The 55,689-nt window shown below is 63.1% G+C and carries 51 protein-coding genes and 1 rRNA gene (1 of these 52 only partly in view); 39 read left to right on the forward strand and 13 right to left on the reverse strand.

Features of this window, described 5'->3' with window-relative positions:
- The 17 genes from rrf to ACFODV_RS02865 form a co-directional block, all read left to right on the forward strand.
- Nucleotides 1–82 (forward strand): 5S ribosomal RNA (gene rrf / locus ACFODV_RS16790); the annotation flags it as partial.
- 106 nt (nt 83–188) lie between these two features.
- On the forward strand, nt 189–887 hold the full coding sequence (gene trmB / locus ACFODV_RS02790; RefSeq protein WP_379754325.1) for a tRNA (guanine(46)-N(7))-methyltransferase TrmB: 699 nt from the start codon (nt 189–191) through the stop codon (nt 885–887).
- Complete coding sequence (locus ACFODV_RS02795) at nt 884–1,216, forward strand: DMT family transporter (RefSeq protein ID WP_379754328.1); 333 nt, start codon at nt 884–886, stop codon at nt 1,214–1,216. Before trmB ends, ACFODV_RS02795 begins: the two co-directional genes overlap by 4 nt.
- Before the next feature lie 32 nt (nt 1,217–1,248).
- A complete protein-coding gene (dacB, locus tag ACFODV_RS02800) occupies nt 1,249–2,688 on the forward strand; it encodes a D-alanyl-D-alanine carboxypeptidase/D-alanyl-D-alanine endopeptidase (protein ID WP_379754331.1) in 1,440 nt (479 codons plus the stop codon).
- Between the two features lie 31 nt (nt 2,689–2,719).
- Complete coding sequence (locus ACFODV_RS02805) at nt 2,720–3,091, forward strand: diacylglycerol kinase (protein ID WP_379754334.1); 372 nt, start codon at nt 2,720–2,722, stop codon at nt 3,089–3,091.
- A gap of 85 nt (nt 3,092–3,176) precedes the next feature.
- The gene (gene glnE / locus ACFODV_RS02810) at nt 3,177–6,158 is read left to right on the forward strand and encodes a bifunctional [glutamate--ammonia ligase]-adenylyl-L-tyrosine phosphorylase/[glutamate--ammonia-ligase] adenylyltransferase (protein WP_379754337.1); all 2,982 of its coding nucleotides are present in this window, start codon (nt 3,177–3,179) and stop codon (nt 6,156–6,158) included.
- A 307-nt stretch (nt 6,159–6,465) separates the two neighbouring features.
- Nucleotides 6,466–7,404 (forward strand): sugar ABC transporter substrate-binding protein, encoded by a 939-nt coding sequence (locus tag ACFODV_RS02815; protein ID WP_379754340.1) that lies wholly within the window; start codon nt 6,466–6,468, stop codon nt 7,402–7,404.
- Between the two features lie 245 nt (nt 7,405–7,649).
- Complete coding sequence (locus tag ACFODV_RS02820) at nt 7,650–8,666, forward strand: ABC transporter permease (protein WP_379754343.1); 1,017 nt, start codon at nt 7,650–7,652, stop codon at nt 8,664–8,666.
- A gap of 12 nt (nt 8,667–8,678) precedes the next feature.
- Nucleotides 8,679–9,638 carry an ABC transporter permease gene (locus ACFODV_RS02825; RefSeq protein ID WP_379754346.1) on the forward strand — a complete coding sequence of 320 codons (960 nt, stop codon included), beginning with the start codon at nt 8,679–8,681 and terminating at the stop codon, nt 9,636–9,638.
- Nucleotides 9,635–11,200, forward strand: coding sequence for a sugar ABC transporter ATP-binding protein (locus ACFODV_RS02830; RefSeq protein ID WP_379754349.1), 1,566 nt, complete (start codon nt 9,635–9,637; stop codon nt 11,198–11,200). The genes ACFODV_RS02825 and ACFODV_RS02830 overlap by 4 nt, the downstream gene beginning before the upstream one ends.
- Before the next feature lie 69 nt (nt 11,201–11,269).
- A complete protein-coding gene (locus ACFODV_RS02835) occupies nt 11,270–12,349 on the forward strand; it encodes a maleylacetate reductase (RefSeq protein ID WP_379754352.1) in 1,080 nt (359 codons plus the stop codon).
- Entirely contained in the window at nt 12,346–13,710 is a 1,365-nt protein-coding gene (locus ACFODV_RS02840; RefSeq protein WP_379754355.1) for an amidohydrolase family protein, read from the forward strand. The genes ACFODV_RS02835 and ACFODV_RS02840 overlap by 4 nt, the downstream gene beginning before the upstream one ends.
- Nucleotides 13,707–14,624 carry an NAD(P)-dependent oxidoreductase gene (locus ACFODV_RS02845; RefSeq protein ID WP_379754358.1) on the forward strand — a complete coding sequence of 306 codons (918 nt, stop codon included), beginning with the start codon at nt 13,707–13,709 and terminating at the stop codon, nt 14,622–14,624. The genes ACFODV_RS02840 and ACFODV_RS02845 overlap by 4 nt, the downstream gene beginning before the upstream one ends.
- Nucleotides 14,625–14,628: 4 nt before the next feature.
- A complete protein-coding gene (locus ACFODV_RS02850) occupies nt 14,629–15,492 on the forward strand; it encodes an intradiol ring-cleavage dioxygenase (protein ID WP_379754361.1) in 864 nt (287 codons plus the stop codon).
- A 77-nt stretch (nt 15,493–15,569) separates the two neighbouring features.
- Entirely contained in the window at nt 15,570–16,160 is a 591-nt protein-coding gene (locus ACFODV_RS02855; RefSeq protein ID WP_379754364.1) for a malonic semialdehyde reductase, read from the forward strand.
- A 130-nt stretch (nt 16,161–16,290) separates the two neighbouring features.
- A complete protein-coding gene (locus ACFODV_RS02860; protein ID WP_379754367.1) occupies nt 16,291–17,028 on the forward strand; it encodes a sulfite exporter TauE/SafE family protein in 738 nt (245 codons plus the stop codon).
- 82 nt (nt 17,029–17,110) lie between these two features.
- Nucleotides 17,111–18,886, forward strand: a complete 1,776-nt coding sequence (locus ACFODV_RS02865) for an ABC transporter substrate-binding protein (RefSeq protein WP_379754370.1) — start codon at nt 17,111–17,113, stop codon at nt 18,884–18,886.
- A 25-nt stretch (nt 18,887–18,911) separates the two neighbouring features.
- On the opposite strand, the gene ACFODV_RS02870 is transcribed toward ACFODV_RS02865, so the two are convergent.
- Nucleotides 18,912–19,718 carry an SDR family NAD(P)-dependent oxidoreductase gene (locus ACFODV_RS02870; RefSeq protein WP_379754373.1) on the reverse strand — a complete coding sequence of 269 codons (807 nt, stop codon included), beginning with the start codon at nt 19,716–19,718 and terminating at the stop codon, nt 18,912–18,914.
- A gap of 420 nt (nt 19,719–20,138) precedes the next feature.
- Between ACFODV_RS02870 and aroQ the strand changes: the two genes are divergently transcribed.
- Nucleotides 20,139–20,582 carry a type II 3-dehydroquinate dehydratase gene (gene aroQ, locus ACFODV_RS02875; protein WP_379754376.1) on the forward strand — a complete coding sequence of 148 codons (444 nt, stop codon included), beginning with the start codon at nt 20,139–20,141 and terminating at the stop codon, nt 20,580–20,582.
- 9 nt (nt 20,583–20,591) lie between these two features.
- Here aroQ and ACFODV_RS02880 read toward each other — a convergent pair whose 3' ends face one another.
- From ACFODV_RS02880 to ACFODV_RS02895, 4 genes are all read right to left on the reverse strand, one after another.
- Nucleotides 20,592–21,020, reverse strand: coding sequence for a hypothetical protein (locus tag ACFODV_RS02880; protein ID WP_379754379.1), 429 nt, complete (start codon nt 21,018–21,020; stop codon nt 20,592–20,594).
- Between the two features lie 99 nt (nt 21,021–21,119).
- Entirely contained in the window at nt 21,120–21,434 is a 315-nt protein-coding gene (locus tag ACFODV_RS02885) for an AzlD family protein (protein WP_379754382.1), read from the reverse strand.
- Nucleotides 21,431–22,144 carry an AzlC family ABC transporter permease gene (locus tag ACFODV_RS02890; RefSeq protein ID WP_379754385.1) on the reverse strand — a complete coding sequence of 238 codons (714 nt, stop codon included), beginning with the start codon at nt 22,142–22,144 and terminating at the stop codon, nt 21,431–21,433. The genes ACFODV_RS02885 and ACFODV_RS02890 overlap by 4 nt, the downstream gene beginning before the upstream one ends.
- Nucleotides 22,141–23,136: an LLM class flavin-dependent oxidoreductase gene (locus ACFODV_RS02895; RefSeq protein WP_379754388.1), complete on the reverse strand. Its 996-nt coding sequence runs from the start codon at nt 23,134–23,136 to the stop codon at nt 22,141–22,143. The genes ACFODV_RS02890 and ACFODV_RS02895 overlap by 4 nt, the downstream gene beginning before the upstream one ends.
- Nucleotides 23,137–23,288: 152 nt before the next feature.
- On the opposite strand from ACFODV_RS02895, the gene ACFODV_RS02900 reads away from it, so the two are divergent.
- The 3 genes from ACFODV_RS02900 to ACFODV_RS02910 all read left to right on the forward strand — a co-directional run bounded on the left by ACFODV_RS02900 (nt 23,289) and on the right by ACFODV_RS02910 (nt 25,785).
- A complete protein-coding gene (locus ACFODV_RS02900; RefSeq protein WP_379754391.1) occupies nt 23,289–23,486 on the forward strand; it encodes a hypothetical protein in 198 nt (65 codons plus the stop codon).
- A 101-nt stretch (nt 23,487–23,587) separates the two neighbouring features.
- On the forward strand, nt 23,588–24,529 hold the full coding sequence (locus tag ACFODV_RS02905; RefSeq protein WP_379754394.1) for a cobyrinic acid a,c-diamide synthase: 942 nt from the start codon (nt 23,588–23,590) through the stop codon (nt 24,527–24,529).
- Between the two features lie 62 nt (nt 24,530–24,591).
- Nucleotides 24,592–25,785 (forward strand): toxic anion resistance protein, encoded by a 1,194-nt coding sequence (locus tag ACFODV_RS02910; RefSeq protein WP_379754397.1) that lies wholly within the window; start codon nt 24,592–24,594, stop codon nt 25,783–25,785.
- A 3-nt stretch (nt 25,786–25,788) separates the two neighbouring features.
- Here the strand turns inward: ACFODV_RS02910 and ACFODV_RS02915 are convergent, their stop codons facing one another.
- Nucleotides 25,789–26,076 carry a hypothetical protein gene (locus tag ACFODV_RS02915; RefSeq protein WP_379754400.1) on the reverse strand — a complete coding sequence of 96 codons (288 nt, stop codon included), beginning with the start codon at nt 26,074–26,076 and terminating at the stop codon, nt 25,789–25,791.
- A gap of 125 nt (nt 26,077–26,201) precedes the next feature.
- Here ACFODV_RS02915 and ACFODV_RS02920 point away from each other — a divergent pair, with 125 nt between their 5' ends.
- The 11 genes from ACFODV_RS02920 to ACFODV_RS02970 all read left to right on the forward strand — a co-directional run bounded on the left by ACFODV_RS02920 (nt 26,202) and on the right by ACFODV_RS02970 (nt 39,669).
- Nucleotides 26,202–27,506 (forward strand): ATP-grasp domain-containing protein, encoded by a 1,305-nt coding sequence (locus ACFODV_RS02920; protein ID WP_379754403.1) that lies wholly within the window; start codon nt 26,202–26,204, stop codon nt 27,504–27,506.
- Nucleotides 27,507–27,717: 211 nt separating this feature from the next.
- Nucleotides 27,718–29,745, forward strand: coding sequence for a CocE/NonD family hydrolase (locus ACFODV_RS02925; protein ID WP_379754406.1), 2,028 nt, complete (start codon nt 27,718–27,720; stop codon nt 29,743–29,745).
- Between the two features lie 10 nt (nt 29,746–29,755).
- Nucleotides 29,756–31,135 carry an MFS transporter gene (locus tag ACFODV_RS02930; RefSeq protein WP_379754409.1) on the forward strand — a complete coding sequence of 460 codons (1,380 nt, stop codon included), beginning with the start codon at nt 29,756–29,758 and terminating at the stop codon, nt 31,133–31,135.
- The gene (locus tag ACFODV_RS02935; protein ID WP_379754412.1) at nt 31,116–31,892 is read left to right on the forward strand and encodes a sulfite exporter TauE/SafE family protein; all 777 of its coding nucleotides are present in this window, start codon (nt 31,116–31,118) and stop codon (nt 31,890–31,892) included. The genes ACFODV_RS02930 and ACFODV_RS02935 overlap by 20 nt, the downstream gene beginning before the upstream one ends.
- A gap of 110 nt (nt 31,893–32,002) precedes the next feature.
- Nucleotides 32,003–32,527, forward strand: coding sequence for a retropepsin-like aspartic protease family protein (locus tag ACFODV_RS02940; protein ID WP_379754415.1), 525 nt, complete (start codon nt 32,003–32,005; stop codon nt 32,525–32,527).
- A gap of 7 nt (nt 32,528–32,534) precedes the next feature.
- Nucleotides 32,535–33,554: a YihY/virulence factor BrkB family protein gene (locus ACFODV_RS02945; protein WP_379754418.1), complete on the forward strand. Its 1,020-nt coding sequence runs from the start codon at nt 32,535–32,537 to the stop codon at nt 33,552–33,554.
- Entirely contained in the window at nt 33,551–34,588 is a 1,038-nt protein-coding gene (locus ACFODV_RS02950) for an NAD(P)H-dependent flavin oxidoreductase (RefSeq protein ID WP_379754421.1), read from the forward strand. Before ACFODV_RS02945 ends, ACFODV_RS02950 begins: the two co-directional genes overlap by 4 nt.
- The gene (locus ACFODV_RS02955; RefSeq protein WP_379754424.1) at nt 34,585–36,279 is read left to right on the forward strand and encodes a VRR-NUC domain-containing protein; all 1,695 of its coding nucleotides are present in this window, start codon (nt 34,585–34,587) and stop codon (nt 36,277–36,279) included. Before ACFODV_RS02950 ends, ACFODV_RS02955 begins: the two co-directional genes overlap by 4 nt.
- Nucleotides 36,276–38,666, forward strand: coding sequence for an ATP-dependent DNA helicase (locus ACFODV_RS02960; RefSeq protein WP_379754427.1), 2,391 nt, complete (start codon nt 36,276–36,278; stop codon nt 38,664–38,666). The genes ACFODV_RS02955 and ACFODV_RS02960 overlap by 4 nt, the downstream gene beginning before the upstream one ends.
- A gap of 25 nt (nt 38,667–38,691) precedes the next feature.
- The gene (locus ACFODV_RS02965; RefSeq protein ID WP_379754430.1) at nt 38,692–39,357 is read left to right on the forward strand and encodes a cupin domain-containing protein; all 666 of its coding nucleotides are present in this window, start codon (nt 38,692–38,694) and stop codon (nt 39,355–39,357) included.
- A gap of 132 nt (nt 39,358–39,489) precedes the next feature.
- Complete coding sequence (locus ACFODV_RS02970; protein WP_379754433.1) at nt 39,490–39,669, forward strand: PLDc N-terminal domain-containing protein; 180 nt, start codon at nt 39,490–39,492, stop codon at nt 39,667–39,669.
- A 112-nt stretch (nt 39,670–39,781) separates the two neighbouring features.
- Here the strand turns inward: ACFODV_RS02970 and ACFODV_RS02975 are convergent, their stop codons facing one another.
- Nucleotides 39,782–41,017: a ribonucleotide-diphosphate reductase subunit beta gene (locus tag ACFODV_RS02975; protein ID WP_379754436.1), complete on the reverse strand. Its 1,236-nt coding sequence runs from the start codon at nt 41,015–41,017 to the stop codon at nt 39,782–39,784.
- A gap of 86 nt (nt 41,018–41,103) precedes the next feature.
- Nucleotides 41,104–44,001, reverse strand: coding sequence for a ribonucleoside-diphosphate reductase subunit alpha (locus ACFODV_RS02980; protein WP_379754439.1), 2,898 nt, complete (start codon nt 43,999–44,001; stop codon nt 41,104–41,106).
- Between the two features lie 325 nt (nt 44,002–44,326).
- Between ACFODV_RS02980 and ACFODV_RS02985 the strand changes: the two genes are divergently transcribed.
- Both ACFODV_RS02985 and ACFODV_RS02990 read left to right on the forward strand, forming a co-directional pair.
- The gene (locus tag ACFODV_RS02985) at nt 44,327–45,040 is read left to right on the forward strand and encodes a winged helix-turn-helix domain-containing protein (protein WP_379754442.1); all 714 of its coding nucleotides are present in this window, start codon (nt 44,327–44,329) and stop codon (nt 45,038–45,040) included.
- 3 nt (nt 45,041–45,043) lie between these two features.
- A complete protein-coding gene (locus ACFODV_RS02990) occupies nt 45,044–46,678 on the forward strand; it encodes an ATP-binding protein (protein ID WP_379754445.1) in 1,635 nt (544 codons plus the stop codon).
- Here the strand turns inward: ACFODV_RS02990 and ACFODV_RS02995 are convergent.
- The gene (locus tag ACFODV_RS02995) at nt 46,665–47,579 is read right to left on the reverse strand and encodes a LysR family transcriptional regulator (RefSeq protein ID WP_379754448.1); all 915 of its coding nucleotides are present in this window, start codon (nt 47,577–47,579) and stop codon (nt 46,665–46,667) included. The genes ACFODV_RS02990 and ACFODV_RS02995 overlap by 14 nt on opposite strands.
- A gap of 223 nt (nt 47,580–47,802) precedes the next feature.
- Between ACFODV_RS02995 and ACFODV_RS03000 the strand changes: the two genes are divergently transcribed.
- Together ACFODV_RS03000 and ACFODV_RS03005 are read left to right on the forward strand one after the other, a co-directional pair.
- A complete protein-coding gene (locus tag ACFODV_RS03000; protein ID WP_379754451.1) occupies nt 47,803–48,504 on the forward strand; it encodes an MliC family protein in 702 nt (233 codons plus the stop codon).
- A 112-nt stretch (nt 48,505–48,616) separates the two neighbouring features.
- Entirely contained in the window at nt 48,617–49,225 is a 609-nt protein-coding gene (locus ACFODV_RS03005; protein WP_379754454.1) for an FMN-dependent NADH-azoreductase, read from the forward strand.
- A 90-nt stretch (nt 49,226–49,315) separates the two neighbouring features.
- On the opposite strand, the gene ACFODV_RS03010 is transcribed toward ACFODV_RS03005, so the two are convergent.
- Both ACFODV_RS03010 and ACFODV_RS03015 read right to left on the reverse strand, forming a co-directional pair.
- The gene (locus ACFODV_RS03010) at nt 49,316–50,383 is read right to left on the reverse strand and encodes a metal-dependent hydrolase (protein WP_379754457.1); all 1,068 of its coding nucleotides are present in this window, start codon (nt 50,381–50,383) and stop codon (nt 49,316–49,318) included.
- Between the two features lie 63 nt (nt 50,384–50,446).
- Nucleotides 50,447–50,992, reverse strand: a complete 546-nt coding sequence (locus ACFODV_RS03015) for a DNA-3-methyladenine glycosylase I (RefSeq protein WP_379754460.1) — start codon at nt 50,990–50,992, stop codon at nt 50,447–50,449.
- 101 nt (nt 50,993–51,093) lie between these two features.
- Between ACFODV_RS03015 and ACFODV_RS03020 the strand changes: the two genes are divergently transcribed.
- The 3 genes from ACFODV_RS03020 to ACFODV_RS03030 are packed head-to-tail and all read left to right on the forward strand — an operon-like array spanning nt 51,094 to nt 52,489.
- A complete protein-coding gene (locus ACFODV_RS03020; protein ID WP_379754463.1) occupies nt 51,094–51,543 on the forward strand; it encodes a DUF411 domain-containing protein in 450 nt (149 codons plus the stop codon).
- Between the two features lie 20 nt (nt 51,544–51,563).
- On the forward strand, nt 51,564–52,004 hold the full coding sequence (gloA, locus tag ACFODV_RS03025; RefSeq protein WP_379754466.1) for a lactoylglutathione lyase: 441 nt from the start codon (nt 51,564–51,566) through the stop codon (nt 52,002–52,004).
- 35 nt (nt 52,005–52,039) lie between these two features.
- Nucleotides 52,040–52,489: an META domain-containing protein gene (locus ACFODV_RS03030; protein WP_379754469.1), complete on the forward strand. Its 450-nt coding sequence runs from the start codon at nt 52,040–52,042 to the stop codon at nt 52,487–52,489.
- 81 nt (nt 52,490–52,570) lie between these two features.
- On the opposite strand, the gene ACFODV_RS03035 is transcribed toward ACFODV_RS03030, so the two are convergent.
- On the reverse strand, nt 52,571–55,558 hold the full coding sequence (locus ACFODV_RS03035) for a valine--tRNA ligase (protein ID WP_379754472.1): 2,988 nt from the start codon (nt 55,556–55,558) through the stop codon (nt 52,571–52,573).
- A gap of 102 nt (nt 55,559–55,660) precedes the next feature.
- Nucleotides 55,661–55,689, reverse strand: the 3' end of a protein-coding gene (locus tag ACFODV_RS03040; protein WP_379754475.1) for a DNA polymerase III subunit chi. Its footprint extends 433 nt past the window's final position; 29 of the gene's 462 nt are visible here — the last part of the coding sequence; its start codon lies off the right edge, out of view — the gene reads right to left on this strand; the stop codon is at nt 55,661–55,663.

Consider the following 55,689-nt stretch of genomic DNA (forward strand, 5'->3'; position numbering starts at 1 on the left):
CCATGCCGAACTCAGCAGTGAAACCGCTCAGCGCCGATGGTAGTGTGGGGTCTCCCCATGTGAGAGTAGGTCATCGTCAGGCACCTATTCAGAAAAACCCCCGAACTCTTTGAGTTCGGGGGTTTTTGCGTTTCAGCGCCACGGCCGGGCTGCTAGAATCGTCGCTCATTTGATTCTGCGGTGCGATCATGCATGCCAGTTCCCGTTCCATCGACACCAATCAGTCAGGTCCTCACGAGGGTCTGACCGGACGGGTGACGCGTGCGCTGGAAAATCCGCTACGCAAACCGATAGCCGAGCATACCCAGGCAGCCTTCCAGGAGGCCCGGACATGGCTGGCTGCCCGTTCGGAGATGCCGTTGATCCTAGATGCCGGCTGTGGGGTGGGGCTCTCTACTCGCCGTCTGGCGGCAAGTTTCCCGGACCATGCGGTGATTGGCGTGGATCGCAGCAGAGATCGCCTGAGCCGTGAACACGGCCCGCTGCCCGACAATGCCCTGCTAGTTCGTGCTGACCTGGTGGACTTCTGGCGCCTGGCACTAGCGGACGGCTGGCGGCCCGCTCGCCACTATCTGCTCTATCCCAACCCTTACCCGAAGTCGGCCCATCTCAAGATGCGCTGGCAGGGGCATCCGGTCCTGCCGGTGATACTGGCTCTGGGAGGGCATTTGGAGCTTCGCTCCAACTGGCGGCTCTATGTGGAGGAGTTCGCCCTGGCCGTGGCCCAGGCGACGGGACACGAGGCCCAGGTGGCAATCCATGAGCCGAATGGGAAGCCCCTGACTCCCTTCGAGCAGAAGTACCACGTCAGCGGCCAGACGCTGTGGAAGCTCGTGGTCCAATTGCCCCATGATCCCGACCTGGTGGCCCGGGAAGGAGGCGCGTGATGGTCTTTGTCTATCTGGCGGTGGCCATCGTGGCCGAGGTAGTCGCCACCAGTGCACTCAAGGCGACCGAGGGCTTTACCCGGCTGTGGCCAAGCTTGCTGGTGATGGTTGGCTATGCGCTAGCTTTCTATATGCTTTCACTGGTGCTGCGGACGATGCCGGTGGGCATCGTCTACGCCATCTGGGCAGGGCTGGGCATTGTCCTGGTCGCCGTGGTTGGGCTGGTGGTTTATGGCCAGCGTCCCGACCTGCCGGCGGTGATCGGCATTGGCCTGATTGTGGCAGGAGTGCTGACCATCCAGTTGTTCTCGTCGATTTCCACGCACTGATCCTTCAACTCGCCCCAATCTGTGGTGCTGCCATGCGCTATCGTCTGTCGAAGCTGCTTCTTTTTACACTCTGTCTCCTGTCTCTGACCGTTCAGGCATCGGGCTTCGCCCAGCTGGGGCGTCTGGCCGATAAGGGTTTTCTAATCAGCGCCGAGGCGCGCCTGATCGATGGGGATGAGACGCTCGGCTCGATCGAGCCGGAACGCCAGCTCTCGCCGGCTTCGGTGACCAAGGCTTACCTGGCGGCGGCGGCGCTGGATCGGTGGGGCCCCCAGCATCGATTCACCACTCAGTTGGTCAGCTCGGCGAGCCCGGACGCTGAGGGCCTGCTGAGGGGAGACCTGATTCTCGACGGCGGCGGTGACCCCGCACTGACGACCGAGGATCTATGGCGCTTGGTGCAGCGGCTGCACCAAGCCGGGGTGCGCATGGTGGAGGGTAGGCTACTGGTCAGTCAGTGGCGCTTCGGTCCAGTCGAGTGCATCACCACCGACAGATGCCAGGCGCGCGAGCGTTCCGCCAACGCCTACAGCGCGCTACTCTCCTCGGCGGGGGTCAACTACGGCAGCTGGTGTATCAGCGTGGCCCCAGGCGCAGCCCCGGGAGACCCTTCCCGAGTGACTGGCTGCGACAGCCAGGCGGCTATACTGCGCATCGACAATCGGGTGAAGACGCGCCCTGACAATAGCGGTACCGAGCTGCGAGCAGAGCGAGTCACCCGCGAGGGCCATGACGTCATGGTGCTGAGTGGCCAGATCTCCACCAATGCACGTCCTCGGGACATCTATCGGGCGAGCTCTGACCCCGCCGACCAGATGGCCATGACGCTGTTGGCCATGCTCGACCAGGCCGGCATCGCGGTGCGGGATGGTGCCGACACCACCCAGGCCGAGCCGCCTGCAGGGGCCCGCACCCTGGCCGCGGTGGACGGCAAGCCGCTACAGGAGCTGCTGCTGCGGGTGATGAACTATTCCAACAACTTCATGGCCGATACCCTTGCCCTGAACCTGGTCGAGACGCCCCGCGCCGACCTGCGACTGGGCGGGCTGGCCATCGAGGAGTTCGTGGCAGGCATTCCCGACCACGGTCCGGTGACCCTGTTCAGCGGCAGCGGCCTGACCACAGAAAACCGGACGTCGGCCAGGGGAGCCAATGCGCTGCTGGCCAGCATGTTCCATCGTCCGTCGCTGTTTCCAAGCTTCGTTGTCACCCTGCAGTCTCCCAGCAATGGCGTGATGCGCTTCATCCGCCGGGGATCATCCACCTTCCAGCACCACGTCATGCTCAAGACAGGCACCCTCAATCAGCCGGTGGCCGTGCGCGCTGTCAGCGGCTACTTTCGCACCCGCAGCGGTCGCTGGGGCGTGTTTACCGCGCTGGTGAACGGCAACGGCAGTACACCCTACCTGAGCTGGTCGGATGTGCTGGACCCGCTGGCCGTGGATCTCGAGCGCATGATCGATACCCATTGAGCAGTCTGACCTACCCCCTGAGGAACTCGCGATGAAACCCGGACATACCGGCTTGCGGCACCTTGTGCACTCTACCCGCTATTCCCTCAAGGGGCTCAGGGCCGCATGGCGCCACGAGTCGGCCTTCCGCCAGGAGCTGGTCCTTTGCGTGCTGCTACTGCCGCTGGCCTGGTGGATTGGGGAGGGCCCGGTTGAGTGGATCCTGCTGATGGCTAGCTGCCTCATGGTGCTGGTGGTGGAACTGATCAATAGCGCCATCGAGAGCGTGGTGGACCGCATCGGCCCCGAGCATCATGAGCTCTCCGGGCGCGCCAAGGATCTCGGCTCCGCCGCAGTCATGGTGTCGCTGGCCCTGGTCGGGCTTACCTGGTTGCTGCTTGCTGGACAGAAACTGCTCGGCTGACTATTCCGCCATCGTGCCGGGTGCCCATGGGGCCTGGGCTTCGCTATGCTGGGGGCGTTCGCCACACCCCGATGCGAGACCGCCCATGCCGCTGCCTGATGACTTCCTGCCGTTGATCGACATTCCTGAGCCTCTCAAGGCGCCGCTTGCGCGTATTCGTGAGCGTCTGGTCGAGGCCCTGGCCCAGGCCGACAATCTGGCCGACATGACCGGTCGGGAGTCGCCGCTGGAAGACTGGCAGGGGCTCTCCTTATTTCGCCGTGAGCAACTGGCCCGGGTGCTGGCGATATCCGAGTTCGTCGCCGAGACCCTGGTGCGCTATCCGGAGTGGCTATTTCATCTGGACGCCAACGGTGAACTGGACGCTACCCCCGATGCCGAGAGCCTGCGCAACTGGCTCGAGGAGCGCCTGGAGTCTGCCGAGGACGAGGCGGCCATGCAGGCGGCCATTCGTCGCTTTCGTCGCGCGCGCATGGTCGGCATTGTATGGCGCGATCTTACCCGTCCCGAGGGCATTGATATGTGGGCCACCACGGCGGCGGTGTCGCGCCTGGCAGAGACCTGTCTCGAAGTGGCCTTGGGCTGGCTGGAACGCTTCCTTGAGCCGCGCTGGGGCCGGCCTGGCGTGCGTCGGGACGGCAGCGAGCAGCGCCTGGTAGTGCTGGGCATGGGCAAACTGGGTGCCGGCGAGCTCAACCTCTCTTCCGACATCGACCTGATTTTCGCCTTCCCCGAGAACGGTGAGACAGAAGGGGGGCGCAAGTCCCTGGAGCATCAGGAGTACTTCACCAAGCTGGGACAGCGGTTGATCGGCGCCCTGGACGCGGTGACCGCCGATGGCTTCGCTTTCCGAGTCGACATGCGCCTGCGCCCGCTGGGCGACGGTGGGCCCCTTGTGGGCAGCTTCTCGTCCCTGGCAGGCTACTATCAGGACCAGGGTCGGGAGTGGGAGCGCTATGCCATGCTCAAGGCGCGCCCGGTGGCCGGCGATCTCGGCGCCGGCGCTGAACTGCTGGCCAGCCTACGACCCTTCGTGTATCGCCGCTATCTGGACTTCGGCGCCATCGAGTCGCTGCGAGAGCTCAAGGCGATGATCAACCGTGAGGTGCGTCGCAAGGGATTGGAGGGCAACATCAAGCTTGGTCCCGGCGGCATCCGTGAGGTGGAGTTCGTGGTGCAGGCCTTCCAGCTGATCCGCGGTGGCCGCGACACCGAGTTGCAGGTGACTTCGCTCAAGACTGCCCTGGAGCGCCTGCCCGAGCTCGGCCTGCTGCCCATTGAAGTTGTCGAGGAGCTCACCCCCGACTACGCGTTCCTGCGCGATCTCGAGCACGCCCTTCAGGCCCTGGAGGATCGCCAGACCCAAAGCCTGCCAGAGGGTGACCTGGACCGCGAGCGAGTCGCCCTGGCGCTGGATATGGAGGACTGGCCGGCGCTGATGGCCCGGCTCGACGAGGTGCGTGCCAGGGTCCGCCAGCACTTCGATGCGGTGATCGCCGACCCCGAAGAGGAGGTGGAGGAGGCGTCTCAGGAATCCGCTGGCGGCATCGCCATGGAGCAGTGGCGAGCACTGTGGCGTGGTGAACTCGATGAAACGGAAGTGGCCGAGCTCCTTGAGGAGGCCGGCTTCGACGACCCCGCAGCGGCAGCCCGGCGGCTGCACGGGCTTTACCACTCGCGTCAGGTTCAGGGCATGCAGCGTATCGGCTTCGAGCGGCTGGAGGCGCTGATACCCATGTTGCTGGATGCCGTGGTCGACAGCGAGATGCCGGATAAGTCGCTCGAGCGCGTATTGCCGTTGATTGAGTCAGTGCTGCGGCGCACCGCCTATTTGGCGCTTCTGCGCGAAAATCCTGACGCCCTGGGTCATTTGATGACGCTCTGCTCGGCGAGCCCATGGATCGCCGAACAGTTGGCCCGCTACCCGATCCTGCTCGATGAGCTGCTGACACCGGAGACCCTCTACACACCCGCCGACAAGACGCTTCTGGCCGACGAGCTGCGCCAGACCCTGGCACGCCTGCCAGAAGATGACGAAGAGGCCCAGCTCGAGGCGCTGCGGGTCTTCAAGCACGCCCAGGTATTGCATGTGGCGGCTTCCGACATCGCCGGGACCCGTCATCTGATGAAGGTGAGCGACTATCTCACCTACATTGCAGAGGTGATCCTCGAGGCAGTGCTGGCCATGGCCTGGAAGCACCTGACGCGCAAGCACGGCATGCCGGAACTGGCCGATGGTAGCCGAGCCGATGTCGAGCCGGCCTTTCTTGTGGTCGGCTACGGCAAATTGGGAGGCATCGAACTCGGGTACGGCTCGGACCTGGATCTGGTGTTTATTCACGACGGCGCCACCCAGGGCAGTACCGATGGCAAGCGCCCGCTGGACAACGGGGTCTTCTTCACCCGCCTGGGTCAGCGCATCATCCACCTGCTTACCGCGGTGACGCCCGCCGGCACGCTCTATGAAGTGGACATGCGGCTGCGCCCCTCAGGTAACTCTGGGCTGCTGGTCAGTTCGCTGACGGCGTTTGCCGACTACCAGCGTCGCGATGCCTGGACCTGGGAGCATCAGGCTCTGGTGCGTGCCCGTGTGGTAACTGGCCACCCCCGCCTGGCGAAGGGATTCCAGAATATCCGCGGCGAGATTCTCGGTCGCGAACGAGACAGGGAGGCGCTTCGTGAAGAGGTGGTCAAGATGCGCCACAAGATGCGTGACCACCTGGGGGGCAAGAGCAAGGAGGGAGAATTCGACCTCAAGCACGACCCGGGCGGCATGGTGGATATCGAGTTCCTGTGCCAGTACGCGGTACTGGCGATGAGCCAGGAGACGCAGGAACTGCTGCAGTGGAGCGATAATATGCGCATTCTCGAGACCCTGGAAACCACTGAGCGCCTTCCGGCCAAGGAGTGCCAGCGCCTGCGAGACGCCTATCTGGCCTTGCGCAGCGCCGCCCATCGCGCCTCGCTGACACGCGAGCCCTCTCGAGGGCGCAATGATGCCTTCGAGAATCACCGCCGGGTAGTGATCGAGACCTGGCAAAGGCTTCTGGAGTCGCCGACGTCGTGACTCGCGGCATGTGATTGCCCATAGCATTAGGCTACTGAGCTGCCGTACCTTTTTCCACGATAGTTGCCCCGACCGTCTCGACGGGCGGGGCTTTCTCCTTCATGCACGCCACTCAAACGCCGCATCAAAAATAACCAGAATGGCTATTTCTCATCTGCAGCATCGTTGCGGCGACATCCTCCTAGCCCATAAGCTTCATTCACACTGACTGGTAGCGGACCCAGTCAGCTAAGCAACTCGATATTGCTATTACAAAAAGCTATAACAACAAGCCATTGCAACAAGCTATTACAAAAAAGGTGACAACATGTTCTATAAGACAGCGCTAGCAACCAGTGTCATATTGATTTCCTCCGGTTTTGCCCATGCTGAAACGACTTATCGTATCGGCATCACCCAGAATAACGTCGGTGTCGACAGTTACCAGACCACCTATGAAAGCGCTTTCGAAGAAGCGTCGGAAAGAAATAGTAATGTTGAAACTGTCGTGCTGGATGCCGGTGGCGACGTGGCGCGTCAGATCGGCCAGATGCAGGATCTGATACAGCAGCAAGTGGACGCCATCATCATATGGCCGACCAATGGTCAAGCGGTCATCCCCGCCATTCGTCAGGCGCACAATGCTGGCATCCCCGTAGTGGTAACCAACTCAAAGATCGCCGAGGCAGGGCTTGAGTTCATTGCCGCCTTTTCCGGTCCGGACAACGTTCAGCAAGGCATCTCCTCTGCCGAAATGATGTGTGATGCCCTGGGTGGTGAGGGCCAGATCGTACAGATTTCCGGCCAGCCGGGTTATACCACCGCGATGGAACGTGCGACTGGCTTCGAGGAGCGACTGGCTGAGCTCTGTCCGGATGTTGAGTTGATGGAAACCCAGCCGGGTAACTGGAACCGAGAGCGCGCCCAGCGCGTCATGGAAGACTTCATGACGAAATATGACCGAATTGATGGCGTCTATTCCGGTGACGACAACATGGGCGTCGGTGCCTTGAACGCTGCCAAAGGCGCCGGAAGGGCCGGGGATATCATCTTCATCGGGGCGACCAACTTTGCCGTCGGCTATGAGGCCATCGAAAGAGGTGAATACTACGGCTCAATCTATCAGTCTCCTGTGGACGATGCAGAAGCTGCCCTGCGAACAGCATTGGATGTTCTGGATGGCAAGGAAGTTCCCAAGATGAACTTCTTCGAGACTCCCAAGATCACGGCTGAAAATATCGATCAATTCGATAAGCCTGTCTTCTGACGTTTTACTAAGCATTGCTTCCGATATTATCGAAGCAAGTTTCGTCAATCCGTCTTGCTTTTCGCGCCGGTGATTTGGCTCCGGGCCCCGGCGCGAAAAACAGAAGAAGATTTTCTTGTTAAACCGGTGTTTCTTTTGTGGCCGTGATCCAATGACTTGCCTTTGTGATAGCAGGGCATGTTCACTGGTACATCACAAAAGTCTTCATGGTTTATGGCAAGGCGATATCCAGACAGGTGAGTGACATGGCTTCTGCAGAACAAGGCAATAGAAATAAGGGCTTGATCGCAGGAAGAGTAAGCAAGGCCGGGCTGATGAGTTTTCTATCTGCCCAAGGTATCTTGATATTCTTTCTTATTGGTATGTTCGTATTTTCTCTCTTTTCCGAACAGTTCCTTTCCCAGTCAAATATCATGACGGTTGTTCGGCAGGCGTCGATCATCGGAATTATCGCCGTGGGCGTAACCGTGGTCATCATCGGTGGGAACCTGGATCTGTCCGTGGGTTCAATGCTGTCATTTTCCACCGTCTTGGTCGTCGACTTGCATGACAAAATTGGTCCGACGAATGCCATCATTCTGATGTTCGCGTTGACGCTGTTGATCGGCGCTGTCAACGGCTTTCTAATCGGTTTTATGCGCTTGAACTCGCTGATTGTCACCTTGGCGATGCTTTCGGCCATTCAGGGCCTGGTGCTCATCTATAGCGGGGGGCAGAACGTCGATGTTGCCAACCAAAGCAATACCTGGTTCGCCTTTTTCGGGCGAGGCTATGTGGCAGGCATTGCTGTTCCAATACTGATCTTCGGTGTGCTGGCAATCATCGTTCAGTGCGTCATTTCCTATACCAGTTACGGCAGACGTATATTTGCCGTAGGCGGAAATCCTGTGGCAGCCGTCTATTCCGGGATACGCAAGAACTGGTGCGTTTTCAGTACCTACCTGATTTCTGCTTTCTGCGTTGCCTGTGCTGCTCTTGTTCTTGGGTCCCGAGTGATGGGTTCACAGAATAATGTCGGGCAGGGGTATGAGTTGCTTGTGCTCGCCGGGATTATTTTAGGTGGTACCAGCCTGCTGGGTGGCGCCGGAAGTATCTGGAAAACGGTGATCGGTGTGCTGATCCTGGGGTTCATACAGAATGGCCTGCTACTGATGGGTTACCCCTATTACACCCAGTGGCTGGTTACCTGGGTGATTATCATCCTTGCGGTGTGGCTGGATCTTGCCAACAAGCGCAAGCGCCTGCTTACCACTCATTCATAAAGGGTGAACAACATGTTGGATATGAAGAGTTTTTTAAAGGGTAGCGGTTTCATACAGCCGATTTGGGTGTTTGTCGTCGCCCTGATCATTTTTTTCAGCTTCATGTCGGAATATTTTCTTTCCGTTGGAAATATTACAAATATTCTGGTTCAGACGTCGACCATAGGGCTGATTGCGCTGGGCATGACCTATGTGATGATCAATGGAAATATCGATCTTTCCGTAGGGGCTACACTGGGTCTTGCGGCATCTCTGGCCGTCGGCCTTCAGGACTACGGCATCACATTGGCCGTCATAGTTGCTCTCGTCGCGGGTCTTGTGCTGGGTGCCATTAATGGTCTGATCGTCTGGAAAACGGGTGTCAATGCCTTCATCGTCACCTTGGGAGCAATGATTGGTATCCGTGGATTGATCTTCGTCTACACCCAGGAACAGTCCTTTTACGCTACCAATTTTGCCTATTCTGATTTCGGCACAAGCTCGATCGGTCCGATCCCGGTCTTGGCCATTATTTTCCTGGTCTGCACGTTGATCATGCATCTGGTGTTGAAAAAAACCGGGCATGGTCGCAACACCTTCGCCGTTGGCGGAAATACCGAGGCGGCACTGGATGCTGGCATTAGAATTGGTCGCCACATGATGATCAATTTCATGATCGTCGGTTTCTTTGCGGCTCTCGCCGGTGTCCTTCTGTCAACCCAGATGGGAGCAGCCACACCCAACCTCGGTCGCGATTATGAGCTCTGGACCATCACGGCCGTCGTACTCGGCGGTACCAAACTGGCGGGAGGGTACGGCAGTATCACTGGCACCCTGGGTGGCGTTCTGGCCATCGGTATCCTCAGGAACGGTATGAACCTGATGCAGGTGCCGGCCTTCTATGTCCTGGTGATTCTCGGGGTCATCCTGATTTCCGTGCTGATCATCGACCAGAAGCTCAATGTCCATTCCAGCAAGGGGGTCCGCATATGAGCACTGCCACCGTGAGCCACCATTCAGTCAAGCATTCGCATGACTCAACACCAGTGCTCTCATTGGTCGACATAACCAAGAGATTTCCAGGCGTTGTGGCGCTTAACAAGGTTAACTTTGATGTTAGGGCCGGGGAGGTCCACGCATTGCTGGGTGAGAACGGTGCAGGCAAGTCCACCCTGATGAAGGTGCTGGCTGGCAAGCATCAGCCCAATGGCGGCCAGATCATTCTCGATGGCCAGGAGAAGTCCTTCGAGAACCCCAAGCAGGCAAAAAAGAGCGGCATCGTCCTTATTCATCAGGAACAGTCGCTGGTGCCGGAGATGACGGTGGCCGAGAACATCTACCTTGGTAGCCTGCCTCTCAAGTGGGGAAATCGAGTTGACTGGAAAAAACTGCACGGGGACAGCAGCGAAATCCTTGAGCGACTCAAGTGTACATTTACGTCTCGGGAAATGGTGAGCAATCTTTCCATCGCCAAGAAGCAAATGGTTGAAATCGCGCGCGCTCTGGTTTTTACCCCTAAAGTGGTGGTTTTTGACGAGCCCACGGCCTCTTTGACGGACCATGAAAAGCCGGTTCTTTACGACATCATACAAAATCTGCAGGAGCAGGGTGTTGGTATCGTTTACATCTCTCATCGTATGGACGAGATATTCCATTTGTCCCAGCGAATTTCGGTACTCAGGGACGGCGAATACAACGGCACTCTGAATACCGCCGATACCAACGAGGACGAAGTGACCAAGTTGATGATCGGGCGCAGTCTCGAGTTGGACCACTCAAGCAAGCCGCGAGACTTTAAAGAGAACATGCTCGAGTTGCGCAACCTCACGGTCAATGGCGTTTTCGAAGATGTCAGCTTCAACGTCCGCAAGGGCGAGATCGTCGGCATGTACGGGCTTGTCGGCGCGGGCCGTTCCGAGGTGGCCGAGACCATCTTCGGCCTTCGCACCCCGTCTGCTGGCGAGATCCTCCTCGACGGTAAGGTCGCGTCGATTCGCTCCAGCCACGATGCGGTGGTCGAAGGGATCGCCCTGGTGCCGGAGGATCGCAAGGATCAGGGTCTGATCCTGGGAATGAACTGTCGCGACAACATGACCCTTGCCGGCCTGGGCACCGTGTCGTCCATGGGCTTTATGCAGACGGGGGCCGAGCGGGTCGTCTACGACAAGTACCAGTCCGCCATGAAGATCAAGACGCCCAGTTGGCGTCAGAAGGTCGGCAACCTCAGCGGTGGCAATCAGCAAAAGATCGTGATTGGCAAGTGGCTTCACACCCATCCCAAGCTGCTGATCCTGGACGAGCCGACACGCGGCATCGACGTCGGCTCCAAGGCGGAGATCCATGCATTGATCAAGGAGTTGGCCTGTACCGGCTATGCCGTGCTGGTGATCTCCTCGGAGATGCCCGAAGTGCTGGGTGTCAGCAATCGCATCATCGCCATGTACGACGGCAAGGTGACGGCCGAGTTCGATGGGGACAGCGTCAGCGAGGATGAGCTGGTGCAGGCGATCACCGGAATGGTTAAGCCATCGCCGTCGGCGGCTGTTACCGGCTAGGCGTGTCCGCCGCCACCGCGGCGTCCGACGAGGCGCCGACATGCATCTTCAACGTCTGAGGAAAGATCCATGCAACCCTTTGTCTATAATGGCCTGCCATCTCGGGTGGTGTTCGGCCAGGGGACCCTGTCGGGCCTCGCCGCGGAAGTCGAGCAGCTCGATTGCCGTCGGGCCCTGGTACTTGCCACGCCACAGCAGCAGGAACAGGCACGAAAGGTGCTGGAGCAACTCGGCGATCGCGGCGTGGGTCTGTATACCGAGGCTGCCATGCACACCCCTGTCGAGGTGACAGAGCATGCCATGCGGGTAGTCGAGGAACTGGGAGCCGATTGCACAGTGGCCATTGGTGGCGGTTCGACCATTGGCCTGGGCAAGGCCATCGCACTGCGAACCGGGCTTCCCCAGGTGGTGATCCCTACCACCTATGCAGGCTCTGAAATGACGCCGATCCTTGGCGAGACGCGCGATGGCATCAAGACCACTCAGCGCACCCTGGAGGTGCTGCCCGAGACGGTAATCTATGACGTCGACCTGACGCTCTCGCTGCCCGCCGGGATGTCCGGTACCAGCGGCATCAATGCCATTGCCCATGCGGTAGAAGCGCTCTATGCCCGTGACCGCAATCCGGTGATCTCGCTGATGGCGGAGGAGGGCATTGCCGCGCTGGCCAGGAGTCTGCCGGTGATCGCCGCCGACCCCGGGAATGTCCAGGCGCGCTCCGATGCCCTGTATGGCGCGTGGCTTTGCGGAAGCTGCCTCGGTGCGGTGGGCATGTCACTCCACCATAAACTCTGCCACACCCTTGGGGGGTCCTTCGACCTGCCCCATGCCGAGACCCATACCATCGTGCTGCCCCATGCGGTGGCCTACAACGCCCCGGCGGCCCCCGAGGCGATGATGCGAATTGGCCGTGCGCTGGGCTGCGATGATCCTGCCGCCGGCCTCTTCGACCTGGCCAAGGCGGTAGTTGCCCCCACGGCACTGGAGGAGATCGGTCTGAGGCAAGAGGATGTCGAGCGCGCCGTCGAAATCGCTACCCGAAACCCTTACTGGAACCCCCGTGAGGTTGAAGCCAAGGGCATTCATCGCCTTTTAAGCCACGCCTTGGTCGGTCGCCGGCCATCGAGCGAGGAGGGAACAGATCGATGAAGACACTGCTGACCAACGCCACCGTGGTAACCATGGATCCCGAGCTCGGCGAACTGAGCGGTGGCCAGGTGCTGGTTGAGGACGATCGCATCCTGGCCGTGGGCCATGATCTGCCGTCGAAGGGGGCAGAAGTGGTCGACTGCCGGGGCGGTATTCTGATCCCCGGCCTGGTCAACGCCCACATGCATACCTGGCAGACGGCCCTGCGCGGTGTCGCCGCCAACTGGACGCTGCTCGAATATTTCGGCCACGTGCATCGCGGTCTGGCGACCCTGTTCACCCCTGACGATATTTATATCGCCACTCGCATGGGCGCGCTCAACCAGCTCAACTGCGGTACCACCACTCTGGGTGACTGGTGCCACAACAACCCCACGCCAGAACACACCGATGCGGCAGTGCGGGGACTCAAGGAGTCCGGGATTAGGGCGCTGTTCTTCCATGGCTCGCCCAAGCCGGACCCCAAGCCGGGGCAGCCGCACTTCAGCGAGATTCCCCATCCCCGCAGCGAGGTCGAGCGTTTGCTCAAGGGTGAGCTGGGCAATCCCGACGCCAAGGTAACCCTGGGGATGGCCATCCTGGGCCCACACTATTCCACTCTGGATGTCAGCCTGCAGGATTTTGCGCTGGCCAAGGAGTTCGGCCTGGTGGCTTCCATGCACCAGGGCGGGGGCAAGGCCGTCAGCCCAGGTGGCTGGGACGTGATAGAGGAGCAGGGGCTGCTGGGGCCGGATATCAACATCGTGCATGGCCAGAGCCTGGACGACGGCCAACTGGCCCGTTTCTGCGAGCAGGGCGTGACTTTCTCCATTGCTCCCGAGAACGAGATGACCCAGGGCCATGGCTTCCCGATCACCGGCCACGTTCGCCGCCACGGCGGCGTTGTCTCCCTGGGGGTGGATCTTGAGTCGGTGATTTCCGGGGACATGTTCACGGTCGCACGCATGGCGCTGGGCATGCAGCGCTCTCTGGACAACGATGCCTCACGACGCGAGCAGGGCAGCATTCCCGACACCTCGACCATCCGCACCCGCGAGGCACTGGCGTGGATCACCCGCGATGGCGCGCGCGCCCTGGGTCTGGAGACGCGCATTGGCAGCCTGACGCCTGGCAAGCAGGCCGACATCGTGCTGTTGGACAGCGGCCTGCTGAACATGCAGCCGGTCAGCGACCCGATCTCGACCGTGGTCATGCAGGCGAGTCTCGCCAATGTCGACAGCGTCATGGTGGCGGGTGAATTTCATAAGCGTAATGGCAGGTTGCTGGCGGACGTCGCGGACGGTATCAGCCAGTTGGACGCCTCCGGTCGACGCATCTATGCCGAGCTTCAGTCGCGGCAACAAGAGGAGTCATCACAATGACAACCACCACCAAAGTAGCCTGGATCGGCCTCGGCAAGCTTGGCTTGCCCATGGCGGCCCGGATCGCCGCGGCCGGCTACCCTGTCCAGGGATTTGACCTCAGCGCTGAGCGGATGACACTGGCCGAAGACGCCGGGATCACGTCCCACCGAACACTGGCTTCTTCTGTCGAAGAGTGCCACCTGGTCTTTGTTTCGATTCCGGATGACCGGGCACTGCTGGGCCTGACCCTGGCGCCGGATGGACTGATCGAAGCGATGGCATCGGGCAGCGTGCTGATCGAGACCAGCACCGTCAGCATCGAAGCCTCCGCCAGGGTGGCCGCGGCCGCCGATGCCCGAGGTATCGCCTATCTGCGCAGCCCCGTGTCGGGGAATCCCGTCGCTGCCGAGTCCGGCACCCTGTCGGCCATGGTCTCCGGTCCGCGTGAGGCGCTGGATGATGCCGCGCCGGTGATGAATACCTTCACCAAGGCCCAGTACTGGCTCGGTGATGAGGAGCAGGCACGCTACGCCAAGCTGGCGATCAACCTGATGATCGCGGTAAGCGCGGGGATGATGGGCGAAGCCCTGGCGATGGCCCGCAAGGGCAACATCGGCTGGGAGGCGATGCTGGATCTGATGGCCGATAGCGCCGTGGGTTCGCCGATGGTCAAGTACAAGACCCAGCCGCTGAAGGACCGTGATTTCACCTCCACCTTCTCGGCCGCCCAGATGGCCAAAGACCTGGACCTGATCCTCGGCTGCGCCCACGGAGACGGTGTCGCAGTGCCCCTGGCTGCCCAGATGCGCGAGGCCTACAGCTCCCTGATTGGAACGGGTCACGGTGAGGATGACTACATCGCCACTATCCATCACACCGAGCGCCTTTCCGGGTTGCCGGCCATCGAGAGCGCCTCCGGCGCTAGGGGATGACGACATGCGAAACCTGAATGCAGTGAATATCACGGATGCCGTGATCGAGCAGTTCGCCGGCTGTAGCGACGAGCGGCTGAAGGAGATACTGAACAGCCTGGTGGTCCATCTGCACGGCTTCTTGCGGGAGGTGGAACCCACCGAAGAGGAGTGGACTCAGGCTATCGATTTCCTGACGCGCACCGGCCAGATGTGTGATGACAAGCGTCAGGAGTTCATTCTGCTCTCCGACACCCTTGGCGTGACGATGCTGGTTGATGCCATCAATCATCAGACTTCGGACCCCATGGTGTCGGAAAGCACGGTGCTGGGCCCCTTCTATGTGGCCGACCCGCCCGAAGCCGCCCAGGGCGCGTCGATCGACTGGAACGTTGAGGGAGAGCCCTTCTTCGTGGAGGGGAGGGTGCATGATGGTCGCGGCGAGCCACTGGCCAATGTCGTGATCGATGTCTGGCAATCCGACAGCGAGGGGTTCTACGACGTTCAGAAGGAACTCGAGAGTGCCTCGCTGCGGGCCAGGTTTACCACCGATGACCAGGGGCGCTATGCCTTCTGGACGGTGACTCCCTCACCCTACCCGATTCCCACCGACGGCCCGGTCGGCAAGATGCTGGAAATCACCGGTCGGCATCCCTACCGGCCCGCCCATGTGCACTTCATGCTGATGGCCGAAGGATACGAGACCCTGGTGACCCAGGTCTTTGCCGAGGACGACCCCTATCTCGATTCCGACGCTGTCTTCGGCGTCAAGGACTCACTGGTCAGGGAGTATGAGTTGCTGCCGCCAGGAAAAGCACCGGATGGACGGTCGATGGACGTTCCCTTCCGCCATCTGACATACGACTTCGGCCTCAAGGCGAGCCGCTAGTCCCATTGCAAGACGAAACCATCCAGTAAGACGAAACCATCCAGCAAGACGAAACCATCCAGCAAGAGGAAAGCGACATGACTGCTATCGACAACCATGCGATTGAGACCCTGTTCACCGAGGCGCGCACACACAACGTGTGGACGGATAAGGAGGTCAGCGACGAGAAACTGCGCGAGCTGTATCAAGTGATGCATTTCGGCCCGACCTCCATGAATTGCCAGCCCCTGCGCGTGATATTTCTCAAGAGCGAAGCAGCCAAGGAAAGACTCAAGCCGGCGCTGCTGCCGGGCAATCAGGAAAAGACGATGAAGGCGCCCGTGGTGGCCGTGTTGGGCTATGACACCGAGTTCTATCAGCACCTTCCGAGAATGTTCTCCCACAACAAGGATGCCAAGTCGCTGTTCGAGGGTAAGACCGACTTCATCAATACGACGGCGTTCCGGAACAGTTCCATCCAGGGGGGCTACTTCATCCTTGCCGCTCGTGCGATAGGGCTGAATGCCGGGCCGATGTCCGGCTTCAATAATGCAGCGGTGGATGAGGAGTTCTTCCCCGATGGACGGGTGAAGAGCAACTTCCTTTGTAATCTTGGATATGGCGATGCCTCGGCGTTGTTCCCCCGTCAGGATCGCTTCACGTTCGAGGAGGTCTGCGAAGTCCTCTGATCTTATTGTTGGTGAGATGGCTCTCGAGCAATCCATGAGGCATTCTCCTCATGAAAGGTAATGTCACCCTGTACTTGGGCCGTGATCGCCACGGCCCTTTTTTATATTTGGTCAGAGAACAGAGGCCTGCATGGTGTATGACTGGCAGTTTATTGTATTGATCATCATTGCCGTGCTGATTACAGGCATCTCGAAATCGGGCTTCGCCGGAGGCGTGGGGGTAGTGGCGGTGCCGCTGATTTCGCTGAAAGCCAGCCCGACTTTTGCCGTGGCCGTCATGCTGCCGCTGCTGATCGTGATGGATGTCTTCAGTCTGAAGGCCTGGTGGCGTCACCGCGTGGGATCGGTTCTTTGGCTGATGTTCCCCCCGGCGGTGCTGGGAGTGGCGGTCGGCTACCTGACCTATGGCTTATTCGATGAGGATCTGCTGAAGGTGCTGCTGGGGATATTTTCGATTTTGTTCGGCTTATGGGGTTTGCTCAAGCCCTTCCGAGGGCGTTCCGTGCCGACTTGGGTCGGTGGGCTGAGTGGCGGCATTGCTGGCTTCACAAGTTTCATCGCCCATGCCGGCGGGCCGCCGCTGAATTTTTATCTGCTTCAGCTCCGGCTCACTCGGGAGCAGTTCCTTGCGACGGCAGTGGTCTTCCTGGCTGCCACCAACCTGGTCAAGCTGGTGCCCTATGGCATGCTGGGGCTGCTGAACGTCGAGAACGTCACCGTTGCGCTGTTGCTGATTCCGGTAGCCTGGCTGGGGGTGCGTCTGGGACTGATCATACAGAAGCGGCTGAGCGGTGAGCTCTTCTTCCGAGTCATCCTTTGTCTGCTGATTCTGCTGGGTATCAGGCTTATCGTTGACGGCTGGGGCTAGCTGCGTTGGCGTTACGGGTGCTGACAGGCGCGAGGTAGCGGTCTATCTTGGGGCACCCTTTTGCCCATGACCCGAGGCCAATATGAGCGAGCTTCTAGACGAGAGCCATCCAGAGGGTCCCTATGACAGCCTGTCGCAGATGCCGATGTCGAAGCTCTCCAACACGGAGCTTTCACGCTTCATCGACTTCATAGAGAAGTTCGAGGAGGTGACCGAGGATGGACTCTCAATGAGCCACGGTTACCGGGAGATGCGCATGATGATTCACGTCATGCGTAATCACCTGGCGGGTCGACTCACGACGCCCACGTCGCTGGCGGATGCTTCCGGACTTTCCTATGGCACGGCCAAGCGTGGAATCGAAGGCATCATCAAACGCGGGCTGATTCTTTCCCGGCCCCGGACGAAGTCGGGAAAGACGGTTTCCCTGCATCCTTCTCACGCCATGATTGAGGAGTGGGAGAATTATGCAAACCGTATCAAGGTCTTGTTGGGAGAAACTCTGGGGCTGGACTCCAAATCCGACTCTTCTAGCCGTCTTGTTCTGGAAGAGCCCTATCAGTCGACAAACGTCATATCACCGCCCGCTGTCTTGTCTCAACGTCTCGACCTGAAGGGCGGGCTGCGGGTTCTGATGCATGCAGATCCCACCTTCATGGCGATGCACAACCTCAAGCGGCAGCTCGAAGTGATCTTCGGGGTAAGTGTCAATAACAAAGCTAAGTCGGTTGACAGTCTGCGCGAAGAGATTCTTGCTAACGCGCGTTTCTCTCATTCACATTATGACATCATCACCTGCAACCTTCCCTGGTTTGGGGAGTTGGCATCGCAGGAGATGCTGTTGCCTCTGGATGACTTTATCGATCGTGAGGGATACAACTTATCCGACTTTCATCCTGAAGCTATCCATAGTTCTCGCTATGCGGGAAAGCAGTACGGTATACCGGTTCAGACCTCACCGGAGCTGTTGTGTTACCGCAAGGACATCCTGGAAAGCGCGGGTCTGACGCCACCGACGACCACTGAGCAACTGATCAGAGTGGCCAAGGCGCTCCACAACCCCGGAAAGGGACTCTATGGCATTGCCTGGAATGCTGCCAGGGGAACGCCTTTGGGGCATACTTTTGCGTTTCTGATGGCGAAATTCGGTCAGCCAATCATCAACCTTCAGCGTATCGATGGCGGTTACGCGTTCGAGGGGGCGACGGGCGATCAACTTCGCCCCATGTTCCTGTCGGACGCCGCCTTTCGTGCCTGCGAATATATGCTGGATATATTGAAGTATTCACCCCCCAATATTCTGCAGATGTCTTGGTACGATCGCGCCAGATCCTATTCAACGGGCGAAGTCAGCATGGCCTATTGTTACACCTCGCTCGCTCCACTGTTCGAACTCAACGAAAAATCGCCGGCCTGGCAGAATACCGGCTATCTTCCCCACACCGTCGGCAACCATGGTCGATCCTTCGTTCCCATCGGTGGCTATTCCCTGGCCATTCCGGCGAATCTTTCGGAAGAGCGAGTGGAGGCAGCCTGGGCGGCCATGCGCCATCTTACGTGCCGGAGCATGTCCAAACTCTACATCCTTAACGGGAGCCTGGTAACGTCTCGCTTCAGCGTTAGCCAGGATCCGGAAGTATCGGCGCTGTCGCCGCTGATCGATATCGTGGATGGCATGGTCAGAAAAAACATCCTGCAGTCCTGGCCGCGCCCTCCTGTGCCGGGCATCACTGACCTGACCACCATCGCCGGGAACGAGATCTTCGAGGTGCTCGATGGGCGCCGCTCCATTAAGAAGGCCCTGTCCATGGCTCAGGACAGGGCCGATCGGATGATGCGCGACAGTGGATACTACTGATCCATCTCCCGGGTTGCCGAGGGTATCACTGCATGATCATGCCGCCATCGATCATCAGCAACTGGCCGGTCATATAGTCCGATTCCGCGCTGGCCAGGAAGGAGGCGGTGCCGACCACGTCTTCCGGGTATGAATAGCGCTTCATCAGGATCATCTTCTCGGCAAGCTCGTCCATTGACTGACCCTGCTTATCGAATTTGCCGATGCTGACGAGATCCTTGTCGAGCTGCTCCCAGAGCTCGGTGCGTACTACACCAGGCCCGTAGCCGTTGACGGTGATGTTGTGGTCGACCAGTGCCTTGGCACCACCGTTGATCATGGCCAGCACGGCGTGCTTGCTGCAGGAGTAGGGAACCACATCATCGAAGGCTTGGCGCGACAGGATGGAGCCTACATTGAGAATTTTGTAGGGGCCATTTTCCTTGCCCTGCGCGATCATCTGCTTGGCGGCTTCCTGCATGCCGAGAAGACAGCCCAGCGCATTGACGTCCATGATCTGGTGCCAGTTATCCTCGGTGATATCCAGAAACATCAGTGGTTTGTTGATGCCGGCGTTATTGACCATGACGTTGAGGCTGCCGAAGGCATCGACAGTGGCCTGGACGGCCGCCTTCACCTGGTCTCTCTCGGTCACGTTGAGCTTGACCGCGATGGCTTTGCCGCCATCCCTGCCGTTGATGCGTTTGACGACCTCTTCGCATCCCTCGGTGTTGAGATCGGCAACGCAGACATTGGCGCCCTGCGCGGCATAATGCTCGGCGACAGCGGCACCCATGCCACGTGCGGCACCGGTAATCAGGCAGTTCTTTCCTGCTAAACGAGTCTTATCCATCGGGTCACCTATTGGACTTGTTGACGGTGAATGCATGGCGATATGCCATGCCAATTTGTGGCCCCCTCTTGAGGAGGCTGGTCTTGGCTCTACTGGCCACTCTTGTGCTCCAGGGCTTGCAAGACAGGCGACGGGAGATCCCGTCGTGGTCTTGCTGATCAGCATTGTCGGTAAGGCAGGGAGGGATTCACAGCGTGTGCCGAGTCAAATCTGACCAGATTGGATTTTTCACTATTGAAATACGGTGCTGTGGGACCGTTTCCAGTGAGCGAGATGTCGTTTATGTCTCGCGAGGCCCGCCAATGCCCCTGTTAGCTTGCCTTGCAACACCCAGGGCCGCGACACACAATCGTCCACTACTGGAGAAGCTTGTTGGTTGCTTACTTAAAAATCGGAAAACACGATGTGGGGAACTGCCTGATGAGTCAGCGCAAGATACTGGTCCTGCATGGCCCAAATCTCAACCTGCTGGGCATGCGCCAGCCCGAAATCTACGGTCACGATACCCTCGAAGATATCAACACCGCGCTCTTCGAGCAGGCGTCGCTGGCAGGCTGGGAGATTGCCTGCCGGCAGAGCAATCATGAGGGGCAGCTGATCGACTGGATCCAGGCGGCTCGGCTGGACGGTACCACCGCGATCATCATCAACCCGGCGGCCTACACTCACACCTCGGTGGCAATTCTTGATGCCCTCAACGCCTTCGAAGGCAGAGTGATCGAGGTGCACCTCTCCAACGTGCACAAGCGGGAGAGCTTCCGCCACCACTCCTACGTCTCACTGCGAGCCGACGGGGTGATCGCCGGACTGGGCAGCCAGGGCTATCATGCCGCCCTGGAGGCGGTGATTTGCCAGACAGCCTAGCGACGAGCGTCAGTCGCTGCGGCGCTCGGAGTCCTTGACGGAATAGTCACCTTCCAGCACCTGCTGTTCACGGTGGTTGCCTTCGGGGCTGTGAGTTTCGTGATAGCGGGTTTCGCGGTACTCGGTCCGGTAAGCGTGAGAGCCGTGGCCCACATCTTCGGCCTGGTCGGCGCGCATCTTATCGACGCGTTTCTTCAGTCGGTAGCGCATCAGCGGCATCAACGCCCAGCCCAGCAGCAGTAAGAATAGCCCCAGCACCATGGCGATGATCATCATGGCGCCGAACAGCAGCCAAGCCAGCAACATTTTCAGGCTGCCGAGCAGGCCGCTGCCCTGAGTCTGGCGGGCGCGCTGCTGCCAGGCCTGGGCGGTGCGCCAGGCGGGATTGTCATGAGGGTCTCGGCGGGGGTCCCGCCGGGGGTCTCGGGAATCGGTCATGGTCTCTCCGGTTGGGCGGCGTTCAGCGCCGCTGGACGTGGCGCACGGCCAATGGATGTCCCTTTGAAAGCCGACGAGGCGCTTCGTTCCGAGGATGGATCAGGATGCGGCCAGGCGCCACAGCGCGGCGGTCAGAATGCCGGCGGTGATGGCCGGCAGCGGCTTGCGCAGGGCCAGCATCACCGCTGCCGTAGCGACCAACGCCATGCGGGCGCCGCCGTCGCCGTTCACGGCCATGGGGGTGATCACCGCTACCAGCACCGAGCCGGCCATGGCGTTGATGAAACGCTCGACTCGCGGGCCGATGGGTACCCGGGACATCACGAAGACCCCGCCGGCGCGGGTCAGATAGGTGGCCAACGCCATGATCACAATGGCCAGCAGCACACCGCCGTTGGCGGCAGTCAGCGTCATGGGGTCGCCTCCTTGCGGCTAGGAGGCAGCAGCAGGCCTACCAGGCCGCCGGTCAGTGCCCCGACGATCACGTGGACATGGGGCGGCAGCCAGGCCATCGCGGCCAGGGCGGCCAAGGCAGCAGCGCCCCAGGGCACAAGCACGCTGAGGTCGCGCTTGTCGCCCACCAGCATGGCGAGCAGGAAACAGCCCATAATAGCGTCCAGACCGAATTGCTCAGGGTCGCCGATGCCGCTGCCGAAGGCCACGCCCAGGCCAGTGCCGATCATCCAGGCAGTCCAGAGGGCGAAGCCGCCGCCGACCAGGATGCCCAGCCGTTCCTTTCTGGAGCGGCCGCCCATGGCCATGGCCCAGTTGGCGTCGCTGAGCAGGATCAGGCTGGCGTAGCGCCGGCCGGCGGGCAGGTCGCGAAGGTGAGGGTAGAAGGCGGCGCCCATCAGCAGGTGACGTGCGTTTATTGCCAGGGTGATCGCCACCAGAGGCACCAAAGGAATGGTCTCGCCCCACAGTTCAAGGGTCGCGAACTGTGCGGCCCCGGCGAACACCAGGCCGCTCATCAGCAGCGTCTCAAGACCTGAGAGCCCCTGCTGCAGGGCGGCAACGCCGAAGGCCAGGCCGAAGACAATGACGAACAGGGACAGGGGCGCCATGCGACGAACGCCCTCGGCCAGGTGACCAAGGGTCAGGCGCGAGGTATCGGGCTGAGTCATGAGTGCCACACCTCGCCGACAAGTTGATAGCTCTTCAGGCGATCCGCCAGGGAGAAGACGTCGGTGTTGAGCATCAGCTCGTCGGCGCCAGTCTGGTCGAGGAAGACCTCCAGGCCTTCGCGAACGGTCTCGGGGCCGCCTACGATGGCGGCGCCTAAAAACTGCTGCATTTGCCTCTCTTCCATGGGCGTCATCTCCAGATGCTCCACGGGCGGCTTCGCACAGGTGCGCTGACCACGGATCATGCCCAGAAACTTCTGCTGGGCGGTGGTGGCCAGGTAGTCGGCCATGGCGTCGCTCTCGGCGGCGATCACCGGCAGGCCAACCATAGCGTGGGGCCTGTTGAGTATCTCTGAGGGACGGAAGTTGTCGCGATAGAGTCGCAGCGCTTCGAACAGATAGCCGGGGGCGAACTGGGCGGCGAAGGCGAAGGGTAGACCGAGGCGTGCCGCCAGCTGGGCGCTGAAGCCGCTGGAGCCCAGCAGCCAGATCGGCACCTTCGTGCCCTGGCCGGGAACGGCGCGCACCCGCTGGTTGGGCTGCTCATCGCCGAGAAAGCTCTGCAGTTCCTCGAGACGCTGGGGAAAGTCATCGACGCCCGCGTAGGGGTCTCGACGCATGGCCGCCATGGTGGCGCCGTCGGAGCCCGGTGCGCGCCCCAGGCCCAGGTCGATACGCCCGGGGTAGAGGGTCTCCAGCGTGCCGAACTGCTCGGCGATGACCAGCGGCGGGTGGTTGGGCAGCATGATGCCGCCGCTGCCGACTCGGATGCGCTCGGTGGCACCGGCCACATGGCCGATCAGCACTGCCGTGGCGGCACTGGCAATGCCTTCGATGCTGTGATGTTCGGCGAGCCAGAAGCGGGTGAAGCCCAGTTGTTCCGTGAGCCTTGCCAGGGCCACGCTCTCACGGAAGCTGTCCGCCGCACTGCCACCCTCGCGGATCGGAGCCAGATCGAGAACGGAGAGGGGGGTGTCGGCGAGACGGGGCATGATTCCTCCAGAAAGTTAGCCTGCTGATTAATTCTACCATGCCGGGTGACAAGTCGCCGCGCAATCCCCTCAAGATGGACTGTGCCGCCGCCACTGGCCTGGCGGCGGCACAGGCCGTAAGCTCACGGAACTGGTAAAAATGGATTTCGACCATGTCACTTATGCTCACCGCCCCCGGTCCTCGCCGCGGGGCCACCAAACGGCGTCAGCCCGGACGTCGCAGACGTGTGCCTGGCGGTGCTCGTATCGATCGTTGGCTCGATCGCCTGGTCGACATCGCCGTGATCGTGGCGCTGGTGGTAGGGGGTGTGGCGCTGCTGTTGACGCTGCTGTCGCTCTCACGGGGATGACGTCGATCATGCCAAGCACCTGGCCCAGTGGCGGTCGTCTCCATTGAACGGTTGCTCTACACTCGACACTTTCCCCGCCGGATTGAAGGATAACGCGCCCCATGTTGGGATTCTTGCAGGGATTTTCCTATGGCCTCTTCATGACCTGCCTGCCCTGGCTGTTGGTCGGGCTTTTCAATCCCGCCCTGGCACTTCCGGTGCCGACCCCCGGCCGCTTGCGGGTGATCTTGCGCTATTGCCTGGTGGTCCCCTTTATCAGCATGCTGCTCTGGCTGACCTCCCTGTGGGGCGGTTTCGGCCCGAGCTTAGTCGGCTGGCTGGCAGGCATCGTCGCCATCCCCCTGGCGCTGCCGCTGGAGCGACGTCTGCGTGGTTGGCGGCGTCATCGGCGAGAGCGGCGCCTGCAGGCGCAACGGGAGGCCGAGAGCCGCCAACGCCGGAGTCGTCAGGCGGGTGAAGCCCATGAAGCCGGCGTAGCCGTTCTCGACCCGGCCCGGCCGCCGGTGGACGCCGACCACCTGGTGCTGGCCATGTGCCGTGCCAAGCAGAGCCTTCTCGATGCGCGCCGACCTGACCTGGCCGTTCAGACCGACCGCCTGTACAGCCGCTATTGCCATGTTCTGGCCGTGCTCAGTGGCCGTTTCGACAAGGGTGAACTGGCTTTCGAGCGGGCACGAGGCCTGGTGGCAGAAGTGTGTCTTGGCGCGGTGGATACCCTGAACACCATGGAGTCCCAGGCGCGAGGGGTGGTCAGTGTGGATGGCGACTTCGTGCGGCGTCGGCTGGCGCGGGAAGGCAAACGGTTGAGCGAAGAGGAGCGCGCCGCCCTGTTGCGGCGTCTGGATCTGTTGGTGGAAACCGAGCAGCGGCTGGATTCGCTCTCTGCCAGTATCGAATCGGCGCTGACCGTGCTCGACGATACTGCCGTCGCCATGGCGCAGATCGAGACGGCTCGCCCCCAGGCTTCGGTCACCGCCGAGAAGGCGCTGGAGGATCTGCGCCGCTTCGTCGAGGGCGCCGATCGTTACGCACGCAAGGATTGATCCGGCGGCCGGTGTTGCCGTGATGGCTTACACGACGGTTTTTTATCACCCAGGAGGTGCCCATGACCCAGCAATCCGATAGCGACCGTCGCCTCTCGCTGCCGCCGGTGGAGGAGATTGCCGGCCAGTTGGAGACAACTCGGGCCGATTCGGCCGTTCCCGATGAGCGGGACATCGATCCCGAACTCGAGGCAATGGCCGACCGCTTTGTCGCGGAGGTTCTCGCTGAGGGTGGCGAGAGTGACGAAGACACGGTGGTGCGCCAGCGGCGTGCCGTTGACGAGATGGGCCTGGAATTGCAGCAGCAGGCCGCCCATCGCAGTGCCATGTTGCAGACGCCGCTGCGCAAGCTGGCTCATCAGGGAGACGAGGGTGGGCCGGTGGCCAAGGCCCTGGTCGATCTGCGCGGACGCATGGAAGGGCTAGATCCCGGCCGCCATCGCTTGGCGCCGAGCTTTGTGGATCGTTTCCTCTCGATGATTCCCGGCGTCGACAGTCGCCTTCAGCGCTACTTCCAGAAATTCGAGAATGCCCAGCAGGCCCTGGATGCCATCATCGGCGATCTGGAAGGCGGCCGCGACATGTTGCATCGCGATAACCTTACCCTGAACGACGACCAGAAGGCCCTGGGTGAGATCCTGCGCGAGCTGAACCGCCAGATCGCCCTGGGGCGTTTGATCGATAACCGCCTCAAGGACGATATCGCCGCTCGCGAAGATGATGACCCCCGGCGTCGCTTCCTGGAGGAGGAACTGCTTTTCCCGCTGCGCCAGCGTATCGTCGATCTTCAGCAGCAACTGGCGGTGAGCCAGCAGGGCGTGCTTGCGCTGGAGGTCATTATCCGCAACAACCGGGAATTGATGCGTGGCGTGGATCGGGCGATCAACGTGACCGTCTCGGCGCTCACCGTGGCGGTGACCGTGGCCATGGCCATGGCCAACCAGCGCCTGGTGCTCGACCGCGTCGAAGCCCTCAATACCACGACATCCCAGATGATCGGCGGAACCGCCAAGGCCTTGCGACAGCAGGGGGTGGATATCCAGAAGCGGGCTTCCAGTGCGATGCTCGATATGCAGGTGCTCGAGGACGCCTTCGGCGAGGTGATGGGCGCGATCGATGATCTCTCGAGCTATCGGCAGGAGGCCCTGCCTCGGCTAGATGAGCAGATCGACCGCCTGGCCAATTTGTCACGGCAGGGTAGTGCCTCAATCGAGCGCCTCAGGGAAGGCAGCGAAAACAATGCCTACCTGAAATAAGGCTTACTTGAAATGTGAGGAAGCGTCCCGGAAGGCCTTGCGCATCAGGTCCCAGGAGTCTTCCATGCCCTTGCGGACGGTATCCCAGGCCGCTTCGCTGGCATGCTGGAGTTCATCGAGCCTCTCCTGTGTCTCCGCCTGACGCTTCTTGAGCTGCTCGATGTCTTCCTGGTACTTGACTCTGGCCTCGTCGCTGGCCTGGCGGGCCTTGGCGGTCAGCTCGTCGATTTCGGCATTCCACTCGTCGAGCCGGGCCTTCATTTCCTCGACAAATTCGTCGCGATTGCTCATGGCGATGTCTCCTTTTGCGGTTCGATGTGGTTCACAGCTACTGGGCTAAGCTGAACAACTATGCTGAACAAGTATAGCGATTCTGCACCATCGCATTTCCCGAAAGCGACCCAAGGAAACTCATGATGACTGACAGCAAGAATATCTTCGTGATAGGGCTCAACGACTTCAACCGCGAGCGACTCGAGACCCTGCGCGGGGCCGAGGGTTGGCGTTTTCATGGGCTGATCGCCCCGGAGGCGGTCTACGATACCGAGATCTTCGATATCGCCGCCATGCTGGAGGAGGCCACGGCCGAGCTCGAGGCTTTCGACGGCAGCATCGATGCCATCGTCGGTTACATGGATTTCCCCGTCTCGACCATGCTGCCGATTCTCTGCGAAAAATTTGGCATTCGCAGTACCTCGCTCGAGAGCCTGCTCAAGTGCGAGCACAAGTACTGGAGTCGCCGGGTCCAGCGAGAGGTAATCCCCGACCATATCCCAAAGTTCACCGCCTTCGACCCCTTCGATGACGAGGCGATGACGCGCATCGGCGAAGCGGGGCTGTATTTTCCCTTTTTCGTCAAGCCGATCAAGTCGTCCGGCTCGCGTCTGGGCTTTCGCATCGATACTCCGGAAGACTTCTACCAGGCGATCGAGCAGCTGCGAGGCTCCATCGGCACCATCGCCGACCCCTTCAACACGGTGCTCGAGCATGCCAACCTGCCCTCTGAAATCGCCGCGGTGGACGGCCATTTCTGCATGGCCGAGGAAATCATCGGCGGCTGGCAGTGCACTATAGAGGGCTATGTCTTCGATGGCGAAGTGGTCAGCTACGGTATCGTCGATTCGCTGCGCTACCCCCAGGTGTTGAGCTTTTTCCATTACCGCTATCCCTCTGGGCTGCCAGACGATATCCAGGCCACCATGATCGAGCTGACCGACACCATCATGCGCCATATCGGCTACGACAATTCCGCCTTCAACGTCGAGTACTTCTGGGACGAGATTCAGGGACGCATCTGGTTGCTGGAGATCAACACCCGCATCTCGCAGTCGCATTGCGACCTCTTCGAGAAAGTCGATGGGGTCAGCAACCAGCAGGTCACCATCGACCTTGGACTGGGCCAGCGCCCTGCCATGTCGCATCGACAGGGCGAATTTTCTATGGCGGCCAAGTTCTTCCACCGGGTATTCTTTACCGATGCGGTGGTGACACGCGTCCCCACCGATGCGGAGCTCGCGGAACTCCAGGCCGACTTCCCCGGTTGCCATATTGCAGTTCAGGTGGAGGAAGGTCAGCGGCTCTCTTCCCTGCCCGAACAGGACGCTTACAGCTTTGCGCTGGCGCATGTCTATCTCGGCGCGTCATCGGCCGAGCAGTTGCTCGCTGACTATGATCGTCTGGTGGCGCGGCTGGCGTTCGAGTTTGATGACATCCAGGGCTGAATATCAGCTTCAGTGACTTGGCGTGACCTCTGGGATCTCCTAGGCCCGGTAAGCGACACCGCACCGGGCGTGGACTGAGCAACAGCGCCATGCCGGATGCGCCCTCGGCTTATCCGGCCTACTTCCCTAAAGAGATGCCTTCTCGCCGCAGTTGATCCGAGTATCAAGACCGCTGCGAGCAGGACCACAAGGAAGGAGATAGACAAGCCCCATGCGTATCGTTACCGATTTTCCCCGCAGGGTGCAGGAAGAGGAGACATGGATTCCCCTGGCGGACGGCACCCGCCTGGCCGCCAGGATCTGGCGCCCGGTGGATGCCGAGCACCATCCGGTACCCGCCATCCTCGAGTACCTGCCCTATCGCAAGCGCGATCTGACCGCAGAGCGTGACGTCCAGATGCATCCCTACTGGGCCGGCCACGGCTATGCCGGGGTGCGGGTCGATATTCGTGGCACCGGCGACTCCGACGGCGTGCTCACCGACGAGTACCTCCCCCAGGAGCTGGAGGATGGCCTGGAGATCCTCGCCTGGCTGGAGGACCAGCCCTGGTGCACCGGTGATGTCGGCATGATCGGCATCTCCTGGGGTGGCTTCAACGGCTTGCAGATCGCGGCCCTGCGCCCGCGCCAGCTAAAGGCGGTGATCACGCTATGTTTCACCGACGACCGCTACGCCGACGATATCCACCACATGGGCGGTTGCCTGCTGGGCGACAACCTCTCCTGGGCCTCGACCATGTTCGACGGCAACGCCTGCCCGCCGGACCCCGAACTGGTGGGTGAGCGATGGCGCGACATGTGGCTGGAGCGGCTGGACGGCAGCGGCTTGTGGCTCGCTCAATGGCTCGAGCATCAGCGTCGCGATGACTACTGGAAGCACGGCTCGGTATGCGAGGACTACTCGGCCATCCAGTGCCCGGTCTATGCCGTCAGCGGCTGGGCCGACGGCTACTGCAATGCCGTCTTTCGGGTGCTGGAGAGACTTTCGGTGCCGCGCAAGGGGCTGGTCGGTCCCTGGGCCCACAAGTATCCGCACCTGGGCGTGCCGGGGCCGGCCATCGGCTTCCTGCAGGAGTCGCTGCGCTGGTGGGACCAGTGGTTGAAGGGGCAGGAGACCGACATCATGGAGGAACCCATGGTGCGGGTCTGGATGCAGGAGTCGGTACCACCCTCGGCGCGCTACGATGAGCGCCCCGGGCGCTGGGTCGCCGAGCCGGAGTGGCCATCGCCGAATATCCTGCCAAGCTCGTTCCGGCTCACCGCCGGCCATGACCTCTTGCCCGAAGCCGACGGCCAGGATGACGACACCACCCTGGACATCCGCTCGCCGCTCTCGGTGGGGCTCTATGCCGGCAAGTGGTGTTCCTACAATGCCCCGCCCGACCTTCCCCATGACCAGCGCGACGAGGACGGCGGCTCGCTGATCTTCCAGACACCTCGCCTGGACGCGCCATTGGAGATCTTCGGGGCGCCAATCGTCGAGCTCGAACTCTCCGCCGACCAGCCCGTAGCCATGGTCGCGCTGCGTCTCTCCGACATCGCCGAAGACGACAAGGCCACCCGTGTCTCCTATGGCTTGCTCAACCTCACCCACCGCGACAGCAATGAGTTCCCCGAACCCCTGGAGCCGGGAAAATGCTATCGAGTACGGATTCCTCTCAAACATATCGCCCAGCAATTCGGCACTGGACACGCCATCCGCCTGGCAATCTCCACCAGCTACTGGCCCTTGGCCTGGCCGGCGCCGAGTCCGGTGCGGCTGACCATCCTACCCAGCCGCTGTCGCCTGGTGTTGCCGGTGCGGGCGCCGCGACCCGCCGAGGAAGCCGCGCTGCCGGCCTTCGACGAGCCTGAGGGTGCGCCGCCCATGGCCAAGACCTTGCTGCAGCCGACCCAGGAGACCTGGCAGGTCATTCGCGACCTGGCCAACGACCGGACCACCCTGGAAGTCATCAACGACGAGGGGCGCTACCGGATCGATGATATCGATCTGGAGATCGCCGCTCGGGTTACCGAGCGTTATGCGTATTCCTATGGCAACTACGATAGCGTCAGTGGCTGGACGGAATGGCAGCGCAGCTTCAAGCGCGGCGACTGGGAGGTGCACACCCTGACCCGCACCCTGATGACCAGCGACGCGGAGAATTTCCGCATCCGCGCCACCCTGGATGCCTGGGAGGGGGATACCCGGATCTTTGCGAGGACCTGGGATGAGACCATCCCGCGCGATCTGGTTTAGGTAGTCACCCATGAGCCTGATTCCCGACGCCGTGCCGTCGACACCGCGCGCCTCGCGCAAGGAGATCTTCGGCTGGGCGATGTTCGACTTCGCCAACCAGGCCTATACGCTGCTGATCATCACCGTGGTGTTCGGTGAGTTGTTCACCACGGTGATCGTCGGTGACCGTGGCGACGGCTATCGTCTGGCCAATTTCCTGTGGAGCCTGGCGCTGGCGGTGAGTTATCTGCTGGTGGTCATCACGGGCCCGCTATGCGGCGCGGTCATGGACTACCAGGCGTCCAAGAAGCGCTTCCTGTTCGCGAGCTACCTGGCCACGGTGGCGACCACCGCCATGCTCTACTTCGTGGCGCCGGGCTATGTGCTGCTCGGGCTCGCGCTGATCATCCTCTCCAACTACGCCTACTCCATGGGCGAGTCCTTTATCGCCGCCTTCCTGCCTGACCTGGGGCCGCCCGAGGACATGGGCAAGATCTCCGGTTTCGGCTGGGCATTGGGCTATGTGGGGGGGCTCTTCGCCGCGGGCTTCACCCTGCTGGTGCTGGGCGAAGCCTCGGCGGAGAACTTCGAGCGCATCCGCTGGGTTGGCCCCTTCGCCGCGGGTTTCTTCCTGGTCACCGCCATTCCCACCTTTATGTGGGTGAAGGAGCGCGGTACCCCACAGCCGCCCGGCAAGCCCTACCGGGAGATCGCCAGGGAGCGGGTCGCCACGACCCTGCATGAGCTGCGGCGCTTTCGTGACCTGGGGCTCTTTCTGGTCTCGCTGCTGTTCTCCATGGCCGGGGTCTACATCATCATCGCCTTCGCCTTCATCTACGGTGCCCAGGTCATCGGCTGGGACGAATCGGTGCGCAACATCATGTTCATCATCGTGCAGATTACCGCTGCCGCGGGGGCACTCGGTTTCGGTTTCATCCAGGATCGCATCGGCACCAAAATCACCTACCTGTTCACCTTGACCCTGTGGGTGGCGGCGATCATTGCCATCTGGGCCACCCCGGAGGTCACCGTCTTTCTCAATGACCGCTTCGGGCTCGGCTGGGAGGCTCAGCACCTCTTTCTCTTCGTGGGCTGCCTGGCGGGACTCTCGCTGGGCTCCAGCCAGTCGGCCAGCCGCGCCCTGGTGGGGCTCTTCTCGCCGCGCCGCAAAGCGGCGGAGTTCTTCGGCTTCTGGGGTCTGGCCAACAAACTCGCCGGGGTGATCGGCATCGTGGCCCTGGGCCTGCTGCAGACGGTGGTCGGCCTGCAGGCTTCGATTCTGCTGTGCGTTGCGCTCTTCCTCATTGCCATCCTGATCTGCCTGGGCGTGAACCAGGCCCGCGGTCAGCAGGCGGCCCTGGACTGGGAAACTCGGGATTGGGCGGCTCGCCATGGCGCCGATGGTACCTGAAATGGCGATACCGCTGACGCCGGGCCTGCTGGTGATGGTGGCATTGACCTTCCTGCTCGCCGGTATCGTCAAGGGCGTGATCGGGATGGGCATGCCGACGGTCTCCCTTGCTCTGCTCACCGCGACGGTAGGGCTCCAGCCGGCCATGGCGCTGTTGCTGGTGCCGACCGTTGTCACCAATATCTGGCAGGCCCTGGTGGGAGGGCAGCTATTGGCGATCATCCGGCGGCTATGGCCCTTCTTGCTGGCGTCAATAGTCACTGTCTGGCCCGGGGTGATGGTACTGGCTCGGGTCGACGCGCGCTGGCTGGCCATGCTGCTGGGCATACTTATCATTACCTATGCTCTGACCAACCTGCTCTTGGCGCGCCTGGTCCTGACGGTCCGTCACGAGCGCCGTGCTGGGGTGATGTCGGGTCTTGCCAATGGGTTGCTGACCGGTATGACCGGTTCTTCGGTATTTCCCGGGGTGGCCTATCTTCAATCGCTGGGGCTGCCCAAGGAGTCACTGGTCCAGTCGATGGGGATCCTGTTCACCCTGGCGACGCTGTCTCTGGGGTTGGCCATGGGCGGTGAGCAACTCCTCACCGCACCCTTGCTGGGCCTTTCGGCGGCGGCGCTGGTACCTGCGCTCCTGGGGATGCAACTCGGACGCTTGCTGCGGCTCAGGCTCTCCGACGTGGTATTTCGTCGCCTCTTCTTCCTCGGCTTGCTGGCGATGGGCGTGTATCTCCTAGTGCGCTCCCTCGTGGGTTAGGGTGGTCAACAGGCGAATGGCTGTTGAATGCCTGCTATTGCCGAGTGTCTGAGTTCATATTGCCAGTGAGATGGCAGGCAGGTGAAAACGTCCGGTCTCGGGAGGGTGCAATGAGTAATGATGACAGGTCGGTACGCCGAACCGGGATCGGCATGATGCTGTTGTTCTGGGTGTTGTTTATCGGCACCGGGACCTGGTGGATCCATGGTTACCTGGAGAGCCAGCGCAACCCCAATGCCCACCTGGTCACCGCGGTAAACGGCGATGACTCGGTGGTGCTCGAGCGCAATCGGGCCGGGCACTTTCTGGCGACCGGACGCATCAACGGCGAGCCGGTGGAATTCCTGCTCGATACCGGAGCCACCTATGTGGCTGTCTCCGCGTCTCTGGCTGACCGGTTGGGGTTGGAGTCAACCGGCAGCGCCTGGTTCAACACCGCCAATGGTCGCGTGCGCGGCGAATTGACGACGCTTGACGAGGTCGGTCTGGGCGGTTTTTCGGCGCGGGAGGTGCGGGGCTCCATCAGCCCCGGCATGGAGGGGGATGTGGCGCTGCTTGGCATGAGTTTCCTCAACCGCTTCGATATCGAGATCCGGGACTCGCGTATGGTTCTCCATCCCTCGGAACGCAACTGAGGTATTCATGGCAAAGCCGAAACATGGTCGCTGCGCCGACGAGCCCAAGCAGATTCCGGCGATCGGATGGCTGGATATTGTCTGGCGTGTCAAAACACAGGTCGTCCGGGACCTCGTTCCCCTGATGGCCGCCGGCATCGCTTTCAATGCCATGCTGGCGCTCTTTCCGACAATTGCTGCGATCATCTCGATCTGGGCGCTGGTGATGGATCCCCAGGACCTGGCGAGTCAGATTGTGCAGCTCAGCCGTTATCTGCCGCCCGACAGCTCGAGCCTGATCAACGATCAGGCTCGCAGGATAAGCGAGAGCACCAGCACTGGCCTCAGCCTTACGGCTCTGGGCAGCGTGGTGGTGGCTATGTTCATTGCCTCCAAAGGCGTGTTGTGGATGGTGATAGGCCTGAACGTGGTGTACGGCGAGGAGGAGCATCGGGGATCACTGCGTCGTGGATGGATCGTGGCATTGCTGACGATGGGCGTGATTCTCGTCCTGCTGATCACCATTGCCTTTATCGCTTTCTTTCCCCTGGCCATTGGCATGCTGGGCCTCGATACCCTGTTGGTTACGGCTATCGTGTGGCTCCGCTGGCCGGTGCTGCTGCTGGTAATGATGCTGGTCATCGCCGTTTTCTATCGCTTCGGCCCCTATCGGCGTCCTCCACGCTGGAAGTGGATCAGCGTGGGCTCCATCGTCGCGACATTTTTGTGGCTGATCGGCTCCGCCGGGCTGTCGTTCTATTTCGGCAGCGTGATCAATCCGAGCGATATCTATGGCTCGCTGGGGGCGGTGGTGGTGCTGATGCTTTGGTTCTGGCTGTCGGCGTTCATCGTATTGCTGGGCGCAGAGTTCAATGCGGAAATGGAGCGTCAAACCTGTCGCGATACCACCGTTGGCATGCCGCGCCCGCCGGGTGAGCGAGACGCTTACGCGGCGGACACCCTGGGTCGCAGGTGGCCGTGGCGTCCCATCGACCGGAAGCGCGATGGCTCCGATCAAAACGCTACGGATCAAGGAGAAACGCCATGATTCTGACCGGACGACTGGGCATCGAGTTTCCCATCCTACAGGCCCCCATGGCCGGCGCCCAGGGCAGTGAGCTGGCCATCGCCGTGGCCATTGCCGGTGGCCTCGGCGCACTGCCCTGCGCCATGCTATCGCCCGATGCCATGGCCGAGGAGTTGACCGCTATCCGCCGCGCAACCTCGGCGCCGATCAACGTCAACTTCTTCACTCACGTGCCGCCTGAGCCGGATGCTGCCGCCATGGCGCGCTGGCATGCGGCTCTCGCGCCCTGGTATACCGAGTTCGACCTCGACATCGGTGCCGTACCGGATGGCACCGGCCGACGGCCCTTCGATGCGTCGACCTGCGACGCCCTCGAGCCCTTCCGACCGGAGGTGGTGAGCTTTCACTTCGGGCTGCCGGAGGCCGCGCTGCTGGAGCGGGTCAAGAGCTGGGGTGCCCTGGTGCTCTCATCGGCGACCACGGTGGCTGAGGCGCAGTGGCTCGAGGCTCACGGCGCTGACGCCGTCATCGTTCAGGGGCTGGAAGCGGGTGGCCACCGCGGCATGTTCTTGACCGATGAACTTACCAGCCAGGTGGGCACCTTTGCCCTGCTGCCCCAGGTGCGGGAGGCGGTTCATCTGCCGCTGATCGCCGCCGGCGGCATTGTCGATGCCCGCGGCGTGGCGGCGGCGCTGGCTCTGGGCGCCGATGGTGTTCAGGTGGGCACCGCCTTTCTGTGCTGCCCCGAGTCGACCATCTCAACGATCCACCGTCGAGCGCTGATGAGCGAGGCTGCCCGCCACACTGCGCTCACCAATCTTTACAGCGGTCGTCCGGCTCGCGGCATCCTCACCCGGCTGATGCACGAACTGGGGCCCATGAGCGAAGACGCGCCGGCCTTCCCCCTGGCCACCGCCGCTATTGCGCCGCTGCGCTCCGCCGCCGAGGCCCGCGGGCTTGGCGACTTTTCGCCGCTGTGGGCCGGACAGAATGCCAGCCGCTGCCGCGAGGTGCCTGTCGCTGAGGTGATGGCCGAGCTGGCCGAGGGGCTGTGAGTCGGCCGGTCGCTGCCTCTCTCGAGGATCCCTTCTACTACCTGACGAACTTCAGGTTCGTCGTCGCATGGGTGGCCGAGCGCCATGGTGACCTGCTGAGCCACGACGAGCGCCGTTTTGTCGAAATTTTCGCCGCGCTGCCCAAGGCCTCCCAGGCGCTGCTGGTGCGCATGGTGATGCGTAAGGGCGAGCACTTTCGCACCTCGCGCCTGGGTTATTCCGAGATCGGCGACCACCAGGTGGCGCTCGCGCCTCTTATGGCGGCGGGGCTGGTCGATGCTTTTCCCTTGCTTGGCCTCGAAGAGCTCTTCCGCCAGTTGCGCCTTCCCGAGCTGCGCCGTGCTCTGGTGGGTGAAATCGCGGCAGCCGGACTGCCTGCTGCCACCGGCAAGGCCGCGCTATACGAGGCGCTGGCGCCGCGTCTCAGCGAGCCACGCCTGCTTGACGACTGGTGGCCGGAGGCGCCGGATCGCGTAGTGAGGCTGACTGTGATGGCGACGTGCGACCGGCTGCGGCTGATGTTTTTCGGCAACCTGCGCCAGGACTGGGCCGAGTTCGTGCTCGCCGAGCTGGGAGTGCAGCGCTTCGAGCGGGTGGACTTCAGCACCGAGTCGCAGGCTTTTCAGTATCGCGAGGAAGTGGACACCTACCTGGCCCTGCATCGACTGCGTGAACGGCTCGACGCCCATGAGCCCGTGGCAGTGCTGGCCGCCGAGCTGCCGCCGGTACCGGCAGACAATGCCTGGCTTGCGGCGCGCCGCCAGCGGCTTGGTGTATCCCTGGGCCGCCAGGCCGAGCGAGCAGGGCAGGTCGAGCTCGCCCTGGCCCTCTATGGCGAGGCGGGCTGGCCGGTGGCCGCGGGGAGTGCTGAGGCACGCATCCGCCGCCTGCGTCTGCTGGAGCGCCAAGGCCAGCATGCAGAGGCCCACGAGCTGGCCGAGATCCTGGCCGTGGCGTCGCCGAGCGAGCCTGAGGCCCAGGCACTGGCGCGACTTCGGCCTCGGCTGCGGCGAAGGCTGGGCCAGGCGGCGTTGCCGCGTGAGATAGCGCCTGCTCACGAGCGCCTCGAGCTCTGCCTGCCGCTATCATCCAGCATCGAGCGGGCGGTGTGCGAGCACCTGCATCGTGATGATGCCCCGGTGGCCTACGTTGAGAATACCCTGATCACCGGGCTGTTCGGCCTGCTCTGCTGGGAGGCGCTCTTCTCGCCGTTGCCCGGCGCCTTCTTCCACCCCTTCCACAGCGGTCCAGCGGATCTCTACCGCGAGGACTTCGTGGCTCGGCGTCGCGATGCCTTCGATGCCTGCCTGGCCCGGCTCGACGATGGTCGCCATCGCCAGGCGATCCTGACCACCTGGCGAGAGAAGCAGGGGCTCGCCAATCCCTTCGTCCACTGGGCCGCGCTCGATGAGCAACGCCTCGGGCTGGCGCTTGTGTGCCTGCCGTCTGCCCATCTTCGGGCCTGCTTCGAGCGGCTGCTGGGCGATCTCAAGGCCAACCGCGCCGGCCTGCCGGACCTGATCCAGTTCCGGCCCGACGCCCCGGCAGGGCAGCCCCGTTATCGCTTGATCGAGGTGAAGGGCCCGGGCGACCGTCTGCAGGACAATCAGCGCCGCTGGCTCACCTTCTTTCATGAGCAGGGCATCCCCGCGGCGGTCTGTCACGTGCGCTGGACGGGGCAGGAGGCATGAGCGAGACGCCGCGCTATCGAGTGGCGGTGCGTGCCCTGTGCGACTTCACCGCCCGGGAGGGGGATCTCGACCATCGCTTTACCCCGGCGCCCAGCGCCGAGGATGGCATCGCCGGCCATGCCGAAATCGCCCGCCGCGGCGGCGAGGGGGTTGAACGTGAGGTGCCGCTGCGTGGCGTGATCGAGGAGCTCAGCGTCAGCGGTCGCGCCGACGGCTATGACCCGGCGGCCAATTGCCTGGAGGAGGTCAAGACCCATCGCGGCACCCTGGCGCGCATGGCAGACAACCAGCGCGCCCTGCACTGGGCCCAGGCGAAGGCCTATGGCGCGCTGCTGTGTGCCGAGCGGGACCTGCCCGCCGTCACCCTGGCGCTGGTCTACCTGGAAGTGGGCAGCGGCCGTGAGACGCGCCTGGAACAGCGCTTCGAGGCCGCCGAGCTGTCGGACTTCCTGGCATCGCTGTGTAGGCGTTATCGCGCCTGGGCCGAGCAGGAGGCGGGCCATCGCGAGCGTCGGGATTCCGCCCTGCGCGGCCTTGCCTTCCCCCATGCCGACTTCCGCCCCGGGCAGCGCGAGCTGGCCGAGGGCGTCTACAAGGCGGCGGCCACCGGGCGCTGCCTGCTGACCCAGGCCCCCACCGGCATCGGCAAGACTCTGGGCACCCTCTTTCCCCTGCTGGCGGCCATGCCCCGCCATGCCCTAGACCGCATGGCTTTTTTGACCATGAAGACCCCGGGCCGTGCGCTGGCCCTGGAGGCGCTGCGCCAGCTAGGTGCGGAGTCGGGCGCTGAAAAAAGCGCTGGAACCGTAGCGGAATTGGGCGATGAATCTCGAATTGAGGAGCCGCAGAGGCTGCCACTGAGGGTGCTGGAGCTGATCGCCCGGGAGAAGGTCTGCGAGTACCCCGGTCGCGCCTGTCATGGTGAAGCCTGCCCGCTGGCGGCGGGCTTCTACGACCGCCTGCCGGCGGCGCGTCAGGCGGCGGTGACCCGGGGCTGGCTCGACCGGGAGGCGCTGCGCCAGGTGGCCGGCGAACACGGCGTCTGCCCCTACTATCTTGGGCAGGAGCTGGCGCGCTGGTGCGACGTGGCGATTGGCGACGTCAACCACTGGTTCGACGCCAATGCGTTGCTCCACGGCCTGGCGAAGACCAACCGCTGGCGGATCGGCCTGCTGGTGGACGAGGCCCACAACCTGGTGGAGCGGGCCCGCGGCATGTACAGCGCCGAGCTCGACCAGCGACGCTTGGCCCGCGTGCGACGCTCGGCGCCGCCAGCGCTGGCCCGGCCACTGGGGCGCCTGGCTCGTCAGTGGCAGACGCTGGTCAAGGAGGCGGGGTTCGCCGAGGCTGGCGAGAAGGGTCGTCCGGCTTACCGGGTGCTCGATGGCCTACCGGACGCCATGGTCGGCGCCCTGCAGGGGGCGGCCAGCGCCATTACTGACACTCTGGTTGAGCACCCCGAGTCCGCCAGCCCCGAGCTGCAGGAGCTGCTCTTCGAGGCGTTGGCCTTCACTCGCCTGGCCGAGACCTTCGGCGACCATTCGCTGTGCGACCTGGCGCGCCACGGGCGCGGCAAAGCCGTGCTGGGGCTGCGCAATCTGGTGCCGGCAGACTACCTCGCCCCGCGCTTTCGTGCGGCTCGCTGCGCGGTACTGTTCTCGGCGACCCTGGCGCCACCCGGCTATCATCGCGATCTCCTGGGGCTCCCCGCAGAGACCGTCTGGCAGTCGGTGGCCTCGCCGTTCGCCGCCGAGCAGCTCGAGGTGCGTCTGCGCACCGACATCTCCACCCGGCTGCGCGACCGCGAGGCCTCGGTGGCGCCCATCGTCGCCGAGCTGGCCGGCCAGGTTCGCCGCCACCCCGGCAACTACCTGGCCTTCTTCAGCAGTTTCGCCTACCTGGAGCGGGCGCGGGTAGCCTTCGCCGAGGCGCACCCGTCGATTCCTGTCTGGGCCCAGGTGCGCGGCATGGGCGAGCCCGAGCGCGATGCCTTTCTGGCGCGCTTCGCAACGGGCGGGGCGGGCATCGGTTTCGCGGTGCTGGGCGGCGCCTTTGCCGAGGGCATCGACCTGCCGGGGGAGCGGCTGATTGGTGCTTTTATCGCCACTCTCGGGCTGCCGCCCTTCGACGACTTCAACGAGACCCTCAAGGCACGGCTGCAGGCGCGCTTCGGCTGCGGCGACGACTACGCCTATCGGATCCCGGGGCTGATCAAGGTGGTACAGGCCGCCGGCCGAGTGATCCGCGGTCCTGCGGATCGCGGTACCGTGGTGCTGATGGATGACCGCTTCGCTCGGCGCGAGGTGCTCACGCGACTGCCAGAATGGTGGCGACTGCCGGGAACGACAGTCAGTTTCGAGAGTCCGACCGACACGACAAGGCCTTGATCAGGGCACCGAACGGGAGATTGCCATGCGATTCAATGCCGACTTCGACCAGCGGGTGGTGGTCACGCCTGACGACTATCGCTGGGTCGATTCGCCCATGCCGGGGGTCGAGCGGATGATGCTCGACCGCATCGGCGAGGAGGTGGCTCGCGCCACCTCGCTAGTGCGCTATGCGCCGAACAGTACTTTTCCGTCCCATGAACACGGTGGCGGCGAGGAGATCCTGGTGCTGGAGGGGGAGTTCGCCGATGAGCACGGTCGCTACCCGGCGGGTAGCTACCTGCGCAACCCCATCGGCACCGCCCATGCACCCCGGGTGGGCGAGCAGGGCGCGACGATCTTCGTCAAGCTGCACCAGTTCTCGCCTGCGGACACCGAGCAGAAGGCCATCGATACCCGCTCGGGCGAGTGGCGCCCGGGGCTGGTGGAGGGGCTCCAGGTGATGCCCCTGCACGACTTCGAAGGTGAACATGTGGCCCTGGTGCACTGGGCGCCGCACACCCGCTTCCAGCCCCACGCCCACTGGGGCGGCGAGGAGATCCTGGTGCTGGAGGGTACCTTCCACGACGAGCATGGTGCCTATCCTGCCGGCAGCTGGCTGCGCAGCCCTCATCAGAGTCGCCATGCGCCTTTCACTGGCGAAGAGGGCGCACTGATCTATGTGAAGGTGGGCCACCTGCTGGCCGATTGAGCCTGGGGGTTACAGCGGCTGACAAATCGAAACCGGCCGAGATTGTGCGCTGCACCGTCGCTGTGCTAACTCTAACAGTGACATTTTGAGAAACGGCGCTATGCCGAAAGGAAATGGACAAGGAGAGGTCGAATGGGAATCGAAGTGACGGGGCTGCTGGGCCTGATCTGGCTGATCATCGTGATCTGGGCCGTCGTCAAGGTGGCACAGAGTTCGGCCGGCAGTCTGGCCAAGCTGCTGTGGATACTGGTTCTACTGTTTTTCCCGCTGGTGGGGCTGATCATTTGGTTCCTGCTTGGACCCAAGGGATAGCCTGTCTACTCGGCAGGGAAGATACACATCGGGCCGCCTTTGGGCGGCCCTTTTGCTTCGCCCGGGCAAGTCACGGTGGCAAGTCACGGCCGGCTGCATGTCGGCGAGGGGATCAATCCCAGCTCAGTGCGCCGCCCACCTGGTACTCGGTGACCCGGGTCTCGAAGAAGTTCTTCTCCTTGCGCAGGTCGATGATCTCGCTCATCCACGGGAAGGGGTTCTGGGCGCCGGGGAACTGTTCCTTCAGGCCGATCTGGGCCAGGCGGCGGTTGCAGATGAAATGCAGATACTCCTCCATGATCGCCGCGTTCATGCCCAGCACGCCGCGGGGCATGGTGTCCCGTGCGTAGGCGATCTCGAGTTCGGTGCCTTCGAGGATCATCTGGGTCACTTCGTCCTGGAACGCCAGGGTCCACAGGTGCGGATTCTCGATCTTGATCTGGTTGATCATGTCGACGCCGAAGTTCAGGTGCATGGATTCGTCGCGCAGGATGTACTGGAACTGCTCGGCCACGCCGGTCATCTTGTTGCGCCGGCCCATGGAGAGGATCTGGCTGAAACCGCAGTAGAAGAAGATGCCCTCGGTCACGCAGTAGAAGGCCACGAGGTTGCGCAAGAGCTCCTGGTCGGTCTCCGGCGTGCCGGTCTGGAAGTCCGTGCGCGCCAGGGACTGGGTGTGCTTGAGGCTCCAGGCGGACTTGGCGGCTACCGAGGGCACCTCGCGATACATGTTGAAGACCGCCCCTTCGTCCATGCCCAGCGATTCCACGCAGTACTGGTAGGCGTGGGTGTGGATCGCCTCCTCGAAGGCCTGGCGCAGCAGGTACTGGCGGCATTCCGGGTTGGTGATCAGCCGGTAGAGGGCCAGCACCAGGTTGTTGGCCACCAGCGAATCGGCGGTGGAGAAGTAGCCCAGGCTGCGCTCGACGATGCGCCGCTCGTCCGCGGTCAGACCGTCCTGGCGTTTCCACAGGGCGATGTCGGCGTTCATGTTCACTTCCTGGGGCATCCAGTGGTTGGCGCTGCCGTCCAGGTACTTCTGCCAGGCCCACTCGTACTTGAAGGGCACGAGTTGGTTCAAGTCGGCGCGGGCGTTGATCATCTGCTTGTCGTCGACCTCGATGCGCGCCGCGCCCATCTCCAACTCCTCGAGGCCGGCGGCCACGTCGAGCGCCTCCAGCGACTTGCGGGCGCGCGCCAGGCGGTCGCCCTCGGCGACCCGGTAGCCGCCGCGGCTCTCTGCTAATGCCTCGGCGGTCGGCGCCGGTTCGGCCCTGGACGGCTGGACCGTGGCCGGCGCTTCGGCGACGCCGTTCTCGTCTTCGTGAAATTCGTTCCAGTTCAGCATTTGTCTCTCTCCCGGTGATGGTCCGGATGTCCTGTGGGGAGCCCAGCCTCGCTGCGCTCCGGCGATGTTCTCATGACGTAGGGGTATTACTGACAGGCCTCGCAGCCCAACTCGTCGATATCCGAGGCACTCGGGGCCCGCGAGCCCGAGCCGGCCCTGCCGGTCAGGAAGTCCTCCACGCCCCGGGGCTCGGCTGCCGCCGGGGCCGGGCTGGCGGTCGGCGCCTGCTCCGGTGCGGCATTGCTCACTGCGTTGAGGCTGCCACGCGCCACGGTGGACTTCTCCACCGAGGTGGCGCCCAGGGCGCGCAGGTAGTAGGTGGTCTTGAGGCCGCGCAGCCACGCCATGCGGTAGGTCACGTCGAGCTTCTTCCCGGAGACCCCCTGGATGTAGAGGTTCAGCGACTGGGCCTGGTCGATCCACTTCTGGCGTCGAGCGGCGGCCTCCACCAGCCACTTCGGCTCCACCTCGAAGGCGGTGGCATACTTGGCCTTGAGGTCGGCGGGTACGCGCTCGATGGGCTGCACCGAGCCGTCGTAGTACTTGAGATCGTTGATCATCACCTCGTCCCACAGGCCGCGGCTCTTGAGATCGTTGACCATGTGGGCGTTGACCACGGTGAATTCGCCGGAGAGGTTCGATTTCACGAAGAGGTTCTGGTAGGTGGGCTCGATGGACTGGGTGACGCCGCAGATGTTGGAGATGGTCGCCGTGGGGGCGATGGCCATCACGTTGGAGTTGCGCATGCCCTGGTCGGTGACCTTGTCGCGAAGCTGGTCCCACGCCTGGGTGGCGGCGGTGTTCACCTCCAGGTACTTCTCGCCGCGCTCGACCCTGAGTCTCTCAAGGGAGTCGATGGGCAGTATGCCCTGGCTCCACAGCGAGCCCTCGAAGCTTTCGTAGCGGCCGCGCTCTGCGGCCAGGTCGCTGGAGGCCTCGATGGCGTGGTAGCTGACCAGTTCCATGGAGCGGTCGGCAAACGTCACGGCAGCCTCCGAGGCGTAGGCGACATCCTGGGCGTAGAGGGCGTCCTGGAAGCCCATGATGCCGAGCCCCACCGGGCGATGCCTGAGGTTGGAGCGCTTGGCCTGGGGCACAGCGTAGTAGTTGATGTCGATGACGTTGTCGAGCATACGTACCGCGGTGCGCACCGTGCGCCTCAGCTTCTCGCCATCGAAGACGCCATCCACCACGTGCTGGGCCAGGTTGATCGAGCCGAGATTGCACACCGCGATCTCATCGGTCGAGGTGTTGAGGGTGATCTCGGTACACAGGTTGGAGGAGTGCACCACGCCGGCGTGCTGCTGGGGGCTTCTCAGGTTGCAGGGGTCCTTGAAGGTGATCCAGGGGTGGCCGGTCTCGAACAGCATGGAGAGCATCCGGCGCCAGAGGTCCTTGGCGCGCACCCGCTTGAACAGCGTCAGTTCGCCCGAGCGAGTCATCGCCTCATACTCCCCATAGCGCTGCTCGAAGGCGGCGCCGTAGAGGTCATGGAGATCCGGACAGGTAGAGGGTGAGAAGAGCGTCCATTCGCCATCCTCGAAGACCCGCTTCATGAAGAGGTCCGGCACCCAGTTGGCGGTGTTCATGTCGTGGGTGCGGCGGCGGTCGTCACCGGTATTCTTGCGCAACTCGAGGAACTCCTCGATGTCCAGGTGCCAGCTCTCCAGGTAGGCGCACACCGCCCCCTTTCGCTTGCCGCCCTGGTTCACGGCCACCGCGGTGTCGTTGACCACCTTGAGGAAGGGCACCACGCCCTGGCTTCTGCCGTTGGTGCCCTTGATCCAGGCGCCCAGGGCGCGCACCGGGGTCCAGTCGTTGCCCAGCCCCCCGGCCCACTTGGAGAGCAGGGCGTTGTCGCGAATGGCGCTGTAGATGCCGTCCAGCTCGTCGGGCACGGTGGTCAGATAGCAGGAAGAGAGCTGGCTGCGCAGGGTGCCCGCGTTGAACAGGGTCGGGGTGGAAGCCATGTAGTCGAAGCGGGAGAGCAGCTCGTAGAACTCGATGGCGCGCCCCTCGCGGTCCTCTTCGTTGAGCGCCAGGCCCATGGCCACGCGCATGAACATCACCTGGGGGAGCTCGTAGCGCACGTCATCCCGGTGCAGGAAGTAGCGGTCGTAGAGGGTCTGCAGGCCCAGGTAGGTGAATGCGTTGTCGCGGGTATGGTCCAGGGCCGCGCCGAGGCGCGCCAGGTCGAACTCGGCCAGGCGCGGATCGAGCTGCTCGAACTCGATGCCGCGGGCCACGTAGGCGTCGAAGGCCGGCCGGTAGAGCTCGGCCATCTCCTGGTAGGTCGCTTCCTTGGCGATGCCCAGGAAGCCAAGCGCCTCGCGGCGCAGGATGTCCTGCAGCAGGCGCGCGGTGACGTAGGTGTAGTCGGGCTCCTTCTCCACCAGGGTGCGGGCGGTCATCATCAGCGCCTGGGAGACACCGTCGACGCTGACGCCGTCGTAGAGGTTCTTCAGCGACTCCTCGACGACGAGGCCGGGTTCGACGTTGCCGAGGCCCTCGCAGGCATCCAGCACGAGGGTCTCGATGCGGCCCAGATCCAGCGGACGTTTGGTGCCATCGGTCAGGGTGACGTTGAGGCTAGGGTGGGGCCTGGCGATATCCCCGGCCGTGGCGCGGGCCCGGGCATGCGCTTCCCGGTAGAGCACATAGGCGCGAGCCACTTTCTGCTCACCGGCACGCATCAGGGCCAGTTCCACCTGGTCCTGTATGTCCTCGATGTGCAGTGTGCCGCCGTCGGGCAGGCGGCGCAGGAAGGCCTGTTCGATGGCCGCGGCAGCATGCTGCACGACGTCGCGGACTCGGGAGGAGGCGTCGGCATTGTCACCCTCCACGGCAATGAACGCCTTGCGCATGGCCACGGCGATCTTGTCGGCATCGAAGGGCACCACGTCGCCGGTGCGCTTGATGACGCGCAGTCGCTGCGGGGCGGTGATGGTGACGGATGACGTATCCGCAGGGGTAGGGGGTGGCATGTCGACGATGTCCCTGTCTGATGATCGAGAAGAGGCGGTGAGCGCCTGGAGGATAAAGCGTGGCGAAAAGCCGATCACACATGATGTAGTGTTTTTGTTCGTCCGGAGACACAAGATAGTGTGTGTCTTGGGAGGCTTCAAGTGGATAACCCTGTGGATGGGCTGTGAACTTCCTGAAGAACTGCGGCTCTCGTGGCGCTCAAACGCCGTCGTTACATGGCGACAGGCAGGCGCGCCGCTGGATTTCGGGTATCCTTTGGCCAATGGCGGAATGGCCTCCGGCCCCGCTTTCCCGATTACCTGCCTGCCAGGATGGAATTTGAGGATGGACGAGAGCTTGCACCCCCGGGAACAGGATCACGTGTTGATCATCGAGGATGATGAGCGCCTGGCCGACTTGACCCGCGACTACCTGCAGGCCAATGGCTTTCGCGTCACCCTTGAGGCCGACGGCGGCCGTGGCGTGGAGCGGATCCTGGCGCTGCAGCCTGACCTGGTGATACTTGACCTGATGCTGCCCGGCGAGGATGGCCTGTCGATCTGTCGGCGCGTGCGCGGCGACTATCCGGGCCCGATCCTGATGCTCACCGCGCGCACCGACGACATGGATCAGGTGCTGGGCCTTGAGATGGGCGCCGACGACTACGTGGCCAAGCCGGTGCAGCCCAGAGTCCTGCTGGCGCGCATGCGGGCGCTGCTGCGCCGCGCCGAGAACGCCGAAGTGGTGGCGGAACCCCGGCTCAGCTTCGGCAATCTGGAAATCGACAGCGCCACCCGCGAGGCGTGGTTGGACGGCAATCGCATCGATCTCACCAGTGCTGAATTCGATCTACTATGGCTCTTGGCCAGCAATGCTGGCCGGGTGCTGACCCGCGAAGAGATATTCTCCCAGCTGCGCGGTATCAAGTACGACGGGCAGGATCGTTCAATCGATGTGCGGGTCTCGCGAATCCGGCCCAAAATCGGTGATGACCCCAACCAGCCGCACCGAATAAAAACGGTGCGCAGCAAGGGCTACCTCTTCGTCAAGGAGAGCTGATCCATGCGGCGGGTCCTGGGTGACAGCACCTTTCTGCGTGTCTATGTGCTGCTGGCACTCGCCCTGCTGCTGACCTTCGGCCTAGCGCTGGTGGGCGTGGCGATGGTCGACCAGGTCCGCCGTGAGCACCAGCGCGAGCAGCTCGCCGAAGTGCCCATGCGCCTTCTCGCCCAGCGCCTGGAAGCCCTGCCGGCCGGTTCCCACCCCGACTGGCTCGAGGCTCAGGCTCGCCGTCTCGACTTGACGCCCTCCGTGCTGCCCGTCCAGTCCACTTCCCTGGGCTACTTCACACGCCTGCGTCTGGAGCGTGGAAAGGTCCTGGTGCAGGAGCGTGACGGGCGCGGTTGGCGCCTGCAGAAGCTGCTGCCCGGCGGCGATCGATTGCTTCAGGTCGATCTTGCCGGCCTCAGCGAGCAGCAGCTGCGCGGACTCACCGAGCTGCTCGCTGAGTGGCTCGTAGAAACGCCACCTGCCGAGCGTCGCGCAAGGTTGTCGCGGGTGGCCGCGGGCAGCATCTCGGTCGACCTCGGCGACACCCCGCCGGCTGGGCTGGACGCCTATCAGCTCGGGCGGCTGGCTGACGGCGAGGTGGTGATCCGTTTGTTTCCCGGGCGCTGGGCCATGGCCATGTACCTGGCGCTCCCCGGCGGGGGAGAGGCCAGCTGGCTGACCATCGGGCCGGTGGAGGCCTTCGAGCCGGTTCCGGGCTCGCTGCAACTGCTGGTAGTGCTCATCCTGCTGGCGGTGCTCGGAGCGACGATTTACTTGATTGTGCGCGGCGTCGAGGCCCGGATGGCAAGGCTGGAACTGGCGGCGTCCCGCATCGCTGCCGGCCGGCTCGATACCCGGGTCAAGGTGGAGAGCAGCGACTTCCTCGGCCGGCTGGGCATGGCCTTCAACGGCATGGCCGCCCAGGTACAGGCACTGCTTCGGGCCCAGCAGGACATGATACGCGCGGTTTCCCACGAGTTGCGCACGCCGGTGGCACGCATTCGTTTCGCCGTACAGATGGTCGATGACATGACCGATGACCCGTCGATCCGTCGCCAGCTGCAGGGCATCGACGGTGACATCGAGGAGTTGGACGGGCTGGTCGACGAGATACTCACCTATGCTCGCCTGGGCAGCGACGCGGTCAACGGTCGTGAGATGCAGGCCGGCCTGGTGGAATGTCGGGCCATGGTGGAGCGGGTAATCGCCGCGCTGGCGCCGCTACACGTTCATCTGGCCATCGCGCTCGCGGAAGGTCCCGAAGTGGAGGCGCTGGTCGAAGCGCGCTACTTGCAGCGGGCGGTGCAGAACCTGGTGGCCAACGCCTGCCGCCATGCCCGTAGCCGGGTGGTGATTCGCGTGGAGGCCGAGCCCCGACTAGTGCGCATCGACGTGGAAGACGACGGCCCCGGGGTGCCTGCCGGTGAGCGGCAGGCGATCTTCAAGCCGTTTGCGCGGCTGGACGACAGCCGCACCCGAAGCTCCGGCGGCTATGGCCTGGGGCTTTCCATCGTACAGAAAGTCATGATCTGGCACGGCGGCAGCGTGGCGGTGGACGACAGCCCCGAGCTCGGCGGTGCGCGCTTCACTCTGCTACTTCCCCAGCGCCCCGGGCATGATCTGGGGGGGACGCTTACGCAGGCTTGATGCCCTCAAGCACTGCGAAAGAGGTTTCCCGGGCAGTGCGCAGGAAGTCCTCCATCCAGGGTGCCTGGCGCGTCTCCTCGCGGATCGCCGCAAAGAGCGTGCTCCATACTCCCTTCTCGCCGAGTGCCACCGCCTTCACATAGTCTCGCTCGAGGTATTCGGTCAGGGCCCAGTTGGGGAGCGCGCAGACCCCGCGGCCGCTAGCGACTAGCTGCATCATCATGATGGTCAGCTCGGCAGTGCGAAGCTCCTTCGGGCAGACCCCGGCAGGGTCCAGAAACTGGGTGAAGACATCCAGCCGCGAATGCTCCACCGGGTAGGTGATCAGTGTCTCCTCGGCCAGCGCCTCGGGGGTCACGAATGGCTTGCCGGCCAGGCGATGCTGACGGGCCACCGCCAGCAGTCCCTCGTAGCGGAACAGCGGCTCGTAGTGAATGCCTGGCAGCGGCTGGGGGTCGGCGGTGATCACCAGATCGAGCTGCTCCCGGGCCAGGGCCGGCAGCGGGTCGAAGTGATGGCCGCCGGGGATGTCGATCTCCACCTCTGGCCAGTGGTCACGGAAGTGGTCGACGGTGGGCATCAGCCACTGGAAGCAGCTGTGACACTCGATGGCCATGTGCAGCCGCCCCTGCTCGTTGCCGGCCAGCCGCGCCAGGTCGCGCTCGGCCATGCGCACCAGGGGCAGCACCTGCTCGGCCAGGGTCAGCAGACGCTCGCCGGCGCGAGTGAACTCCACCGGGCGGGTCTTGCGGACGAACAGCGGGTTGTCGAGCCGCTCCTCCAGGTCCTTTATCTGATGGGAGAGGGCAGATTGGGTGAGGTGGACCCGCTCGGCCGCTTCGACAAGGGAGCCGGCGTCGCGCAGTGCGACCAGGGTTCTGAGGTGTCGCAGTTCGAGCATGTAGAATGAGCCAGTTTCATTTTTAAGATATGGAAGTTTAGTTTGCTTCACTCTCCGTGGCCAGCCGGATTTCGCGGGTTCGCCCATCGACTCAGCAGTTAACGATGAGTCTTCCTCACGTTGTCGGCTATCCGCGCCTTGGCACCCAGCGCGAGTTGCCCATCCGACTCCGTCGACTGCTATGATCGGCTAATCAAGGAAATGCGACCTGCCAGGAGATGCCATGCTTCGCCTTCTTGTCCCGGCTGTTTTCGGCCTTACCCTGCTGCTAGGTGGATGTGCTACCGCTACTCCGCCGGGGACGATCACTCCGGAGGGACACGCTCCGCTGCTTCCCTCAGCGCTCTTTCCCGGCGGGGCCGATTCCTTCACCTCCTGGCAGTGTAATCCGAAGCAGTCGCTGGTCACGGCCGCCCCTGAGGGAGAGCTGCGCCTCTGGTCCGCCCACGGCGCCTGGCGGCTTCAGCCTGCCGTAGTGGCCAGCGGTGCTCGCTATGAGCAGGACGACGTCAGCTTCTGGAACAAGGGCGATTCGGCCATCGTGGAGACATCACGAGGGCGGCTGGAGTGCCAGGTCTACATGCAGCGTCAGGCGCTCACTCGCCAGCAGCGTCCCGGCGTGATGTTCCAGGGGCGCGGCAACGAGCCGGGCTGGATGGCGAGCCTCGCCCATGATCGACCCCAAGTGACTCTGAGCCTGGACTACGGTGCCCGGGAGCAGACTCTGCCTTACCGGATCACCGCCCTGGACAACGAGGCGGGCCGCGTGGTCCTGGGTAGCGGCCGCGGCGATACGCCTTTCGAACTGCGTATCGAGGCTGGTGCCTGCCTGGATGACATGAGCGGCGAGCCCTTCCCCGCCCGTGTCACCCTGACAGTGGAGGGTGAGCAGTATCGGGGGTGTGGCCAGGGCATCGCACCGTAAAGAACGATTTTCGTTTTTATTAAACGTTAGGCGTGGGTTTTTGCGCTTTTTATGGCAAAAAATCCACCTATCATGGCGTTCATTATCCTGATTTCTCATTAAGGAAACTGCCATGACTATTCGTACTCTTGTGATCACTTCTTCCATCCTGGGCGAAAACGGCCAGTCCAAGGCCCTGGCCGAGCATTTCATCGACCAGGCGCGGGGTCGTGATGACCTCGAGGTTACCTTTCGGGACCTGGTGGCCGACGAACTTCCCCATCTTGGCCTGACGGAGTTGGGAAGCTGGCAGGTGGCGAATGAGGAGAGCACCGCCGAGCAGCGCGAACTCGCCTCCCGCTCCGAGAAGCTGATCGACGAACTGCGGGTCCACGACGTGATCGTGCTGGCGGTGCCGATGTACAACTTCGGCATTCCCAGCCAGCTCAAGGCCTGGTTCGACCGGGTGATGCGCGCCGGCGTGACCTTCCGCTACACCGAGAACGGTCCCCAGGGCTTGCTGGAGGGCAAGCGAGCGGTCATCCTAGCGGCGCGCGGCGGCCAGTATGCCGGTACCGAGAAGGACACCCAGACCCCGCATCTCAAGCTGATGCTAGGCATGATCGGCATCGGCGAAGTCGATGCCGTCTTTGCCGAGGGGCTTGCTATGGGCGAGGCCAAGCGAAACGCCTCACTCAAGGAGGCCCGTCAGGCCATTGATGGCCTAGTACAGCGTCTCTAATCCGAAGAGCGCCATCGCAATAGCAATACCATTCGACGCAGCGGGGCAGCCTCAGGGCCGCCCCGCTGCGTTGTTGGCAACGGCTCTGGGTCAACAGGGGGCGGACGTATTGAGCACCCAGCCACCGGCGACGAAATCGCTGGTGCAAAGCGCAGGCTCGGGGGCCATGATCCGTCCGGCCAGTCGCGACAGGGCCTCGCGGGTGCCACGGGAAGAGGCGACAAGCTGCTCCGAAACGTCCACCTCCTGCCAGCTATCGCCCTCGCGGGTGGCCAGAGGGAAGGCGAAGGGATAAAAGCCCGGAAAGCCCAGCCGCAGGTCGGTGGCTACCAGCGTCTCGCCCCCATCGAGTTCCCGCGCTTCATAGCGCAGGAAGGGACCGGCGAACCAGTCCAGCCGCTGGCCCCGCTCACTCGCCAGGGCCTCCGCCGTCAGCTCGGCGCCGCGGCGATAGGTCTCCACCAGCGGCGGGGTGTCGCCGTCGAGCAGGCCCACCAACAGCTCGTGGTGTTCATCATCGTTTACCACCGTGACTCGCCATAGCAGGGTGTTGAAAGGGGTGGGCTGGACCAGGCTCGAAGCCTCGGCAAGCCCCCGGTCGGCCAATATCGGCTCGATGCGATGCTCCACCAGCTGCTTGGCGCCAAAGGCGAACATGAGATAGGTGCTCGCCAATGCCAGCCCCCAGGCCGGGCCGCGCCTGCCGTTGCCGGTGACCAGCGCGATGCCGATGCCCACCAGCAGCGGCAGGGTGTAGAGCGGGTCAATGATGAAAACGATAGGGTAGGCCACGGGCGGTGCGTCCAGCGGCCACCACAGCTGGGTACCGTAGGTGGTCAGGGAGTCGAGCAGCGGGTGGGTGAGCAGGCAGAAGCCGAAGAAGGTCCACCAGCGCCCCAGGGAGATGTCTCGCGCGGGGGCGAAACGCGCCGAGAGCAGCGCCAGGGCCGTGGCCAGTCCCGCCAGTACGAACAGCGAGTGGGAGAAACCACGGTGCTCGGTGACGTTGGCCACTGCGTCGCCGTAGTCGATGACCACGTCGAGGTCGGGTAGGGTGCCGAGCACGGCGCCGATCAGCACCGCCTTGCGGCCCAGCCGGCGGCCGAGCACGACGCCGCCTATGGCGGCCCCCAGGGCGGCCTGGGTTATGGAATCCATCGGGAGGCGTTCCTCGCAGAGAGTGCTCGTTTATGATGCCATGTGCTGGCTAACAGTTCCCCGTTACGATACTCGGACCCGATCCCACCTCGGACCGGCATCGAGGATGCGCGCCTGTACCGGGCAGCCGTCGCGGTGGGCGCCGGGCAGATAGCCGGTACTCATCAGGAACTCCCCGGTGATCTCCGGCCCGGTGAAGCGGAAGGTGTGCTTGAAGAGCCGGACCCACTCCGCATGGGGCAGCGGGTGGTGGTGGTCGAGCCAGGCTCGCAGGCTGCCGTGATCATCGCGCAGGGCCTGGAGCACCTTGGCGTTGTGGATCACCGCGTCGACCTTCAGGCGATTGCGAATGATGCTGGCGTCGGCCAGCAGCCGCGCGCGTTCTGCCTCGCCGTAGCCAGCCACCCGATCGATGGCGAAGCCCTCGAAGGCCTCTCGGAAGGCTGCACGCTTCTTCAGCACCGTCAGCCAAGAGAGTCCGGCCTGGTTGATCTCCAGCGCCAGGCGCTCGAACAGGGCTTCATCGTTGGCCACCGGGAAACCGTACTCGTGATCGTGATAGGGTCCGTGAAACGGATGGCCCGGGGCCAGGTCACAGTAATGGCTCATGCTGAGGGTCCCCGTTGCAAGCTGACGTGATCCAGGCCCTTGGCAAGGGCTCTGTCCACGCCGACAATCGAGCCTTTATCCTACACTGCGGAGTGCCTGCCATGAAGAGAACGGTTCGCCCCCTGGTCGCCGGCGCCCTGCTGGCACTGCTGGCCACCTCCGCCTGGGCTGAGCAGCCCGTGGTTGAGATGTACCAGGATCCCAACTGCGGCTGCTGCGGCGCCTGGGCCGACCACCTGGAGGCCGAGGGCTTCACGGTGGAGCGTCACAAGACTCGCGAGATGCGCGCGATCAAGATCGAGCAGGGCCTGACCCCTGAACTTGCCTCCTGCCACACCGCCGTGGTCGACGGCTATGTGATCGAGGGCCATGTGCCGGCGGCTGATATCCACCGCCTGCTGGAGGAGCGTCCGGACGTGGCTGGCCTCTCCGTCCCGGGCATGCCCCACGGCTCGCCGGGTATGGAGACCGGCCGCGTTGATGATTACCGGGTGCTGGGCTGGCACCGTGACGACCGTACCCCGGAGATCTTCAGCGAGTACACTCACTGATCCAAAATAAGGAGTCTGCTATGCAGTACCTGCACACCATGGTGCGTGTCAGCGACCTGGACGCCTCGCTGCGCTTCTACTGCGACCTGTTGGGCCTCAAGGAGGTGCGCCGCAGGGAGAACGAGAAGGGGCGTTTCACGCTGGTCTTCCTGGCTGCCCCAGAGGATGAGTCCCGTTCCGCCGAGCTCAAGGCCCCGGAGTTGGAGCTTACCTACAACTGGGACCCTGAGGAGTACAGCGGCGGGCGAAACTTCGGCCACCTGGCCTATCGGGTCGACGATATCTATGCCCTGTGCGAGACGCTCCAAGACGGCGGTGTGACCATCAACCGTCCGCCCCGGGACGGCCACATGGCGTTCGTTAAAAGCCCCGACGGCATCTCGGTGGAGCTGCTGCAGAAGGGCGACCCGCTCTCCGTCCAGGAGCCCTGGGCTTCCATGGAAAATACCGGCACCTGGTGAGGTGCTGGCCATGCGACAAGGAAGATCGACGACACATGAAGACGACGCTTGTGGCCCGGCTGGGTCTGGTGATAGCTGCTGCTATCCTTCTGGCAGCCTGTGGGGGGCGCCCCGACGCGCCGCAGAGTGATCGCGTGGTGAGTCTCTCTGGGCCAGTAGTGGAGCAGCGCTGGAACCTGCTGCTAATGGGCACCGACGAGCGGCTATCGCTTCCCGAGCCTGCCTGGTTTCGCATCTCTTCTGATGGCCGTGTCACCGGCAGCGACGGCTGCAACGAGATGATGGGCCGTGTTCGTCTCGGCGAAAGCCAGCGTATCGAGTTCACCGAGGTCGCCACCACCCGGCGCGCCTGTCCACAGGGCGAAAATGCCGCTCGCGTCACCGCCATGCTGGAGACTGCCTATCGCTACCTGATCGATCACGACCGGCTGGTCTTCTTCGGTCCCGATCAGCGAGTCCTGGGCGGCTGGCGCAAGGCCAACTGAGCCATGATCCAACCCCTATGCGACAGCGGCCCGCCGATGGCGGGCCGCTGAGCGGAGTGGAGCATGGTCGGAGCGGTTGGCCTAGAGGGCGGCGATCTTGTCGCGCTGCTCCACCAGCAGGCGGCGGGCGGCCTGGAAGTCGGCCAGCTTGGCGCGCTCCTTATCGACTACCGCCTCAGGGGCCTTGGCCACAAAGCTTTCGTTGCCTAGCTTCTTCTCGATGCCGCCGATCAGTTTTTCCTGCTTCTCGATCTCCTTGGCAAGGCGTGCAAGCTCGGTATCCTTGTCGATCAGGTCGGCCATGGGCACCAGGACCTCCATCTCGCCCACCAACTGGGTGGCCGAGAGGGGCGCCTGGGCGGGATCGTCGAGCCAGTCGACGCTCTCCAGCTTGGCCAGCTTGGCCAGGAAGCGGCGGTTGGCCTCCAGGCGCTCGCGGTCAACCGTGCCGCCCTTGGTAAGCAGCACATCCAGCGGCTTGCCCGGCGCGATGTTCATCTCTGCGCGGATGTTGCGCACCGCCACAATCACGCCCTTGAGCCACTCGATGTCGCGGATCGCCTGCTCGTCGAGCAGCGCTTCGTCGGCCTGCGGCCAGGGCTGCTCCATGATAGACCCTTTGATGGACCCTTCCGCCTCCTTCGCCAGGGTGCCGGCAAGCGGTGCCACGCGCTGCCAGATCTCCTCGGAGATGAAGGGCATCATGGGGTGGGCCAGGCGCAGGATCGCCTCCAGCACCCGCACCAGGGTCTGGCGGGTGCCGCGCTTGGCATCCGCTGGGGCGTCGTCATCCCAGAGCACCGGCTTGGAGAGCTCGAGGTACCAGTCGCAGTACTCGTTCCAGACGAACTCGTAGAGCGCCTGGGAGGCATGGTCGAAGCGGAACTCCTCCATGGCCTTGGTGACCTGGACTTCGGTCTGCTGCAGCCGCGAGACGATCCAGCGGTCAGCCAGCGACAGCTCGACGTCGCCACCGTCTGCCCCGCAGTCCTCGCCCTCGGCGTTCATCAGCGCATAGCGCGAGGCGTTCCACAGCTTGTTGCAGAAGTTGCGGTAGCCATCCAGGCGGCCCATGTCGAACTTGATGTCGCGCCCGGTGGTGGCCTGGGACAGGAAGGTGAAGCGCAGCGCATCGGTGCCGTGGGGTTCGATGCCCTCGGGGAACTCGCTGCGGGTGGCCTTCTCGATCGCCCTGGCCTTCTGGGGCTGCATCATGTTGCCGGTGCGCTTCTCGATCAGGGTGTCGAGCTCGATCCCGTCGATCAGGTCGATGGGGTCGATCACGTTGCCCTTGGACTTGGACATCTTCTGGCCCTGGCCGTCCCGCACCAGACCGTGCACATAGACCTGCTTGAAGGGCACTTCGCCGGTGAACTTCAGGGTCAGCATGATCATCCGCGCGACCCAGAAGAAGATGATGTCGAAGCCGGTGACCAGGACGCTGGAGGGGTGGAAGGTACGCAGCTCCTCGGTGCGCTCCGGCCAGCCCAGGGTGCCGAAGGTCCACAGGCCCGAGCTGAACCAGGTGTCGAGGACGTCCTCGTCCTGGGTGAGGCGCGGCACCCCCAGCTTCTCCATGGTCGTCAGCGCATCGGCGGTCAGCTCGGTGGTGCTGCCCAGCAACTGGTTGAAGCCGCGCAGCCGCATTGCGGTGTCGAAGTCGCCCTGCTCATGCTCGATGAAGTGGGCCAGCTCGACCAGATAGTCCCGGGTGGCCTCCACCTCGTTGCGCGCCACGAAGACGTTGCCATCCGCGTCGTACCAGGCGGGAATGCGGTGGCCCCACCAAAGCTGGCGGGAGATGCACCAGTCCTGGAGATCGCGCATCCAGGCGAAGTACATGTTCTCGTAATTCTTGGGCACGAACTGGATATCGCCCTTCTCGACGGCCTCGATGGCCGGCTTGGCGAGGCTCTCCACGGCGACGAACCACTGATCGGTGAGCAGCGGCTCGATGACGTCGCCGCTGCGGTCGCCGTAGGGCAGGGTGTTGTTGACCGTCTCGATCTGCTCGAGGAGCCCCGCGGCCTCCATGTCGGCGACGATCCGCGCCCGCGCTTCGAAGCGATCCAGGCCGGCGTAGGCCTCCGGCAGGCTCGCATCGATCTCCGGCAGCGGACGGCCCTGGATATCGAAAACCTCGGCGCGATCGAGAATACGCGCATCCTGACTGAAAACGTTGATCAGCGGCAGCTCCTGGCGCCGACCGACCTCGTAGTCGTTGAAGTCGTGGGCGGGGGTGATCTTCACGCAGCCCGAGCCCTTCTCCATGTCGGCATGCTCGTCGGCCACGATGGGAATGCGTCGTCCCACCAGCGGCAGGTTGACGAACTTGCCCACCAGCGAGGCGTAGCGCGCATCCTCGGGGTTGACTGCTACGCCGGTATCTCCTAGCAGGGTCTCAGGGCGGGTGGTGGCGACGACCAGGTAATCGAGGCCAGCGTCGGTGGTGACGCCATCGGCCAGCGGGTAGCGGAAATGCCAGAACTGCCCCTGCTGGTCACGGTTCTCCACTTCCAGGTCGGAGATGGCGGTGTGCAGGGTCGGGTCCCAGTTGACCAGCCGCTTGCCGCGGTATATGAGGTCTTCTTTGTAGAGGCGAACGAAGACTTCCTGGACCGCCTTGTAGAAGCCGTCGTCCATGGTGAAGCGCTCGCGGCTCCAGTCGACGCTGGCACCCATGCGGCGCAGCTGGCGGGTGATATGGCCGCCGGACTCGTGTTTCCACTCCCAGACCTTGTCGATGAAGGCGTCGCGGCCCAGGTCGTGGCGGGTCTTGCCCTCCTCGGCGGCGACCTTGCGCTCCACCAGCATTTGCGTCGCGATGCCGGCGTGGTCGGTGCCTACCTGCCAAAGGGTGTTGCGTCCCTGCATCCGCCGCCAGCGGGTCAGGGTGTCCATGATGGTGTCCTGGAAGGCGTGGCCCATGTGCAGGCTGCCGGTGACGTTGGGCGGCGGGATCATGATGGAGTAGGGCTCGCCCTGGCCTGAGGGGGCGAAGCGGCCATCGGCCTCCCAGCGCTCGTACCAGCGGGATTCGATCTGCTCGGGTTGGTAGGTCTTGTCCATGGGCGTTCCGGGTCCAGAAATGATCACCGCCGGCCAGAGGGCCGGACGGCAGGAGAGAGCGACAAAAATGGGTGCGATTATAGCGCGGTGGGGCGCCTGACGTCAGCCTGGCTGCCCGCGGAGCTGATGCG

This window comes from Halomonas tibetensis (genome assembly GCF_042643535.1).
In the GTDB taxonomy this organism is placed as follows: domain Bacteria; phylum Pseudomonadota; class Gammaproteobacteria; order Pseudomonadales; family Halomonadaceae; genus Halomonas; species Halomonas tibetensis.

Excerpts from the sequence above, each read along its gene's own strand:
- trmB (WP_379754325.1), top strand. The coding sequence starts at position 189 with ATGCATGCCAGTTCCCGTTCCATCGACACCAATCAGTCAGGTCCTCAC.
- dacB (WP_379754331.1), top strand. The coding sequence starts at position 1,249 with ATGCGCTATCGTCTGTCGAAGCTGCTTCTTTTTACACTCTGTCTCCTG.
- ACFODV_RS02805 (WP_379754334.1), top strand. The coding sequence starts at position 2,720 with ATGAAACCCGGACATACCGGCTTGCGGCACCTTGTGCACTCTACCCGC.
- glnE (WP_379754337.1), top strand. The coding sequence starts at position 3,177 with ATGCCGCTGCCTGATGACTTCCTGCCGTTGATCGACATTCCTGAGCCT.
- ACFODV_RS02815 (WP_379754340.1), top strand. The coding sequence starts at position 6,466 with ATGTTCTATAAGACAGCGCTAGCAACCAGTGTCATATTGATTTCCTCC.
- ACFODV_RS02820 (WP_379754343.1), top strand. The coding sequence starts at position 7,650 with ATGGCTTCTGCAGAACAAGGCAATAGAAATAAGGGCTTGATCGCAGGA.
- ACFODV_RS02825 (WP_379754346.1), top strand. The coding sequence starts at position 8,679 with ATGTTGGATATGAAGAGTTTTTTAAAGGGTAGCGGTTTCATACAGCCG.
- ACFODV_RS02830 (WP_379754349.1), top strand. The coding sequence starts at position 9,635 with ATGAGCACTGCCACCGTGAGCCACCATTCAGTCAAGCATTCGCATGAC.
- ACFODV_RS02835 (WP_379754352.1), top strand. The coding sequence starts at position 11,270 with ATGCAACCCTTTGTCTATAATGGCCTGCCATCTCGGGTGGTGTTCGGC.
- ACFODV_RS02840 (WP_379754355.1), top strand. The coding sequence starts at position 12,346 with ATGAAGACACTGCTGACCAACGCCACCGTGGTAACCATGGATCCCGAG.
- ACFODV_RS02845 (WP_379754358.1), top strand. The coding sequence starts at position 13,707 with ATGACAACCACCACCAAAGTAGCCTGGATCGGCCTCGGCAAGCTTGGC.
- ACFODV_RS02850 (WP_379754361.1), top strand. The coding sequence starts at position 14,629 with ATGCGAAACCTGAATGCAGTGAATATCACGGATGCCGTGATCGAGCAG.
- ACFODV_RS02855 (WP_379754364.1), top strand. The coding sequence starts at position 15,570 with ATGACTGCTATCGACAACCATGCGATTGAGACCCTGTTCACCGAGGCG.
- ACFODV_RS02860 (WP_379754367.1), top strand. The coding sequence starts at position 16,291 with ATGGTGTATGACTGGCAGTTTATTGTATTGATCATCATTGCCGTGCTG.
- ACFODV_RS02865 (WP_379754370.1), top strand. The coding sequence starts at position 17,111 with ATGAGCGAGCTTCTAGACGAGAGCCATCCAGAGGGTCCCTATGACAGC.
- ACFODV_RS02870 (WP_379754373.1), bottom strand. The coding sequence starts at position 19,718 with ATGGATAAGACTCGTTTAGCAGGAAAGAACTGCCTGATTACCGGTGCC.
- aroQ (WP_379754376.1), top strand. The coding sequence starts at position 20,139 with ATGAGTCAGCGCAAGATACTGGTCCTGCATGGCCCAAATCTCAACCTG.
- ACFODV_RS02880 (WP_379754379.1), bottom strand. The coding sequence starts at position 21,020 with ATGACCGATTCCCGAGACCCCCGGCGGGACCCCCGCCGAGACCCTCAT.
- ACFODV_RS02885 (WP_379754382.1), bottom strand. The coding sequence starts at position 21,434 with ATGACGCTGACTGCCGCCAACGGCGGTGTGCTGCTGGCCATTGTGATC.
- ACFODV_RS02890 (WP_379754385.1), bottom strand. The coding sequence starts at position 22,144 with ATGACTCAGCCCGATACCTCGCGCCTGACCCTTGGTCACCTGGCCGAG.
- ACFODV_RS02895 (WP_379754388.1), bottom strand. The coding sequence starts at position 23,136 with ATGCCCCGTCTCGCCGACACCCCCCTCTCCGTTCTCGATCTGGCTCCG.
- ACFODV_RS02900 (WP_379754391.1), top strand. The coding sequence starts at position 23,289 with ATGTCACTTATGCTCACCGCCCCCGGTCCTCGCCGCGGGGCCACCAAA.
- ACFODV_RS02905 (WP_379754394.1), top strand. The coding sequence starts at position 23,588 with ATGTTGGGATTCTTGCAGGGATTTTCCTATGGCCTCTTCATGACCTGC.
- ACFODV_RS02910 (WP_379754397.1), top strand. The coding sequence starts at position 24,592 with ATGACCCAGCAATCCGATAGCGACCGTCGCCTCTCGCTGCCGCCGGTG.
- ACFODV_RS02915 (WP_379754400.1), bottom strand. The coding sequence starts at position 26,076 with ATGAGCAATCGCGACGAATTTGTCGAGGAAATGAAGGCCCGGCTCGAC.
- ACFODV_RS02920 (WP_379754403.1), top strand. The coding sequence starts at position 26,202 with ATGACTGACAGCAAGAATATCTTCGTGATAGGGCTCAACGACTTCAAC.
- ACFODV_RS02925 (WP_379754406.1), top strand. The coding sequence starts at position 27,718 with ATGCGTATCGTTACCGATTTTCCCCGCAGGGTGCAGGAAGAGGAGACA.
- ACFODV_RS02930 (WP_379754409.1), top strand. The coding sequence starts at position 29,756 with ATGAGCCTGATTCCCGACGCCGTGCCGTCGACACCGCGCGCCTCGCGC.
- ACFODV_RS02935 (WP_379754412.1), top strand. The coding sequence starts at position 31,116 with ATGGCGCCGATGGTACCTGAAATGGCGATACCGCTGACGCCGGGCCTG.
- ACFODV_RS02940 (WP_379754415.1), top strand. The coding sequence starts at position 32,003 with ATGAGTAATGATGACAGGTCGGTACGCCGAACCGGGATCGGCATGATG.
- ACFODV_RS02945 (WP_379754418.1), top strand. The coding sequence starts at position 32,535 with ATGGCAAAGCCGAAACATGGTCGCTGCGCCGACGAGCCCAAGCAGATT.
- ACFODV_RS02950 (WP_379754421.1), top strand. The coding sequence starts at position 33,551 with ATGATTCTGACCGGACGACTGGGCATCGAGTTTCCCATCCTACAGGCC.
- ACFODV_RS02960 (WP_379754427.1), top strand. The coding sequence starts at position 36,276 with ATGAGCGAGACGCCGCGCTATCGAGTGGCGGTGCGTGCCCTGTGCGAC.
- ACFODV_RS02965 (WP_379754430.1), top strand. The coding sequence starts at position 38,692 with ATGCGATTCAATGCCGACTTCGACCAGCGGGTGGTGGTCACGCCTGAC.
- ACFODV_RS02970 (WP_379754433.1), top strand. The coding sequence starts at position 39,490 with ATGGGAATCGAAGTGACGGGGCTGCTGGGCCTGATCTGGCTGATCATC.
- ACFODV_RS02975 (WP_379754436.1), bottom strand. The coding sequence starts at position 41,017 with ATGCTGAACTGGAACGAATTTCACGAAGACGAGAACGGCGTCGCCGAA.
- ACFODV_RS02980 (WP_379754439.1), bottom strand. The coding sequence starts at position 44,001 with ATGCCACCCCCTACCCCTGCGGATACGTCATCCGTCACCATCACCGCC.
- ACFODV_RS02985 (WP_379754442.1), top strand. The coding sequence starts at position 44,327 with ATGGACGAGAGCTTGCACCCCCGGGAACAGGATCACGTGTTGATCATC.
- ACFODV_RS02990 (WP_379754445.1), top strand. The coding sequence starts at position 45,044 with ATGCGGCGGGTCCTGGGTGACAGCACCTTTCTGCGTGTCTATGTGCTG.
- ACFODV_RS02995 (WP_379754448.1), bottom strand. The coding sequence starts at position 47,579 with ATGCTCGAACTGCGACACCTCAGAACCCTGGTCGCACTGCGCGACGCC.
- ACFODV_RS03000 (WP_379754451.1), top strand. The coding sequence starts at position 47,803 with ATGCTTCGCCTTCTTGTCCCGGCTGTTTTCGGCCTTACCCTGCTGCTA.
- ACFODV_RS03005 (WP_379754454.1), top strand. The coding sequence starts at position 48,617 with ATGACTATTCGTACTCTTGTGATCACTTCTTCCATCCTGGGCGAAAAC.
- ACFODV_RS03010 (WP_379754457.1), bottom strand. The coding sequence starts at position 50,383 with ATGGATTCCATAACCCAGGCCGCCCTGGGGGCCGCCATAGGCGGCGTC.
- ACFODV_RS03015 (WP_379754460.1), bottom strand. The coding sequence starts at position 50,992 with ATGAGCCATTACTGTGACCTGGCCCCGGGCCATCCGTTTCACGGACCC.
- ACFODV_RS03020 (WP_379754463.1), top strand. The coding sequence starts at position 51,094 with ATGAAGAGAACGGTTCGCCCCCTGGTCGCCGGCGCCCTGCTGGCACTG.
- gloA (WP_379754466.1), top strand. The coding sequence starts at position 51,564 with ATGCAGTACCTGCACACCATGGTGCGTGTCAGCGACCTGGACGCCTCG.
- ACFODV_RS03030 (WP_379754469.1), top strand. The coding sequence starts at position 52,040 with ATGAAGACGACGCTTGTGGCCCGGCTGGGTCTGGTGATAGCTGCTGCT.
- ACFODV_RS03035 (WP_379754472.1), bottom strand. The coding sequence starts at position 55,558 with ATGGACAAGACCTACCAACCCGAGCAGATCGAATCCCGCTGGTACGAG.